General features: G+C 60.5%; 64 protein-coding genes. 35 read left to right on the top strand and 29 right to left on the bottom strand.

Going from position 1 to position 43,921, the window contains the following annotated elements; translation table 11 throughout:
- The 3 genes from CB0205_RS16535 to CB0205_RS16100 all read left to right on the top strand — a co-directional run.
- The coding region (locus CB0205_RS16535) for a hypothetical protein (RefSeq protein ID WP_369791660.1) at positions 1-268 on the top strand (268 nt) is incomplete at its 5' end.
- A gap of 168 nt (positions 269-436) precedes the next feature.
- Positions 437-1,123, top strand: a complete 687-nt coding sequence (locus tag CB0205_RS0110590; RefSeq protein WP_156797933.1) for a hypothetical protein — start codon at positions 437-439, stop codon at positions 1,121-1,123.
- A 1,420-nt stretch (positions 1,124-2,543) separates the two neighbouring features.
- Positions 2,544-3,443, top strand: coding sequence for a hypothetical protein (locus CB0205_RS16100; protein ID WP_156797935.1), 900 nt, complete (start codon positions 2,544-2,546; stop codon positions 3,441-3,443).
- A gap of 48 nt (positions 3,444-3,491) precedes the next feature.
- Here the strand turns inward: CB0205_RS16100 and CB0205_RS16105 are convergent, their stop codons facing one another.
- Positions 3,492-3,932 (bottom strand): hypothetical protein, encoded by a 441-nt coding sequence (locus tag CB0205_RS16105; protein ID WP_156797936.1) that lies wholly within the window; start codon positions 3,930-3,932, stop codon positions 3,492-3,494.
- The gene (locus CB0205_RS16110) at positions 3,929-4,513 is read right to left on the bottom strand and encodes a hypothetical protein (RefSeq protein WP_156797937.1); all 585 of its coding nucleotides are present in this window, start codon (positions 4,511-4,513) and stop codon (positions 3,929-3,931) included. Before CB0205_RS16110 ends, CB0205_RS16105 begins: the two co-directional genes overlap by 4 nt.
- A 485-nt stretch (positions 4,514-4,998) precedes the next feature.
- Here CB0205_RS16110 and CB0205_RS14700 point away from each other — a divergent pair, with 485 nt between their 5' ends.
- Positions 4,999-5,436, top strand: a complete 438-nt coding sequence (locus CB0205_RS14700) for an NUDIX domain-containing protein (protein ID WP_010317183.1) — start codon at positions 4,999-5,001, stop codon at positions 5,434-5,436.
- Here CB0205_RS14700 and CB0205_RS16750 read toward each other — a convergent pair.
- The 5 genes from CB0205_RS16750 to CB0205_RS0110650 all read right to left on the bottom strand — a co-directional run bounded on the left by CB0205_RS16750 (position 5,406) and on the right by CB0205_RS0110650 (position 8,706).
- Positions 5,406-6,032: a hypothetical protein gene (locus CB0205_RS16750; protein ID WP_010317185.1), complete on the bottom strand. Its 627-nt coding sequence runs from the start codon at positions 6,030-6,032 to the stop codon at positions 5,406-5,408. The two genes, CB0205_RS14700 and CB0205_RS16750, sit on opposite strands and share 31 nt — an antisense overlap.
- Positions 6,025-6,516 (bottom strand): WbuC family cupin fold metalloprotein, encoded by a 492-nt coding sequence (locus CB0205_RS0110630; protein ID WP_010317187.1) that lies wholly within the window; start codon positions 6,514-6,516, stop codon positions 6,025-6,027. Before CB0205_RS0110630 ends, CB0205_RS16750 begins: the two co-directional genes overlap by 8 nt.
- Before the next feature lie 177 nt (positions 6,517-6,693).
- The gene (locus CB0205_RS0110640) at positions 6,694-7,446 is read right to left on the bottom strand and encodes a sulfite exporter TauE/SafE family protein (RefSeq protein WP_043705967.1); all 753 of its coding nucleotides are present in this window, start codon (positions 7,444-7,446) and stop codon (positions 6,694-6,696) included.
- Positions 7,447-7,463: 17 nt separating this feature from the next.
- The gene (locus CB0205_RS0110645; RefSeq protein ID WP_010317191.1) at positions 7,464-8,435 is read right to left on the bottom strand and encodes an SDR family oxidoreductase; all 972 of its coding nucleotides are present in this window, start codon (positions 8,433-8,435) and stop codon (positions 7,464-7,466) included.
- Between the two features lie 82 nt (positions 8,436-8,517).
- On the bottom strand, positions 8,518-8,706 hold the full coding sequence (locus tag CB0205_RS0110650) for a hypothetical protein (protein WP_010317193.1): 189 nt from the start codon (positions 8,704-8,706) through the stop codon (positions 8,518-8,520).
- 112 nt (positions 8,707-8,818) lie between these two features.
- Between CB0205_RS0110650 and CB0205_RS16380 the strand changes: the two genes are divergently transcribed.
- The 5 genes from CB0205_RS16380 (at position 8,819) to CB0205_RS0110675 (ending at position 11,753) form a co-directional block, all read left to right on the top strand.
- Complete coding sequence (locus CB0205_RS16380) at positions 8,819-8,977, top strand: hypothetical protein (protein WP_010317195.1); 159 nt, start codon at positions 8,819-8,821, stop codon at positions 8,975-8,977.
- Positions 8,978-8,985: 8 nt separating this feature from the next.
- On the top strand, positions 8,986-9,561 hold the full coding sequence (locus tag CB0205_RS0110660; protein WP_010317196.1) for a PCC domain-containing protein: 576 nt from the start codon (positions 8,986-8,988) through the stop codon (positions 9,559-9,561).
- Between the two features lie 148 nt (positions 9,562-9,709).
- Positions 9,710-10,120: a hypothetical protein gene (locus tag CB0205_RS0110665; RefSeq protein WP_232197301.1), complete on the top strand. Its 411-nt coding sequence runs from the start codon at positions 9,710-9,712 to the stop codon at positions 10,118-10,120.
- The gene (locus CB0205_RS0110670) at positions 10,117-10,662 is read left to right on the top strand and encodes a rhomboid family intramembrane serine protease (protein WP_010317198.1); all 546 of its coding nucleotides are present in this window, start codon (positions 10,117-10,119) and stop codon (positions 10,660-10,662) included. Before CB0205_RS0110665 ends, CB0205_RS0110670 begins: the two co-directional genes overlap by 4 nt.
- Positions 10,659-11,753, top strand: coding sequence for a hypothetical protein (locus CB0205_RS0110675; protein WP_010317199.1), 1,095 nt, complete (start codon positions 10,659-10,661; stop codon positions 11,751-11,753). The genes CB0205_RS0110670 and CB0205_RS0110675 overlap by 4 nt, the downstream gene beginning before the upstream one ends.
- Positions 11,754-11,756: 3 nt before the next feature.
- Here the strand turns inward: CB0205_RS0110675 and CB0205_RS16385 are convergent, their stop codons facing one another.
- On the bottom strand, positions 11,757-11,915 hold the full coding sequence (locus CB0205_RS16385) for a hypothetical protein (protein WP_010317200.1): 159 nt from the start codon (positions 11,913-11,915) through the stop codon (positions 11,757-11,759).
- Positions 11,916-11,995: 80 nt separating this feature from the next.
- The gene (locus CB0205_RS0110685) at positions 11,996-12,196 is read right to left on the bottom strand and encodes a Nif11-like leader peptide family natural product precursor (RefSeq protein ID WP_010317201.1); all 201 of its coding nucleotides are present in this window, start codon (positions 12,194-12,196) and stop codon (positions 11,996-11,998) included.
- A 253-nt stretch (positions 12,197-12,449) separates the two neighbouring features.
- Here CB0205_RS0110685 and CB0205_RS0110695 point away from each other — a divergent pair, with 253 nt between their 5' ends.
- The 7 genes from CB0205_RS0110695 (at position 12,450) to CB0205_RS0110725 (ending at position 17,580) form a co-directional block, all read left to right on the top strand.
- Complete coding sequence (locus tag CB0205_RS0110695; protein ID WP_010317203.1) at positions 12,450-13,925, top strand: bifunctional orotidine-5'-phosphate decarboxylase/orotate phosphoribosyltransferase; 1,476 nt, start codon at positions 12,450-12,452, stop codon at positions 13,923-13,925.
- A gap of 20 nt (positions 13,926-13,945) precedes the next feature.
- Positions 13,946-14,260 carry a hypothetical protein gene (locus CB0205_RS0110700; RefSeq protein WP_010317204.1) on the top strand — a complete coding sequence of 105 codons (315 nt, stop codon included), beginning with the start codon at positions 13,946-13,948 and terminating at the stop codon, positions 14,258-14,260.
- A gap of 23 nt (positions 14,261-14,283) precedes the next feature.
- Entirely contained in the window at positions 14,284-15,261 is a 978-nt protein-coding gene (locus CB0205_RS0110705; protein WP_029626320.1) for an ATP-binding cassette domain-containing protein, read from the top strand.
- A gap of 65 nt (positions 15,262-15,326) precedes the next feature.
- The gene (locus CB0205_RS0110710; protein ID WP_010317208.1) at positions 15,327-16,061 is read left to right on the top strand and encodes an ABC-2 family transporter protein; all 735 of its coding nucleotides are present in this window, start codon (positions 15,327-15,329) and stop codon (positions 16,059-16,061) included.
- The gene (locus tag CB0205_RS0110715; protein ID WP_010317210.1) at positions 16,058-16,840 is read left to right on the top strand and encodes an ABC transporter permease; all 783 of its coding nucleotides are present in this window, start codon (positions 16,058-16,060) and stop codon (positions 16,838-16,840) included. Before CB0205_RS0110710 ends, CB0205_RS0110715 begins: the two co-directional genes overlap by 4 nt.
- Before the next feature lie 66 nt (positions 16,841-16,906).
- A complete protein-coding gene (locus CB0205_RS0110720; RefSeq protein ID WP_010317212.1) occupies positions 16,907-17,143 on the top strand; it encodes a hypothetical protein in 237 nt (78 codons plus the stop codon).
- A 23-nt stretch (positions 17,144-17,166) separates the two neighbouring features.
- Positions 17,167-17,580 (top strand): hypothetical protein, encoded by a 414-nt coding sequence (locus tag CB0205_RS0110725; RefSeq protein ID WP_029626323.1) that lies wholly within the window; start codon positions 17,167-17,169, stop codon positions 17,578-17,580.
- Between the two features lie 3 nt (positions 17,581-17,583).
- On the opposite strand, the gene CB0205_RS0110730 is transcribed toward CB0205_RS0110725, so the two are convergent.
- Both CB0205_RS0110730 and CB0205_RS0110735 read right to left on the bottom strand, forming a co-directional pair.
- Positions 17,584-18,036, bottom strand: a complete 453-nt coding sequence (locus CB0205_RS0110730) for a nuclear transport factor 2 family protein (RefSeq protein WP_010317215.1) — start codon at positions 18,034-18,036, stop codon at positions 17,584-17,586.
- A 20-nt stretch (positions 18,037-18,056) separates the two neighbouring features.
- A complete protein-coding gene (locus tag CB0205_RS0110735; RefSeq protein WP_010317216.1) occupies positions 18,057-18,977 on the bottom strand; it encodes a transglycosylase SLT domain-containing protein in 921 nt (306 codons plus the stop codon).
- Between the two features lie 75 nt (positions 18,978-19,052).
- Here CB0205_RS0110735 and CB0205_RS0110740 point away from each other — a divergent pair, with 75 nt between their 5' ends.
- The gene (locus CB0205_RS0110740; protein WP_010317217.1) at positions 19,053-19,712 is read left to right on the top strand and encodes a methyltransferase domain-containing protein; all 660 of its coding nucleotides are present in this window, start codon (positions 19,053-19,055) and stop codon (positions 19,710-19,712) included.
- Here the strand turns inward: CB0205_RS0110740 and CB0205_RS0110745 are convergent.
- On the bottom strand, positions 19,709-19,906 hold the full coding sequence (locus CB0205_RS0110745; protein WP_010317218.1) for a hypothetical protein: 198 nt from the start codon (positions 19,904-19,906) through the stop codon (positions 19,709-19,711). The genes CB0205_RS0110740 and CB0205_RS0110745 overlap by 4 nt on opposite strands.
- Before the next feature lie 148 nt (positions 19,907-20,054).
- On the opposite strand from CB0205_RS0110745, the gene CB0205_RS0110750 reads away from it, so the two are divergent.
- From CB0205_RS0110750 to psaK, 7 genes are all read left to right on the top strand, one after another.
- On the top strand, positions 20,055-20,291 hold the full coding sequence (locus CB0205_RS0110750; protein WP_010317220.1) for a DUF3136 domain-containing protein: 237 nt from the start codon (positions 20,055-20,057) through the stop codon (positions 20,289-20,291).
- A 67-nt stretch (positions 20,292-20,358) separates the two neighbouring features.
- On the top strand, positions 20,359-21,465 hold the full coding sequence (locus CB0205_RS0110755; RefSeq protein WP_010317222.1) for a phosphotransferase enzyme family protein: 1,107 nt from the start codon (positions 20,359-20,361) through the stop codon (positions 21,463-21,465).
- Between the two features lie 2 nt (positions 21,466-21,467).
- Positions 21,468-22,016, top strand: coding sequence for a DOMON-like domain-containing protein (locus tag CB0205_RS14710; protein ID WP_050778482.1), 549 nt, complete (start codon positions 21,468-21,470; stop codon positions 22,014-22,016).
- Positions 22,017-22,136: 120 nt separating this feature from the next.
- Complete coding sequence (locus tag CB0205_RS0110765) at positions 22,137-22,283, top strand: hypothetical protein (protein ID WP_232197302.1); 147 nt, start codon at positions 22,137-22,139, stop codon at positions 22,281-22,283.
- A 20-nt stretch (positions 22,284-22,303) separates the two neighbouring features.
- Positions 22,304-22,606, top strand: coding sequence for a DUF2499 domain-containing protein (locus CB0205_RS0110770; protein ID WP_029626326.1), 303 nt, complete (start codon positions 22,304-22,306; stop codon positions 22,604-22,606).
- Entirely contained in the window at positions 22,603-22,935 is a 333-nt protein-coding gene (locus CB0205_RS0110775; RefSeq protein ID WP_010317230.1) for a DUF3593 domain-containing protein, read from the top strand. The genes CB0205_RS0110770 and CB0205_RS0110775 overlap by 4 nt, the downstream gene beginning before the upstream one ends.
- Before the next feature lie 58 nt (positions 22,936-22,993).
- On the top strand, positions 22,994-23,251 hold the full coding sequence (gene psaK, locus CB0205_RS0110780; protein ID WP_010317232.1) for a photosystem I reaction center subunit PsaK: 258 nt from the start codon (positions 22,994-22,996) through the stop codon (positions 23,249-23,251).
- 15 nt (positions 23,252-23,266) lie between these two features.
- Here the strand turns inward: psaK and CB0205_RS0110785 are convergent, their stop codons facing one another.
- Entirely contained in the window at positions 23,267-24,520 is a 1,254-nt protein-coding gene (locus CB0205_RS0110785; RefSeq protein ID WP_010317234.1) for an NAD(P)/FAD-dependent oxidoreductase, read from the bottom strand.
- On the bottom strand, positions 24,513-26,420 hold the full coding sequence (gene dxs, locus CB0205_RS0110790; protein WP_010317235.1) for a 1-deoxy-D-xylulose-5-phosphate synthase: 1,908 nt from the start codon (positions 26,418-26,420) through the stop codon (positions 24,513-24,515). The genes CB0205_RS0110785 and dxs overlap by 8 nt, the downstream gene beginning before the upstream one ends.
- A 117-nt stretch (positions 26,421-26,537) precedes the next feature.
- On the opposite strand from dxs, the gene ilvA reads away from it, so the two are divergent.
- The 3 genes from ilvA to CB0205_RS0110805 are packed head-to-tail and all read left to right on the top strand — an operon-like array spanning position 26,538 to position 29,123.
- On the top strand, positions 26,538-28,130 hold the full coding sequence (gene ilvA / locus CB0205_RS0110795) for a threonine ammonia-lyase, biosynthetic (protein WP_010317236.1): 1,593 nt from the start codon (positions 26,538-26,540) through the stop codon (positions 28,128-28,130).
- Between the two features lie 32 nt (positions 28,131-28,162).
- On the top strand, positions 28,163-28,780 hold the full coding sequence (gene scpB / locus CB0205_RS14715) for an SMC-Scp complex subunit ScpB (RefSeq protein WP_010317237.1): 618 nt from the start codon (positions 28,163-28,165) through the stop codon (positions 28,778-28,780).
- A 55-nt stretch (positions 28,781-28,835) separates the two neighbouring features.
- Positions 28,836-29,123 (top strand): YggT family protein, encoded by a 288-nt coding sequence (locus CB0205_RS0110805; RefSeq protein ID WP_010317238.1) that lies wholly within the window; start codon positions 28,836-28,838, stop codon positions 29,121-29,123.
- Here the strand turns inward: CB0205_RS0110805 and CB0205_RS0110810 are convergent.
- Together CB0205_RS0110810 and CB0205_RS0110815 are read right to left on the bottom strand one after the other, a co-directional pair.
- Positions 29,120-29,644, bottom strand: a complete 525-nt coding sequence (locus tag CB0205_RS0110810; RefSeq protein ID WP_010317239.1) for a hypothetical protein — start codon at positions 29,642-29,644, stop codon at positions 29,120-29,122. The genes CB0205_RS0110805 and CB0205_RS0110810 overlap by 4 nt on opposite strands.
- Before the next feature lie 8 nt (positions 29,645-29,652).
- Positions 29,653-29,982, bottom strand: coding sequence for a nucleoside triphosphate pyrophosphohydrolase family protein (locus tag CB0205_RS0110815; protein WP_010317240.1), 330 nt, complete (start codon positions 29,980-29,982; stop codon positions 29,653-29,655).
- A gap of 60 nt (positions 29,983-30,042) precedes the next feature.
- On the opposite strand from CB0205_RS0110815, the gene pyk reads away from it, so the two are divergent.
- The 4 genes from pyk to ftsH all read left to right on the top strand — a co-directional run bounded on the left by pyk (position 30,043) and on the right by ftsH (position 35,164).
- A complete protein-coding gene (gene pyk, locus CB0205_RS0110820; RefSeq protein ID WP_010317241.1) occupies positions 30,043-31,500 on the top strand; it encodes a pyruvate kinase in 1,458 nt (485 codons plus the stop codon).
- Between the two features lie 27 nt (positions 31,501-31,527).
- Complete coding sequence (locus CB0205_RS0110825) at positions 31,528-32,757, top strand: ABC transporter permease (RefSeq protein WP_010317242.1); 1,230 nt, start codon at positions 31,528-31,530, stop codon at positions 32,755-32,757.
- A 106-nt stretch (positions 32,758-32,863) separates the two neighbouring features.
- The gene (locus CB0205_RS0110830) at positions 32,864-33,115 is read left to right on the top strand and encodes a DUF1830 domain-containing protein (RefSeq protein ID WP_010317243.1); all 252 of its coding nucleotides are present in this window, start codon (positions 32,864-32,866) and stop codon (positions 33,113-33,115) included.
- A 111-nt stretch (positions 33,116-33,226) separates the two neighbouring features.
- Positions 33,227-35,164 carry an ATP-dependent zinc metalloprotease FtsH gene (ftsH, locus tag CB0205_RS0110835; protein ID WP_010317244.1) on the top strand — a complete coding sequence of 646 codons (1,938 nt, stop codon included), beginning with the start codon at positions 33,227-33,229 and terminating at the stop codon, positions 35,162-35,164.
- Here ftsH and CB0205_RS15705 read toward each other — a convergent pair.
- Positions 35,097-35,381, bottom strand: coding sequence for a DUF2256 domain-containing protein (locus tag CB0205_RS15705; RefSeq protein WP_083797935.1), 285 nt, complete (start codon positions 35,379-35,381; stop codon positions 35,097-35,099). The two genes, ftsH and CB0205_RS15705, sit on opposite strands and share 68 nt — an antisense overlap.
- Positions 35,382-35,396: 15 nt before the next feature.
- Complete coding sequence (clpP, locus tag CB0205_RS0110840; RefSeq protein ID WP_010317246.1) at positions 35,397-35,987, bottom strand: ATP-dependent Clp endopeptidase proteolytic subunit ClpP; 591 nt, start codon at positions 35,985-35,987, stop codon at positions 35,397-35,399.
- A 102-nt stretch (positions 35,988-36,089) separates the two neighbouring features.
- Between clpP and psb29 the strand changes: the two genes are divergently transcribed.
- Entirely contained in the window at positions 36,090-36,770 is a 681-nt protein-coding gene (gene psb29, locus CB0205_RS0110845) for a photosystem II biogenesis protein Psp29 (protein ID WP_029626329.1), read from the top strand.
- Here psb29 and CB0205_RS0110850 read toward each other — a convergent pair.
- The 4 genes from CB0205_RS0110850 to petN form a co-directional block, all read right to left on the bottom strand.
- Positions 36,767-38,005, bottom strand: coding sequence for a hypothetical protein (locus tag CB0205_RS0110850; protein WP_010317250.1), 1,239 nt, complete (start codon positions 38,003-38,005; stop codon positions 36,767-36,769). The genes psb29 and CB0205_RS0110850 overlap by 4 nt on opposite strands.
- On the bottom strand, positions 38,005-39,129 hold the full coding sequence (gene cofH / locus CB0205_RS0110855; protein WP_198001933.1) for a 7,8-didemethyl-8-hydroxy-5-deazariboflavin synthase subunit CofH: 1,125 nt from the start codon (positions 39,127-39,129) through the stop codon (positions 38,005-38,007). Before cofH ends, CB0205_RS0110850 begins: the two co-directional genes overlap by 1 nt.
- 104 nt (positions 39,130-39,233) lie before the next feature.
- The gene (locus CB0205_RS16115) at positions 39,234-39,392 is read right to left on the bottom strand and encodes a hypothetical protein (protein ID WP_010317254.1); all 159 of its coding nucleotides are present in this window, start codon (positions 39,390-39,392) and stop codon (positions 39,234-39,236) included.
- A gap of 24 nt (positions 39,393-39,416) precedes the next feature.
- Complete coding sequence (gene petN / locus CB0205_RS0110865) at positions 39,417-39,518, bottom strand: cytochrome b6-f complex subunit PetN (RefSeq protein WP_010317256.1); 102 nt, start codon at positions 39,516-39,518, stop codon at positions 39,417-39,419.
- A 77-nt stretch (positions 39,519-39,595) separates the two neighbouring features.
- Here petN and clpS point away from each other — a divergent pair, with 77 nt between their 5' ends.
- Positions 39,596-39,907, top strand: a complete 312-nt coding sequence (gene clpS / locus CB0205_RS0110870; RefSeq protein WP_010317258.1) for an ATP-dependent Clp protease adapter ClpS — start codon at positions 39,596-39,598, stop codon at positions 39,905-39,907.
- Between the two features lie 9 nt (positions 39,908-39,916).
- Here the strand turns inward: clpS and CB0205_RS0110875 are convergent, their stop codons facing one another.
- Positions 39,917-40,141 (bottom strand): hypothetical protein, encoded by a 225-nt coding sequence (locus tag CB0205_RS0110875; RefSeq protein WP_010317260.1) that lies wholly within the window; start codon positions 40,139-40,141, stop codon positions 39,917-39,919.
- Between the two features lie 79 nt (positions 40,142-40,220).
- On the opposite strand from CB0205_RS0110875, the gene CB0205_RS0110880 reads away from it, so the two are divergent.
- Positions 40,221-40,499 carry a DUF2103 domain-containing protein gene (locus CB0205_RS0110880; protein WP_010317261.1) on the top strand — a complete coding sequence of 93 codons (279 nt, stop codon included), beginning with the start codon at positions 40,221-40,223 and terminating at the stop codon, positions 40,497-40,499.
- 1 nt (position 40,500) lies between these two features.
- Here CB0205_RS0110880 and CB0205_RS14720 read toward each other — a convergent pair whose 3' ends face one another.
- The 6 genes from CB0205_RS14720 to CB0205_RS0110910 all read right to left on the bottom strand — a co-directional run bounded on the left by CB0205_RS14720 (position 40,501) and on the right by CB0205_RS0110910 (position 43,494).
- The gene (locus CB0205_RS14720) at positions 40,501-40,749 is read right to left on the bottom strand and encodes a DUF1651 domain-containing protein (RefSeq protein WP_010317264.1); all 249 of its coding nucleotides are present in this window, start codon (positions 40,747-40,749) and stop codon (positions 40,501-40,503) included.
- Between the two features lie 145 nt (positions 40,750-40,894).
- Entirely contained in the window at positions 40,895-41,065 is a 171-nt protein-coding gene (locus tag CB0205_RS16120) for a hypothetical protein (RefSeq protein ID WP_010317266.1), read from the bottom strand.
- Between the two features lie 21 nt (positions 41,066-41,086).
- Positions 41,087-41,299, bottom strand: a complete 213-nt coding sequence (locus tag CB0205_RS16390; RefSeq protein ID WP_010317267.1) for a hypothetical protein — start codon at positions 41,297-41,299, stop codon at positions 41,087-41,089.
- Positions 41,300-41,594: 295 nt separating this feature from the next.
- Positions 41,595-41,840 carry a hypothetical protein gene (locus CB0205_RS0110900; protein WP_010317268.1) on the bottom strand — a complete coding sequence of 82 codons (246 nt, stop codon included), beginning with the start codon at positions 41,838-41,840 and terminating at the stop codon, positions 41,595-41,597.
- 360 nt (positions 41,841-42,200) lie between these two features.
- Positions 42,201-42,836 carry a helix-hairpin-helix domain-containing protein gene (locus CB0205_RS0110905; protein ID WP_198001932.1) on the bottom strand — a complete coding sequence of 212 codons (636 nt, stop codon included), beginning with the start codon at positions 42,834-42,836 and terminating at the stop codon, positions 42,201-42,203.
- Between the two features lie 262 nt (positions 42,837-43,098).
- A complete protein-coding gene (locus tag CB0205_RS0110910; protein WP_029626331.1) occupies positions 43,099-43,494 on the bottom strand; it encodes a glycine zipper 2TM domain-containing protein in 396 nt (131 codons plus the stop codon).
- A gap of 219 nt (positions 43,495-43,713) precedes the next feature.
- Between CB0205_RS0110910 and CB0205_RS0110915 the strand changes: the two genes are divergently transcribed.
- Positions 43,714-43,921: hypothetical protein (locus CB0205_RS0110915; RefSeq protein ID WP_010317278.1), on the top strand; the 208-nt coding region annotated here is incomplete at its 3' end.

The following is a 43,921-nucleotide window of genomic DNA, read 5'->3' on the forward strand; positions in this document are numbered from 1 at the left end:
TAGTGCAGTTGCAAACAAACTCAAAGGCAACAGATTTAGCGAACGTCAATACACCCTTTATTCACTTCGTTCAACCTTCATCGAGGATTGCATCACAGCAGGTTTGGACGTGTATCTAGTTGCACGACTTTGCGGCAATAGTGTCGAAGTGATTCAAAAGCACTACGACAGACACGACGTTCTCAAACGTGCAGAAGAGGTTCAGTCGTTGCCAATTGGTAGGCAGAAACGCCCAGAAGTCGAAACGATAAATGTCCTTGATATTTAACTCTCACCAAGGACGCACCTACTACATAACTCCATAAACACGCTGAGCGACGCCTAGGAGCGTCTGTGCGGCGTTTTAATTGCTTTTAGGTGTATTCCCTCGTATGATGCATTTCAAGCACCTTGTGGGCGCATATGAGAGGAGTTAGCACATTCACCACTTTTACCCATGCAAAACAAACTCACTAAAGACCAACGCTACTACCGAAAAAAGAAAAAAGAAGCACAGACAGACTTCACCAAGATTACTCATGAGAATTCAAAGGAGGTAAGACGTGTAAGTCGTAGAGCAACCACTCTTCGTGTCTCACAAGAGGCAGCAGAACGCTTTAAGCAGATGGCGAAACTGTATGGCGTTGCTCAATGGCAGATGGCGACTCGCATAATTAACTTCAGACTGAAGCCAATTGTTCCTTCTTATGCCAAATATCGCAAAGAGAAAGGTGGTTATGAGTGGCGTGAAGAACTCTTGAACCCAGTTGATAGGTTTGTGAGATACAAGGGCGATATCGGGGATGTTCAGTTGAACCTTCAAATCACCGTCACGATGTGGAAAAAGTTGCGATGTCACTCCACACTGACGAAACAGTCGATGAGTCGAATCTTCCAGCGACTATGCCTTGACTATAAACCGCTGTCACCAGAACGACTACAGAAGCAGCGTGAGCGGTATTTGGCAGACAAAGCACGAGACGATGCTTACAACCGACTGGCAACTGGTGAAGAAGCAGAACGCATCGCTTCTATTTTCGTGGATATTGGCGGTGGAATCTACGAACACAAGGAGAATATCCAAGCGGAACTCTGGACTGAAGACGAAATCCACGAGTATGAGTCGCTTACCAGCGGTTCTTGATTCTCAGTCGGACGACAGACTCAGTATCTCATAGCGAAACTAAGCGGTGTTTGAGCATCCTGTCCACTCGTTTTGCTATGCAGTTGGTGCATAAGAAGATGACTGATGCTATCGCCTATCACAATTCCGCCAGAAACCCATTGCTCTAGGCAATGACAGACACACGGCGACCGTATACAGGGGGAAAAGCTCTCCTTCGGTCCCACATCTAGACAGGAAGACGAACCTCTAAACCCCACATGTATACAGGATAAATCACGATGTCGGATCTATAAGGGGGGAGTAACCCGACATGTATGAGGGGGAATGGACGGGTGTATACAGGAGGACAAAGCACCCCTATAAGAAGAACAGGGCGGACTAATAAGGGGCAATCCGACATGTATAAGGGGGGATAAAGGGGGGATTCCTAAAGACAAACTTACTTAAACATACTCTAAGGAGGATTCAAAGTAACTGAATCATGATGAAACTGATGTCCCATGAATGGACATACTGTTCATCCTGTTACTACTGACTCTGAACCCTCCTTAACTTACTCTTACTTACTACTTATGGCATCTAGCAAAGGTTTAACTCTCAAAGATTTCAACTGGATTAATTCAAAGTGTCGTTCAATCGCCAAGATGGAACGGCATGGCATTCATGAAACTCATCTGCGAAACGAACTCTATGTGCTGGGTGTCTATGCATTCAGACATTTCCATAATGCTGATATGCCAACAGACATCCTGCATCCTTCGTTGAATCCTCAAGAGGTTTCAGCATCAGGAGCAGCAGTGGTGTAATCAACCCACTCAACCCACCATCAAATGACCACTATTCGAATACAAGGGTATGTCGTGAAAGCAGACGTGCTTCAACCCTTTACCACATATCACGACGACAAAGCACGGTATGAACTGGTTCTTCTGCCTTCAAACCCCAACGTTGTGCACGAACTTGAATACCAGATAGATGAGGCGAAAAAGCAGTTTCAATACTCTCAAGTAGCCTCCTTCTATCACGAAGAAAACAATCACATATCCCGTCAGTTACCAGACAGAGTGTTTGAGCAAGACTGTATCAAGTTTGAATCTCTGTTCCCACCACGTCTTGAAGGAGAACTTGCTGATTGCCTTCATGACGACGAACTGCTGAACAGGTTCGTTCAAGTTGTTGGAAGTGTCCAAGTTCAAGAACGAGGGAATTGTTTTCTGTCATTCCACATAGTCGAAGCAATACTGCATCCTGCATCTGGTTTCGACAATTAAATCCAAGTTTCTGGTGGCAACACCAGTCACAAGACTGAGTTGATACGGATATGCAGAAGGGTGGTGATGCATATCTCAGCGGTTTGATTCCGTTGGCAGTCATTGCTGTTCAAGGTTGTTTGTCTTGAGTAGCACCACCCATTTATTTCTAAAAATAATTCCTACCTATGCCAAGTAATAAGTATCAACGACGAAGAGGTATTCGTCCATCAACAACTGCTGCATCTGCTGCTCAGACAGAACTCATCCAAGGAGCAGTTCAACAACCACATTCATCATCTTCTTCTGCTGATGTCGGTAGGGAAGCAGCACGACAACTTCGAGAACGCAGCAATCCCAATACGAGGTTCATCGACAAACCAGATGCAACTACAAACAAGAACGTCCTCAGAGATGCCTACAACCGCCAACAAGCGGCTTCTAGGAGTGTTCAGCGTCAAGCACTAGGAGAAGCATCTACAGCATCTCTGAAGCCATCTGGACGTTACTCAGCGCCATCCGTTCCACAACGACAAACAATGCAACTTGTCGCTAAAGGTGGTTCGATGAGGCTGATGCCAGTTCCAGCAATTGGAGCAAACATCGCTGCTGGTATCGCCGCATATGCAATTGAACGTGCTGCACAACCAGCACTTGAGTATCTAGGTGAAAAACTCGCTAGAGGCTTATACAGCGGTTATGAAGCCATTTTTGGTGATACCGACGGTATGACGTTCGATGAGTTGCAAGAGCACCATCGAAAGATTGAACAGGAGTATCTACAGCGACTTCAACAGCAGGAGGAGTCGATTACTCAACAATCAACTTCACCTGTCAATAAGCAGGATTCTCAAGCACCAATACAAACAGCACAACCAGAACCAGAAGTACGCCAACAGTCTTCAATAACTGAACCAGTGGCGGTGACTGCTCCTACTGTTGATGAGCGGAACCTGGAGTATCAGAAGCGTCGTCTGGCTTTAGGAGATAACCCAACGAAGGAGCAGATGGATGCGGTAAGAGATTATGGATTAGAGCAGCATCGGAAGAACTTTCCTGACTTCTATCAAGTCGCATCATCAGGATGAGATTTAACGACTCAACCAAGTTCAGAGCTTATGTTAAAAATCTAGTGGCTAATAGTTGCAGGAACTACTGCTTCCATATTCAGGTTCACGATCTGGACAGCCTGAACGATAGGATGCGCGTATGGGTTCTGAACCATTATCCCATTCAAGTTGAGCTCCACCAGAGCAAGAGTGACCTTTATTCGCAAGGTGCTCATCATGCCCTCTGCCAAATAAGCCACGTCTAACGCAAACTATTCTCTTGCAATATCCTCCACCCACATATCCATATTGATAAGGACAGCTATTGCCTTCGCTCAGGCTTGCACCTTGTTGCTGTATCTGCCTCGTAGTTCCTCCTGACCCTTTGCCACTCATTGAGTCGACGCAACCTTGAAAGTCCTGCGCTTTAAGGCAGAACTCCGCAATCTTGGGATCAACATTGGCGATAGCAGGAAGCGCAATAGTTATTGCTAATGTTGCTACTGCTGTTTTGAAGAGGTTTTTCATTTGCCCTCCAGTTTCACTTGCTCTTTGGCGGATAACTCTGGATTTAATTCAGCCCATTTCTGCATCGCTGGATTGGCATCTAGGTATGCCTCATAGTTGCAATTATATTTGTGTAGTCTTGAATCGCACTTGGGCTTTATTGCCTCGGCTTTCTCTGCTTCAATCTGGCGCCAGTTCTTAGGTGCTGTTTCGCATGAGCTATTCCAGCCGATAGTTGGCTCCACTGGCGGACAATTCTTGTCGTAGCCTACAGCTGCTACTTCTTCAAGAATCAATGAGCCTGTAAGGAAAACCCCATTTCTGAACTGACGAGGGCATTTCCAGTCACTTTTTCCAGCGACAATCTGGTTATTTACGCCACTACCTGTTAGCCACCAGCCATATCTGCAGCCAACGCGCTGGCAATTACCGTCGCCTATATACGCAAATTGTGTCTGGCACTTATTTCCTATCTCTGACGTAGCCGACTGCTCAGTAGTCATCGCCTTGACACAGCCAAGGTAGTCTTTCGCTTCGATGCAAAGTTTGTGCACCTCTTTCGGCACATCTGCTAAAGCTGGAAAGCTTAACAGAACTGACATTGTGCTTAGCAGAAATCTTCTCATTCTGAGCTAGATAAATGACAAAAATCTGAGAGCTCCTATTACTATACACTACAGTCACTGATCACCCCCGTGGGAGGGTATCAATCTTTACGTACTCCTCGCTGGTGTTGATGATTGGTTGTATTTAGTCGATGCTTTGTGCAGATTTCGCTGCAACCTCAGCGTAAATCCGTTCAAGCACGAGTTCAAGCAGAAAACCGAGTGAAGAAGCGCTTTGTCTAAGTCCTACTAAGACATGGAACCGATGCGCTGTTCGGGGTTTGAGTTGTAATCAATGAGGATTCAAATCTGTAATGAGGGGAAACGGTGGTTGAAGGACAAGGCGACTGATTGAACCGTCAAGCATCGCTGCCGAGTCAAGCACCAGTTCAAGCAAAAAAGCCGCAGAGAATGCTGTCAGGTACTAGAATGGTCGAAGCCCGACACAGGCATGGCCCCGTTGCTCTGACCATCATCCGTGCATGACCCAAGTGCAGGTGGCTCTGGCCGTTCTCGAGCACAACGGCAGCTGGTTACTGCAGCTGCGGGATGACATTGCAGGCATCGTCGCTCCCGGCTGCTGGGGTCTCTTTGGCGGGCACCTTGAGCCCGGAGAAGGCCCCGAGGAAGCGCTGCGCCGGGAACTCTGGGAGGAAATTCGACTGGAGATCGGCACGCCGGATCTTTGGTATGTCTCAAGCCAACCGGGAAAGATCAGACATGTCTTTCGTGCCCGCCTCGAGACGCCACTCCGGGCCCTGGAGCTGATGGAGGGTCAGGATCTCGCTCTCTTCTGCCCTAACGCCTTGCTATCCGGCAGGGCCTTCAGCCCAAAATTGAAGCAAACGCGCCCCCTAGCTGAGTCGACCCGCGAAGCACTGAGCCGCTATCAAACCGAGGAGAGCTCTTCGATGCGGTAGTAGCTGCGCTCATCGGAACAACAAACATCGGCGTAGTAGCGCTCAAGGACGTCGTAGGCCGCGTCATAGCTCTCGAATTCCTGACCAGCGAGCGGATCGCTGGTCGATGGATTGGCGGACTCCTCATCCAGAACGATGCGGAATACGGCCCGGTTCGGTTTCAACTGCTCGAGCAATGCGCCGTAGGTCAGTCCCTCGCCAAAGGCGCGCATCAAGGGATTGAGACCCATCGTTTGGCGCTCGGGATGCAACTTGCTGACGGGCACCAACCAGAAGGACCACTCGGCCGGATCCAGCGGAGTGGTTTGCCCTGAGAACAGGGCGAAGACCAAGGTGTTCGCCGCCGTGAGGGGAATGCGGAACTGGATGGGATTGGGCTCGTGTTGCTCGGGCGCGCTGTAAAAAGCCGCTGTGGTGATCGACAGCTGGCATTCCTCCATCGGCAGGACCAAGGATTGGAGATCGGCGCTGGGCCGACCTGGTCCCGGGTCGAGCCCCAGCCCCTTCAGCAGCAACCAATGGCAGCTGGCGTCGCGGATCTCATCGGCCAGAAGGTTGGGGGTATTCCACTGCAAAAAGGCAGCCAGTTCAGACATCAAACGAACGCCTCCACTCCAGCTCCTGCTGACCGGATTCAAGCTCGCCTTCCTGGGGAAACCCAGCCAAAAAGTCCTTATCGGCGAGCGGTTGATAAGGACCTTGCTTCAGTTCAAAAATCACCGAATCGGGGGCGAGGGCCACGAGCGAGTGAAAGAGGCCCTCGTCGAGCTGGAGGCCGCGAACGGGACCTGCTGCATCGAGTCGCTCCTGACGCAGGCATGTTCCGTTGGCATCGAACAACAGCACCCCGATCGAGCCCTGAAGCACCACAAAACACTCAAACCCCTCCCCCGTACCTGGGCGGCAATGGCGATGGGGCCGGACGTAGGTACCGGGCTGCATGACATTCAAGAAGCGCTGCACCAGATCGCTTTCCTGATGCAGGTTGAAGTTCATCCGCAGGCGCTCACTGGCTCGCGCCCGTAGAGCCACCGCATCAAAAAGGTCTTGATCAATGAGCTGGAGCCCAGGGGAGGTCATCGACGAAGCAAAGCGCAGGGAAGCAGGTAGCGAGTCACACCGACAGGCCAGTGGATCTCAGCGACTGTTATGGGAGATGAGATGCGGCCATGCCCGATTGGACTCGACCACTGATCGCCGTCAGTCTGACCAGCTTCAGCGTCGGCCTGTTCACCGCCCTCGGCGGCTGAGCTGAGTTCAGCTCAGTGCCTTCAGCAGCAGCGAGCACCCCATCACCAGGCAGAGAAGTTCAAAGGCACGCTTCACCAGCGCTGCCCCTTGACGAAGGCCGACATGGGCCCCCAAATAGCCACCAGCCAGTGAGCCGATCAGCAGCATCGGCAACCAACTCAAGGCAATCTGCCCTTGGACACCGAGGGTCAGGGCCCCCGTCCCATTCCAAAACAGGCCTACCAAGATCAGCGTATGGGCGACGGCCTTGCCGTAGTCCAGTCCGAACCAGCGCACCAGCCAGAGGGTGACGAACAGGCCCGTCCCCGAGGTCAAGGAGCCATTCAGGAAGCCAATGGCGAAGAGCACCATTGCCCCTAAGGCCAATCGCTCTGTTGTCCAGCTCTGGCCGCCAGAGGAAGCACCGAGCTGAGGGCGACAGGCTGAATACACCCCTAGGGCGATGGTCAGAAGACCCAAGAGAAGAGTGGAGAGTTGGGGCGGTAGCGCCAGAACCGTGCGGGCCCCGAGCCAGACCCCTGGGAGTCCACTGAGCAGGATCAAGGCCGAGAGCCGTGCATTCAGGCTGCTCTCTTGCGCATGGCGCAGGCTGGCGCCAACCCCCAGGGAGACGCTGGCGACCTTATGGGTCGCCAAGGCCACTGGGAAGGGAAGGCCCATCAGGATCAAGGCGGGCAGCTGAACCAGTCCAGCCCCGCCTCCAGCCAACGCCGAGAGGGCATTGGAGAGCAGGGCCACAGCCAGCAGCCCCAGTTGCATCCCAATCTCCGTGATGCTCAAGGCCTGCTCCGAAATCGGCGCGAGAAGGCCGCGCTGAGGGTGTTAGCCCAGGGCAGCGGCAGGTAGTGGGCCAAGGCCGCGATCAGACGATTCAAGCGTCCGGGGACCACAACGACCTGGCGGCCCTGGAGGGCGCGCTCGGTCCAGCGCACCAGCTGATCAACGGACATCCAGAACACCCCCGGCAGACGCTGCATGCGTTGCTCGACCCCCAGGACGGCGTGGAATTCGGTGTGGACGTAGCCCGGACAGAGGGCCATGACCCGAATCCCAGAGCCACTGTTCTCAGCCGCGAGGGACTGGGACAAGCGGATCAGGTAGGCCTTCACGGCGCTGTAGAGCGTGCTGCCGGGCAGTCCCGGAATCAGGCCCGCCAGAGAGGCGATGTTCAGGATCGTTCCATGCTGACGCCGCTGCATCTCTGGCAACACCAGCCGCGTGAGCTCCGTCGGGACCTCCACCATCAACCGCAGCATCGACTCCAGCTGCATCCAAGAGGACGCCTCGAAGCTTCCCCGCAGCACAAAGCCCGCGTTATTGACCAACGTCTCGACCCAGAGTCCATTCGCCGCCAGTCGCCCCAACAACTGATCGACGGCCTGCGGTTGATTGAGATCCAACGCCACCGCTACAACCCTCGCAGCGGCGGATTGCGCCAGCTCGGCAGCCAGCTCGTCCAGACGGTCCTGACGACGCGCCACCAGCACCAACACCTCTGAGTGCTGCGCGAAGGACCGAGCCAACGCTGCACCAATGCCACTGGAGGCGCCAGTGATCACGGTGCAGGGGCGGAACGTGGAATCAGACAGCGGAGCGACAGCCGCTCCGGAGTCAACGGTGACGGAGAGCCGCTCAGCGAGTTGCAAGCAGGCATCCATCTCCTGCCAAAGAAGTTCGCGCCGATCGGACGAGACCGAGAACGAACGGTGATGGAGATCCCTGCCGACGTAGCGGAGGGCATCAACCACCCTGCGGCGATCCCCTGGGGTGAGCGCATCAAGCGACCAAGACGCATCCCTCGCTGTTGTCACGCCCATTGAGCAAGAGGACCTACTCGTACATCCAATCGAAGGACTCAGGATTCGAGGCAGACCAGGACTCCACCTGGGTGGAAGCGGGCTTGAACAGGAGGCGCACAAGGAGGCTGAGCTCCAGCCCCAAGGCCAAGCTCAGCGCCAAAAGGCCACCGGCTGCCACGAGCGCCTGGGGGTGCGCCACCACGGAAAAGGCTTGCTCCATCACCAATGACCTCGATCAATCGCCACTCCATCCCTAGCCACGGCTGTCTCAAGGGGGACTAGCGCAGCGCCAAAAAGGGACTTAAGGTTGGCTTTAGGTTTGAGTTCAGGGAGTGAACGAGAACAATCCCGTCCTGCAGTCCATGCGTCAGGAACTGCACGAGCTCAAGCTCCGTTACGGCAACTCACCCACGGATTTCAACCGGTACCAGCTGGTGCGCCACGAACAGCGCCTAGCCCAGTGGGTCCCGAATGAAAAAATCGGCGCCTGACGACAGGCATGGAGCCTCAAGCGATTCACCTCGGCCCTGGCGCCGACCTTCGCAAAAGCCTTGAAGAGCTAGCCCAGCAGCAGCAGGCCGAAGGATTTGTACTGAGCATTGTCGGCAACCTGAGCAGGGTCGCTTTTGCTTGCCCCGGCAGTGACCAACCCACTGTGCTGACGGGAGAACTCGAAATCATCAGCCTGCAGGGGACGATCTCCCCTCAGGGTGTGCACCTGCACCTGAGCTTCTCCGATGGCGAGTGCCAGGTTTGGGGCGGACATCTCGAGCACGGCAGTGAAGTTCTCAAAGGTGCCGATTTATTGGTGGGTCTGCTGAAGCAATCCGCCCCCACGCGCGCTCCTTCCTCCACTGCTCAACCGCGAATCCGGCTTGCTGTTGCCGAGGGCTGCCCCTGGTCGAACCGCGCGATGCGCATGCTGCGCAGCCTGGGAATTCCGTTCGAGCTGGCCCCACCGGAGGCGGGCTCACTGCCCCAGATCTGGATTGAGGGGGCGATGATCGGCGGGTACGAGGACCTGGCCGATTGGCACGGCCAAGGAAAACTTGATCGCTTCCGCACAGGCTTCTGAGACCAATACCTGGCAGCTCCAAACGGGGGCCCAGTGTCAATTGGTCATCGGACGCTTCCCCCCGTTTTCGTACAACGCTTCGAGTGGTGGGGGCCCCGTCCTCCAATCCCCTGCCGATCAACAGGGGCGCCTCGCACTGAAGGTGCCCATGGCAGGGCTAACCATCCCCCCTTTGGACTGCCAAACAGCCCGGCTCTTGGGCCTTCCGCTGCCCCCAGGGATCAGCGTTCAGATCCAGCCAGAACAGCTCGAGGGCGAGCTGGACCCGAGCAGCGGCGCCCTGAGCCTGCGCTTCCGATCTCGCTTTCGCTTCACCCTGGGACCTGCCCGTCAACCCGTCTACCAAGCCTCAGATCTCGTCGTGGACACCGCACTGACCAGCGGGTCCATCGAGGGGCTGCGGCACCGCCGTCAAGGGCGACCCCTCGACCAGGACGGCAGGGGGCAACTGGTGGGGGTCGCCAGCATCGCCCCCTGCCAGGACGCATGGCTCAATGCCTTTCTTGGCCTGCCTGATGAAGCGCTGGCCGTCATGGAGATCCAGCTCCTGAGGGCATGACGCGGGATCTCAAAGCGGCGCTGCTGATCCCGCTGGCTCTGCTGGCATTGGCTTGGCTGCAGGAGGGAATCGATCAACTGCTCTTTCGCGGGCAGTGGAACTTGCCGATGCTTCCCGGTGGTCCGGCCTTGGGGATCCTGACAGCCCCCTTCAGCCACGGCGGTTGGGGACATCTCCTCGCCAATAGCGGCTTGTTTCTTCCCCTCTCCTGGCTGGTGTGCTTCAAGAGCAAGTGGGACTATTTGGCCGTCTGGGCCGCTGTGTTGTTCACAGCCATTCCGGTCTGGCTGTGGTGGCCCAATGGCGCCCACGGCCTCTCAGGTGTGGTCTATGGATTACTGGGTTACCTGTTGTTGATTGGCTGGCTGGAGCGCAGACCATTGACCATGCTTCTGTCGCTGGCGGTCCTGCTGATCTATGGCGGAATTCTCCCCAGTCTTTTGCCGTTCTTCACCCCAGCTGGGGTGAGCTGGATCGGCCATGCCAGCGGCTTCGCAGGGGGGCTGCTCGCCGCTGCGGTGGTCTCGCGATCAAGACCATGACTCATCTCATCCCTCGAGCAGGCTTTGGCAAACCGCTGGGTGCGCTCCTGATCAGCCTCGCCATGGCCCTTGGCGCTTCGGCCCAGCCCTGGGCACCCGGCATGGAACCCCCACCGGTGCTGGAAGCCGCATCCGCCAAAGATGCCCTGAAGCTCGAGGCGTCCCGGCAAGCCAGCCAACGCCAGGCCTATCTCCGGGAGGCCCATGAGCTGCTCCACCGCCATTGGGGCACCAAGGTCAAGCCACAACTGCTCTTCGCGGGCGATCGCGCCGATGGTTGCGGGGTGAAGGAGGTGCGCCATCCCATGGCCTTCTATTGCCCCCCCAGCAAACAAATCGCCATGGCCCTGGAACTGCGCAAGAGCGTCAGAGCAGCCAAGGGCCAGAGCGATGCTGCCCTGCTCTTGCTGGATCTGGCCGTCTTGGCCCATGAGTGGGGCCATCACGTCAACCGAGAAAAGGGGCTCGGCCCCTTCAGTGGCGGCATGGGGCTCACCGTCAAACAGGAGGAACTCGCTGCCGACTGGCGAACCGGAGTCTTTCTCGGCTGGCTGTTGAACGTCGGCGCACTCCAGGTGGACGACTTCTCCAATACGGCGAATCTGCTCTTTGAGATGGGCGACTACGAGCGCATCTCAAGGCAGCACCACGGCTATCCCAAGGATCGCTTTCAGGCCCTGACCCTGGGGTTGAGCAGCCAGCTCCAACCGGGGCAGTCGGTGGGGAACTGGACCGTTGACACCAACGAAACCTTCAGCCGGCCACTCCCCGGGGAGCCAGGGGATTCCCTGCTGGGGGCACGGCGCTATGAGGTGCGGCGTTTCGAAATTGAGCGGGGCCAGCAGATCGCGACGAATCTGATCGGGGGGCTTCTCGGTGCGGCCAGCTGCGTCTGGGGCAGTCAGGACCAGTGCGTTGGGATGGCGATGCAACAGGGCAAGGGGAGAGCCCTGGGCAGCTACACCAAGCGCGAACTCACCCTCTGGTGCAACAGCGGCAGTTTTGATGTCAGTGCTGATGACTTCGACCCCCAACCCATCGGACGGGACGGCAAGGGGCAGGCCCAGGTGCTGGCGGCGAGGGACTGCTGAGCGTCAGCTGAACTCAAAGAGCAGCTCCAGAGTCAGCTTCTCCGCCAAGGCTGAGTCGATCGCGCGCAGATGACCGATGGCCGTCGGTCGATCGGAGCTGGGCAGCGCCCTGAGGTCCGCGACCGCGAGTTCCAAACAACGTCGATCGAGCTCGAGATTCACGCAGGGAATGCAGCGAACGGATCGAACCGTGGGCTCTCACTGGCATCCAGCGCTGGGGGCCAGATCCCGAGCTATCCCCCTCAGCCTTGCAAGGACTTGAGCTCTTCGTCCTGGCGGTGCTGTAGCCAGGCCTGCTGCAGATCGACGCGGGTAATGCGATAGCCCAGGAGACGAGCCTGCAGCAAGAGACCGTTGTCATCGCGGCAGCGCCGCAGCAGGTGACGCAAGTGCGGACGGGTCTCCGCATCGACGACCAAGCGCTCAAGTTCTTGCCAGCTCATGAGGCTTGAGTGGGTTCCAAACCATCGCAAAGCCAAAGCCCAGAAGCCAGGCATCGGCAGCGAGTCTCGCGAGCCTCCTGAGGCTCAACTGCAGCGGCTCTGTCGCCAGAACCCCTTTGAGGCTGCCGTGGTTCAAGCCCCAGCCCCGACCTTGATGGGCACATGAGACTGCTCCGTTTTGCAACGAGCTGTGTCATGCCCTTTCCCAGGGCGCCAGGGATCCCTTAACAACGACTCAAGCCGCCAGCGGGCGATGGGCTTCTTCGTTCAACTCACTGAAGCCATCGCAGAGCGTCAGTCCCTGCTGATGACGGGACTCGACCCGAACCCCGAGATGTTGCAGAGCTGGGCTCTGCGCCGGGGGATGGGCAACCGTTCCTTCCTGAGTCAGGCCAGGCACTGGATTAAGGCGGTGGTGGAGGAAACCAGTCCCCACGTCTGTGCGATCAAGGCCAGCCTCGGCTTCTACCAAGCCCTGGGCCCACTCGGACTGGAGTTGCTGCTGGAGGTGCGCGATCTGGTGCCGCGCGATCTCCCCCTGATCATCGACGCCAAACACGGCGATCTGAATTCTTCAACGGCCCTCGCTCAATACCTGTTCAAAGACCTGGGCGTCGATGCGGTCACCCTCTCTCCCCTGGCGGGTCAGGACATCGCCGCTCCGTTTTTGCTGTATCGAGACAAGGCAGTCGTCATCACCTGCCGCAGCTCCAACCCGGCTGCCAAACGAATCCAGTACCACCCCAACGACAGCGATCCCCTATTCCTGCAGATCGTGCGGGAGAGCCAACTTTGGGGCACCCCAGACCAGGTCCTATTGGAGGTGGGAACCAGTGACCCCAAGGTCCTCTCTCGGGTCAGACAGGCCGCACCCGAGCGCGTGCTGATGCTGCGTTCGATCTGGAGCGAAGAAGAACGGGTCGATGGACTGCTGGAGGCCGGCCTGAGCAACTCAGCGGATGGCCTACTGATTCCCATGCCCCAAAACCTGCTGGTTGAAGACGACTTAGCGGAGCAGGCCGAAGCACTCAAAGGTCGCATCAACCGCAGGCGAACCAGCTGGATGGAGCAGCACCGCTCCGAACAAGCCGAGACCTGCGAGCTCTGGCTGGCCAATCAAGCGTCCGAGCAAACCAGCTCGGATCCCATGGCGGAGCTCATCGTTGAGCTCTTTGACATCGGCTGCCTGTTGTTTGGGGAATACGTCCAGGCCTCAGGAGCCGTCTTCAACTACTACATCGACCTGCGGCAGATCATCTCCGATCCGAACCTGTTCCATCGGGTGCTCCATGGCTACGCGCAACTGATGGACGGCCTGGAGTTCGATCGCATCGCGGGCATTCCCTATGGAGCCCTACCCACGGCAACCGGGCTGGCTTTGCAGTTGCACAAGCCCCTGATCTACCCAAGAAAGGAAGTCAAGGCCCATGGGGCCAGGCGCCTGATCGAAGGGGATTTCCAGGAGGGAGACCGCGTGATCGTGATCGATGACATCTTGATCAGTGGCGGCAGTGTGCTCGAGGGCATTGCCAAGCTGGAGCGCTCCGGTTTGCAGGTCAACGACGTCGTGGTCTTTATCGATCACGGCGGTCAGCGCGATCAAAGTGCCCGCGAGCGACTGAAGGCCAAGGGCTATGACTTCCATGCTGTGCTGGACATCCAGCGCATCACCAAGGCCCTGCTGGATGCTGGTCGTCTCACGGCCGAGCAAGCCAAGGTGCTGGGATAGGGGGAGATGCGATGAGGCGGGTGACCAGGCTCCTGAGGACAACGGCCGGTCTGATCGCCCTGGGAGCTCTGTTGGTGAGTTGTGGCCCCGCAGCCCGTCAATCGCCACCAAAGAACCAACCTCAACCAGCGGTTTCGGACGAACAGCAGCGTCAACGCCAGGAGCAAGAGCTGCAGCTGCAGACGCTCACGGATGAGGCAGAGGATCTGTTCAACCGCGGCGAAAACGATCTGGCCTGTGAACGGGTGCGCCAGGCCCAGGAACTCCAGTCGACGCTCGATGTCGAATTCATTGATCCCCTGGGGGAGCAGGCCAAGGCCTGCATCGAGCTCTGACGTTGAGCAGCTCCACCAACGCCATGGTCCTGGCGCGGGGCCTCAGCAAGACCTACCGGATTGCCGAGAAACAACCGGGACTGCAGGGCACCATTCGTCACCTGCTGCGACGCCGCTACCGGGACCTTGATGCCGTTAAGGCCATCAGCTTTGGGATCCAGGAAGGAGAGATGGTGGGGTTCCTTGGTCCGAATGGGGCGGGGAAAACCACGACCTTAAAAATGCTCAGCGGGCTGATTCACCCCAGTGCTGGTGAGCTGCGGGTCGCCGGAGCCATCCCGCAACGGCGCCAGCCTGGCTTCCTGCAGGACATCACCCTGGTGATGGGGAACAAGCAACAGCTGATCTGGGACCTGCCTCCTTGGGATTCAATCCGGGTCAATGCGGCGGTCTATGGCATCCCCGAACGGGAGATGAAGCGCCGGGTCAGTGAACTGGCGGATCTCTTGGAGTTGGGGGAGGAACTGAATCGCCCCGTGCGAAAGCTGTCGCTCGGCCAGCGCATGAAAGCCGAACTGCTGGCGTCATTGCTGCACCAGCCCCGGGTGCTGTTTTTGGATGAACCCACCTTGGGTTTGGATGTCACGGCCCAGGGGAGGGTTCGCGACTTCCTTGCCACCTACAACCAGCGCACTGGGGCAACCATCCTGCTGACGAGCCATTACATGGGGGACATCACGGCCCTCTGCGAGCGGGTCCTGCTGATCCACGAGGGGGCGTTGTTCCATGACGGCCCCTTGGATGCCCTGACCAGCAAACTCAGCCCCCATCGCCAGGTCCGACTGGAGCTGCATCAGCCCCAGCCGCGCGAGGCCTTTGAAGCGTTCGGAACCGTCGAGTCCCATCAGGACCATCAGGTTCAACTGCTGGTGCCACGGGATCAGCTGACGGATTCGATAGCCGCGCTTCTCAGTCGCTTTGAGGTCCTGGACCTTGAAGTGAATGATCCGCCGATCGAGGAGCTGATGCGCAGCCTCTTCCAACAGGCAGGACGGAACTAAGCGTGCGCTCGCCCCGTGCGTCACTACGGATCGCCCGGACGCTGCTGAGCACTCAATACGCCTACATGCTGGAGTACCGCGCCGAGATCGCTCTCTGGGCCCTCTCCGGTGTTCTGCCACTGATCATGCTTGGGGTCTGGCAAAACAGCGGTGCGGCCAGTCAGGCGGGCTGGAGTCCCGCACAACTGCGGCATTACTTCGTGGCGGCGTTCATCGTCCGCCAGTTCAGCGTGGTCTGGCTGATCCATGTCTTTGAAGAGGACGTGGTCAGCGGCAAGTTGTCGCCATTTCTGCTGCAACCGCTCCAACCCCTGTGGCGTTACTTCGCGGCACACCTTGCGGAACAGGCCACACGCATCCCCTTTGTGGCCCTCATGCTCCTGGCGTTGAGTGCGGTCGATCCAGGGTTGCTCTGGAGGCCGAGTCTTCAGGAACTGCTACTTGGCCTCATGGCCCTGTGGGGCGCGTTCGTCCTGCGGTTTTTGCTGCAAACCCTCAGCAGCATGCTCTGTTTTTGGAGTGAGCGCGCTGCGGCTTTGGATCGCCTCCTGGTGATTCCCTATCTCTTCCTCTCGGGGCTGGTGGCACCACTCGACACCTTTCCGCCTGCCGTGCAGCGCTTCGCCCTCGCCACACCCTTTCCAGCGATGGTCGACTTCCCGGCACGGCTGCTTTCAGGGCTACCGGTGGACCTGGGCGGTGGGTACTTGAGCCTGCTGATCTGGTGTCTGATCCTCAGCCCCCTCTTTTGCTGGGGCTGGCAGAGGGGACTGCGGCGCTACGGAGCCATGGGCGCATGAGACGCTCCAAAACCCTGGCGATGCTGCTGCAGTTCTGGCGCAGCTCATTGGAGTCCGAGAGCGAGTACCAGCTCAACCTCGTTCTGGAGTGCCTCTCTGTTTTCGGAAATCTGGCCGGAAGCCTGTTTGTGCTGTCTCTGCTGTTTTCTGGGCAGTCCACCCTTGGGGGCTGGACCTGGAATGAAGCGCTCATCGTCCTCGGGCTTTACACGCTGCTCGATGGCTTCACGAGCTGCCTGCTCCAGCCGAACCTCAGCAAGATCGTGAACCACGTTCAGCAGGGCACCCTGGATTTCGTGCTGCTGAAACCGGTGGACTCGCAGCTCTGGCTGTCCCTGCGCTGCTTCTCCCCCTGGGGCGCTCCAGGTTTGCTGGCTGGTTGCGTCCTGGTGGTCCTGGGCTTACCCGAAATCCGCCCTCAGTCCTTGCTCTTGGGTGGACTCTTGCTGGCCAGTGGTGCTGCGATTCTCTACAGCCTCTGGTTCTCACTCGCAGCCCTCTCGATTTGGTTCGTGAAGGTCTGGAATGCCACTGAAGTTCTCCGCTACACGCTCGTGGCGGGGCGCTATCCGGTGAGTGCCTACCCACCGGCTCTACGGCTGGTGTTCGTTTTTGTGTTGCCGGTGGCCTTCATGACTACCGTTCCCTCCCAGGCCCTTCTGGGTCAGGGGTCCTGGCACTGGGCCCTGGGATCAGTGCTGATGGCCGCGGGGAGCCTGATCGCCAGTCGCCTCTTCTGGCAATTCGCGCTGCGTCACTACACGTCAGCCAGCAGCTGAGTCCAGACCCAGCCTTGCACTGAATACACAGACTGTGTAGGATTGCCGGGAGGTCCAGGTCAGAGATTGGCCAGCGAACGCCACCAAGTCATCCTGAGCGAGGCCGCAGCGCACTGGGTTCGCGACTTCTCAAAGGAGCAGCGCCACTCGATCTCAAAGGCCATCGCCATCCTTGTGGATGAGGCGATCGAGCGTCGTGCAGGCCCCGGCCTCGATGAGACCCCAGACACGGACTTCCGCCACTTCCTTCGCGAAAAGTTCTCGATGGACTTCGAGATTTGGTCCCATTCCAAACGCGGGTAGGACGTACACAGATGCCCCCATCCATGACTCCCTTCTTCCAGTCTGGAATCAGCCTTGAAACCTCAATCCAGCTCAGCACCTGGCTGGATGCTCGCTTTGGGGCGACGACGGATGAGCAGACGGCGAGCGATCGCCTGGGACGACAGGCCGGGTTGCTTGTCGCCCATGACCTGGTCACGGCTCAATACGCAACCAATGGGATGGCCGATGTCTTTGCGGCGATGCATAGCTGTATCGACGACTGGCTGGAGACGTCTCCCGTACCGCCAGGGGAACGCCGGCCGATCAAGCGCCGTGCGGTTCGCGCGGGGGTGATCCAGTGCTGGACATCACTGGCCGAGATGCGGCCGGATGAGCCCTGCTACCAGGAGCTGATGGAACAAACCTGTGCAGCGGTCATGGTGGCTGAATTGGCGGAGGATCAACCGAGCGCCTGAGACTTAGTCCACGAAGCGTTTGTAGAGCCAGCGCACAAAACCACCGATCAAGGGGACAGGGGCAAACGTTGGGCCGACAAAGTCGAAATAGTCGCGGTGATCAACGATCAGACCCTGGTCATTGAGCCGCAGTCGCGTCGCGCCCGGATACACGAACTCAATGCCCTTGATCTTCAGCCCCATCGTCCATTCGACAAAAGCGGTTTGGCCGCTCAGGGCGACGGCGTGCGGAGCCAGGTAGACATCATCGCAACGGTTCACCAGGCCATCCTGGGCATCGAGGTAGGCCTGAAGTCCATCGCGGGACTGGGTGGGATCCTCAAAATGCACATCCGGTGCATACACCGCTTTCCATTGCCCATGGCTCGGGGCCGGTGCGCCATAGGGCTTGGTGAACAGCTGACGCAGGGACTGCTCCGTCAGTGGGAGCTGGAATCCAGAGGAAGAAGCAGTCACAGCTCAAGGAGCGGGTGCGCTCATCCTGGCTTCCTGGGAGGAGCGCTGCGGGGGTGCAACTGCAGGTAGCGATCGACAGGCAGGGGTTGGAGTTGTTCGTAGCCAACAGGAAGCCAAAGATCCCCCTGCTGGGCGTTGTAGTGAATCTCCCAGTGATAAAGGCCCACCAAGGCCTGGGGATCCTCCTTAATCAAGGAGGCATAGAGGAGAACAGCCTCGCCGTAGAGATCGCTGTTGTTGTAGCCCCAGAGACCACGGCGAATGTTCTTGAGACCGCCGCGGCGCACGAGATAACGGGCCGCTGCCTGAATCGCATCATGGGGATTACGGATGTCCCCTCGGCCGATGCCTGGCTCCGCCCAGGTGGTTGGCAAGAACTGCATCGGGCCCTGGGCATTGGCAATGGAGACGCCGTCAATGCGTCCCATCCCGGTCTCCACCAAGTTGACCGCCGCGAGCACCTCCCACTCGATCCCTGTCGCGGCTTCGGCCTTGCGGTAGTGGGCGAGTAACTGGGGCAGGGGTTCGGGGGGAATAATCCGCCAGGCCGGCACCTGGGCAGGGCGGCGTTTGCTCATCGCCAGAAACGCACGTCTCGCCGCCAGGTGCCGTTCGGCCACGGAACGCCAACGGGTTGGGAGTTGATCCAGGACCGCCTGACTGCGCTGTCGATCAAGCGAGAGAACCCGATAGATCACCTGCTGTTGATGGGCCAAATCCGGGAGTTGGTCCGCTGGCGTCTGCGGATCGCGCAACTGGCGCTCAAGCGCAGCCAGTCGACGCGCGGTCTCGCTTGCAGCACGCGGAACCGTTGGGTAACTGCGGGGTTGCCGCCGCGGCGCGGCGGCGGGAGCAGCATTGCTTTGGGCCTCGTTGGGGGAGGCACAGGCCACCAGTCCTGCCAGGGCTGCAGCAAGAACCAAGCCAACGGATCGGGTCATGGATTCAGGGCCGCTGCGCCCATGCCTACAGCATTCGCGCTCAGGTTGCAGACTGCAGCGACCGATCAATCAGCCATGACCGTTCTGGTGCTGGAGGAGTCCCAGAGGCGCAAGTGGGACGGATCCGATGACGTCCTGTTTTATGCCGAGCCGCGGCTGGTGCATCACCTTGACCAGGCCTTCCGCACACGGCTCACCGCGCTCTACACAGAGCGGATTCCAAAGAACGCCGTAGTGCTGGATTTGATGTCCAGCTGGGTCTCACACCTTCCAGAGGACAAGGCCCTCGAGCGGGTGATCGGGCACGGTTTAAACGAGAAAGAACTCGCGGCCAACCCCCGCCTGGATAGCTACTGGCTGCAAAACCTCAACCAAAACCAGGAACTACAACTACCCAGCAGCAGCGTGGACGCCACCTTGATCGTCGCCGGCTGGCAGTACCTCCAATATCCCGAGGCCATCGCCAGTGAACTGCTGCGGCTGACGCGGCCTGGCGGTCAGGTGATCGTTGCCTTCTCCAACCGGATGTTCTTCACCAAAGCACCCCTGATCTGGACCGATAGCAGCGATCAGGACCATCTCGATTACGTCGCAGGGGTCCTGGAGGCCCAAGGCTGGCAGTCAACCGAGCGAATCGCAGAAACCACAAAGGCCGCTGGCGTGATGGGGCTGCTCGGTCAGCCGGGTGACCCGTTCTTTGCCGTGATCAGCCACAAACCAAACCAGCTGCCTTAAGCGGCCCAATCGCGGTCGCGCCCCAAGGGAGCTGGAGCGTTCGTTGGTTCGTCCGCGGAGTAGGCCAACTCGAGGATCAAGCGCTTGGTCTTCTGGCGCAGACGGCGCCGATGGCTCAGAAAGGCCCGCACGAGTTGAAGACCCACCACTCCGTAGAGCAGCAAGAGCGCGGCGTTGGCAACGGCAGCAAGCATGCGGCAGCCCCAAAGGTGGGTCCATGAGAGCCGCTTCATGGAGCGCGGGCAATCAATCGAGAGAAAGTTTTTTGATTTGGCTCTGCAACGCTGTCGCCCAGGGCACCCGGTCACTCGCGTAGGTTGAAGGCTGGTACAGGGCCTTCAGATGACAGCGAGTTCAGAAGGTCTAACGATTGGTGAGCTGGAGTCCAAATACTTCCTCTACCGCAAGGCCCTGAAACAGCTGCTGCTCGAAGGACGTTCGACCGCCGGCATCGAAAAAACCCTGGTCTGGAGCAGGCTCGAGACCCTGCACAACTGCCTTCCCCGTCAGTACAAGGCACCGGACCAGATCCGCTACCAGCTTCAGCGGGAGATTCAACGGGAGAGCACGGCCAGCTAGGCCGGTCCTCTCGAACAGCTGACCCCGAGTCCTCAGGACAAGGCTGTTTCCGTGACAGCGTCATCTGATGGATGCCGCTCTCCTGGAGGCCGCTGAGGTCTTTCATCCCCCAGGGACCGTGTTGCAGGTCAGCCCCCTGGGAAGCGGCAATGTCAACGACACCTATCTGGTCGAGACCGCTCGCGGAGCGTATGTCTTGCAGCGGATCAACACAGCGGTTTTTGGCTCACCGGAGCAGGTGATGCGCAACCTGCTGACCCTGCAGGCGCATATCGCAGGGAAGGAGCAGCCACCGCAGAGCTCCCGCTGGGAGCACCCGCAGTTGCTGGCGCCAAGGGGCTCAGCCGATCCCTGGCATCGCTGCCAAGAGGGCAAGGTCTGGCGCTGCATGAGCTTCATCGGCCAGGCCCGCAGCGTTGATGCGATTGAGGATGAGCGGCAGGCCTACGAACTGGGCCGGGGGCTCGGTCGCTTTCATCAACTGATCCACGACCTCCCCACCGAGACTCTCCACGACACCCTCGAGGGGTTCCACATCACCCCTCGCTACCTCGATCAGTACCGGCAGGCGCTGGTACGCACACAAGCCGAGCCCTGCGAGGACGCCGACTTCTGCATTGCCTTTATTCGCGAGCGCGAAGGCTTCTGCTCCGTCCTCGAGCAGGCCAAGGAGCGCGGCGAACTGCAGGAGCGGCCGATTCACGGTGATCCCAAGATCAACAACGTGATGCTGGACACAGAGACGGGCGAGGCCGTCGCCCTGATCGATCTCGACACGGTGAAACCAGGACTGGTGCAGTACGACATCGGAGATTGCCTGCGCTCCTGCTGCAACCGGGCTGGCGAGGAGGCCAGCAGCCCCGATCAAGTCAGTTTTGATCTGGGATTAGCCGAAGCCATCCTGCGGGGCTACCTCGAGGCGGCCGGTTCGATGCTGACGGCATCGGATCGTCGCTTCATCCCCGAAGCCGCTCGACTGATCAGCTTCGAACTAGGTCTTCGCTTCTTCACGGATCACCTCAATGGCGATGCCTATTTCAAGGTGAAGACGCCCGGACAAAACCTCAAACGCGCCCGCGTGCAATTTGCACTCACCCAGAGCATCGAAGAGCAGTGGGAGTTGCTGCAAACGCTGCTGGTGGGCCTGAGCAACCAGGCCCCTGCTGCCCTGTAAGCGTGCTTCGCCTGCAGCCCTTTCAACACGAAGTGTTCCTCCAGGACTGCAGTGTTGAAGCGAATCTCGTTCTGTGCGATTCCGAGCTGCAACTGCAGTTCAGGTTGCAGGGCCCAAGCGATCAACTGGTTTGCCCGGAAGCAACAGCCGAGCCCAAGCGTGTAGACGGTCTTTGGCAGAGCACCTGCCTCGAAGCTTTTTTTGGCGTTCCGGGCCAGCGTCCCTACTGGGAGTTCAACCTCAGTCCCAGTGGTGATTGGAACCTCTACAGGCTGGAGGACTACAGGCAGGGGTTGGCCATCGAAACGGGGATCCAGGTCAAAGGAATCAACAGCCGCCGGCAGGAACTGGATTCGGCCTTGATCCTGGAGTCCGAGGTTTGCCTGGATCTGAAGAAAGCCTTTGAGCAACTGGAATGCTCTCTGACGGCCGTTGTCGCGTTACACCACCAGGGATGCAGCTTTTGGGCGTTGAAGCACTGCGCCAGTGAAGCCGATTTTCACCGGCGCGAAAGCTTCAGCATCACGGCAAAACAATCCGCTCAACACTGATTACAAAACCGAAGAAATTCACACGCTTTGAAAGCGAAACGTTCTTTTCGGTAGCGTGCGTTACATCAACGCCTGTCCGGTTTGAATGTCACCCACTGCGGAGAAGAGCACCTGGTCAGCATGACCACGGCTGAAGCCTCCCAGCTGGTCGATGCCTGCGCCTTGCTTCTTCTGGCATCGAAAACGACCCCGGATTGCCAACTCAAGCCCGAGATGGCTGCGGTGTTGCAGACCGTCTTCGAGCACCTCAGCACCCACGTCGTCTAAGCGGCCGCTAGAAACGGCCCATGCACGCACTTTCCCTACCCACCTGGTGGATCCATGTGGCCTCAGTGTTGGAGTGGGGACTGGCCATGCTGGCCATTCAACGGTGGGGCCAACGGCGCGGAGAGCCGGAGTGGAACTGGCTAGCGCTGGCCATGGTTCCAGCGTTGATCAGTGCCATGGCCGCCTGCACCTGGCACCTCTTTGATAACGCCCAGGAGCTCTACGGACTGGTCGTCCTGCAGGCCGGCTGCACCGTCCTTGGCAACGCTGCCATGGCTCTGGCGGCCTGGAATCTCCAGCGCAAGCGGGCAACCCTGGGATGAACGGGCTGATCCAAGCTCTCAGCGCTGGTCTGAGCCAACTCGGGAGTGTTGATCCCTCGTCCCTGTTCGCGGCCTCACTGTTCCCTTACCTGGCCTTTCTCTGGTGGGCCTGGAAGTCCAAACGCGTTCCACCCCTAGCCCTCTGGGGCTTTGGCTTCACCTTGATCTTTGTCTTGATCACGATTGCAGCGGCCCTGCTGGCCGAAGGGCTCTACGGCCGTCAGTTGGCCGATGTGGATCCATTGCATGGGGGCGCAGAGCTGTTCTTGACCGTCAGCAACGTGATGATCCTGCTGGGATTCATGCCCAAGGGGGTGAACAAGTCTTAAGCGAAGGGGGCCATTGGCCTGCGCCGCTCGGAAGATGAGGTGTCACCCAAAGATTTCGATGCTCGCTCCTCTGCTGGCTATCGCCCCCGCCTCCGTGGCCTGGTCTCCCAAGGTGGGCCTGGTGATGATCATCGCCAACGTGATCGCCATCGGCATCGGCAAGGCCACCATCAAGTACCCCAACGAGGGTGCACAGCTTCCCAACGCAGCCATGTTTGGCGGCATGAGCCACGCCGCTCTGCTGGCCACCACCTCCTTCGGTCACATCCTCGGCATGGGCGCGATCCTCGGCCTGGCCGCCCGCGGCGTGGTCTGATCCACGCTCCTTCGTTCAGTCGTCTGAGGCCCCCCTCCTGCAGGGGGGCTTTTTTGTGGCCATGGATGCCCAGCCCAGCAGGTAGGGCAGGGCCCGCAATCCATAGCGCTCGAAGCGGTAATCAAACAACAACTGCGAGAGTGCATCGGCACTGGCCGTTGTCTGCAACCCCTCGAGTAGACGCTCCAAACGACGATCGGCCGGTTCACCGGAGAGACCGAGCCAGGTGCGTTGGGCCAGACGGCCGCTCAGGGACCAGCGCCACCCCAGCTGTTGGCGCAAACGTTTGGGATAGCTCGCGAGGGGCCGGCCTCGCCCAGCCAGCGCCCCCAGCAGGAAGGGTGCAAGAACATCGGCACTGGTCAGGGCATGGCGAATGCCTTCGCCACCGAGCAGATTTCCGGTGCTGACCGCGTCGCCCAATCCCACCAGAGCACCACGTTGATGGGCTTCACGGCGACGAATCGTGCTGCGGATCAGGCCCCCATGGCGATCCACCACGGTGTCGCCAGTCAGCCCCAGGCGATCGAGCAGTTGCAGCTGCAATTGGTGGAGCGGCGGTTGCGAGCGCCCGCTGTCGTGCAGGCGGCAGACGCCTACCTTTAAGCGCCCGGGCTCCATGGGAAAGACCCAGCCATAGCCCTGGGGAACCCAACGACTGCCGAGCATGAAACTCAGGCGCCCGGTCCAGTCCTGCCAGCGCTCGACGGGAACCTGGAGCACCCACTCCACCCCTGAGCCACTGACCAGGGGGTGGTGGCGTGGTTCACCCATGAGCACACGTTTTTCTCCGGTGGCATCGACCACGAAACGGCTGGTGATCACTGCTTCACGGCCCCCCGGGCCCCGCAGCTGCGTCTGGGCGAGACCGGAGCTCAGGGTCTCGGTGGCGCAGACCCTCCAGCCGAGCTGGAGTTGCGTACCGCTAGCCAGGGCCTGATCTGCCAACCAGCGCCGCAGGGCCGCAAAGTCCAAAACAACGCCGAGTGGTGCATCGGCCGCCCAGCAACGGCGACTCTCCCCCGGCCCAAAGAGCTGCCACTGGTCCCAGCGAGAGGCGATCACCGACTCGGGCAGCTGCCAACGCTCGACGGCGCTGAGCGGCAGGGCGGCACTGCTGAAGGCGTTCTTCGAGAAGTCCTCCAGGGCCTCCACCAGCAGCACCGTGGCGCCAGCTGCACTCAACTGCTGTGCCAAGCGAGAGCCGGAAGGACCGGCGCCCGCAATCAGCACATCCCAGGTTCTCTGATCGCGAGGCGCTTCAGACACCCACAGCCTGGCGCTTCAAGGTGCCGAAGCGATCCAGGATGGACTCGGTCATCTGGACCGGGGTGAGGCCCAGGGCCTCCTTGCTTTGGGCCGGTGTGGCGTGGTCCACCAGCACATCCGGGATACCAATCCGGTGCACCGGCAACAGCACGTCCTTGTCGTTGAGGATCTCGACCACAGCGGCGCCGAAGCCACCGGCGAGGCAGCCCTCTTCCATGGTCACCACCTTGCCGATCCGGCGAGCCATCGGCAGGATCAACGCCTCATCCAGCGGGCGTAGGAAGCGGGCGTTGATCACCGCCGCGCGGACGCCCTGTTCCTGCAGCAGACCGGCTGTGGCCATGGCCGGAGCCACCATCGAGCCATAGGCCACGATCAGCAGATCATCGCCATCGGTGAGCAGTTCACCGCGTCCGATCTCCAGGGGCTCCCATCCCTCTTCCATCAAGGGGGCTCCTTCCCCTTCACCCCGCGGAATGCGGAGGGCGGTCGGACCACTGTGGTTCAAGCAGGTCACCATCATCCGTTGCAGCTCGGCCTCGTCCTTCGGCGCCATGACCGTGAAATTCGGAACACAGCGCAGGTAGCTGATGTCGTACTGGCCTTGGTGCGTGGGGCCATCGGCACCGACGATGCCGGCGCGATCCAAAACAAAAGTGACCGGCAGGTTCTGGATGCCGACGTCATGGATGAGTTGGTCGTAGGCGCGCTGCAGGAAGGTGCTGTAGATCGCACAAACGGGGCGCAGTCCTTCACAGGCCATGCCAGCCGCCATGGTCACGGCATGCTGCTCAGCGATGCCGACATCGAAATACTGCTGGGGGCGGGCCTTTTCAAGAAGGTCAAGACCCGTGCCCGTGGCCATGGCGGCCGTGATTCCCACCACCCTGGGATCCTGCTCACAGAGTTTGACCAGGGTCTGGCCGAAGACCTTGCTGTAGCTAGGGGGCTTGGGCTTGCTGGAGGGGTAGGCCTTGCCGGTCGCTAGATCGAATGCACTCTGGGCGTGGTAGCCCACCTGATCCGCCTCAGCGAAGGCGTAGCCCTTGCCTTTGGTGGTGGCCACATGCACCAGCACCGGACCCTCATGGGCGTGGGCCTGCTCGAAGACGTCGATCAGACCTGCGATGTCATGGCCGTCGACCGGGCCCATATAGGTGAAGCCCAGTTCCTCAAAGACCGCGCCCAGCTTGGGGACGGCGAGCCGCTTCATGCTCTCTTTGAGGTTCTTGAGCTCCGGCGGCAGCTCACCGTGCATGAACGGCAAGTGCTTGATCGCCTCTTCCGCGTTGTCCTGAAGGAACTGCAGCGGACGGCTATGCCGCATCCGGTTCAGGTGGGTCGAGAGCGCCCCGACGGGGGGGCTAATCGACATGTCGTTGTCGTTGAGGACAACCAAAAGGCGGGTCTTGGGGAGGTGGCCTGCGTGGTTGATGGCCTCCAGGGCCATGCCCCCGGTTAGAGAGCCATCACCAATGACGGCAACACTCTTGAGATCATCACCGCGTTGATCACGGGCCAGGGCCATGCCCAGGGCGGCAGAAATCGAAGTGCTGGCGTGGCCTGCACCGAAATGGTCAAAGGAGCTTTCGCAGCGCTTGAGGTAGCCCGCAACCCCGTCTTTTTGACGCAGGGTGTGGAAATCCTTGTAGCGACCAGTGATCAGCTTGTGGGGATAGGCCTGGTGGCCCACATCCCAGACCACGCGGTCCTTGTCGAGGTCGAGGGTCTGATAGAGGGCGAGGGTCAGTTCCACAACGCCCAGGCCAGGACCGAGGTGTCCGCCGCTGGTGCTCACCACCTCCAGGTGGCGTTCTCGGATCTGACGGGCAATGCCCTCTAACTCAGTGACGCTCAGGCCATGCAGCTGATTCGGATGCGTCAGCTCTCTGAGATGCATGCCTGCGGCCAAGATTGGGGTTCAGCCTACGCGGAGCCGGACGTCCTCTGGGGTTGATTTGGCTACCCCTAGACCGATCCCAAGAGCTTGCGAGACTGGTGTGATCGTCCAGTCGCAATGACAGCCACCGGCCCCAACCAGAACTCCGGCTCCGGCATGGAGATGCTGCAACGAATCCTGCGGGCCAGGGTCTACGACGTGGCCATCGAGTCGCCCCTCGATGCAGCGCCGAACCTCTCCAGGCGGCTGAAGAACACCGTTCTGCTGAAGCGGGAAGACCTGCAGCCGGTCTTCAGTTTCAAGTTGCGCGGCGCCTACAACAAGATGGCCAGCCTCAGCCCATCGGAGCTGGAGCGGGGCGTGATCGCTGCGAGCGCCGGAAACCATGCCCAGGGCGTGGCCCTGGGCGCCCAGCGCTTGGGCTGTCGAGCGGTGATCATCATGCCCGTGACCACCCCAGAGATGAAGGTCAGGGCCGTGGCGGCCCGGGGAGCTGAGGTGGTGCTGGAGGGCGACACCTATGACGCCGCCTGCGCGGAGGCCTACCGACTGGCCGATGAGCGAGGGCTGACCTTTATTCATCCCTTTGATGACCCTGAGGTGATCGCAGGCCAGGGGACCATTGGGCTGGAGATCCTCAGACAGTGCTCTGAGCCCCCCGATGCGATCTACATCGCCGTCGGCGGAGGTGGCCTGATCGCTGGCATTGGCGCCTACGTCAAAAGCCTCTGGCCCAGCGTTGAGGTCATCGGGGTGGAACCGGTTGATGCCGATGCCATGACCCGCTCCCTGGCCCTAGGGGAGAGGGTGAAGCTCGAGCAGGTCGGACTGTTCGCCGATGGTGTCGCCGTACGAGAGGTCGGTGTTCAGACCTTTGAGCTGGCCAGAACTGTCGTCGACGCCATGGTCACCGTCGACAACGACGCCATCTGCGCCGCCATCAAGGACGTCTTTGAAGACACCCGCTCGATTCTTGAGCCGGCCGGTGCCCTTGCGGTGGCGGGAATGAAGGCTGACATCAGCCGCCGTCAGCGCGAGGGACAGACCCTGGTGGCCGTGGCCTGCGGGGCCAACATGAACTTCGATCGCCTTCGCTTTGTGGCGGAGCGCACCGAGATCACCGAAGACCGCGAAGCGATGTTGGCGGTCGAGATCCCGGAGCAGGCCGGAAGCCTGCGTCAGTTCTGCACCCTGCTGGGGCAGCGCAGCCTGACCGAATTCAGCTATCGACTGGCCGACCCCAGTCGAGCCCACATCTTTGTTGGGGTGCAAACCAGCGGCAGCTCCGATGAACAGGCCTTGATCCACAGCCTGAGGGAAGCCGGCTTCCCCTGCCTGGATCTCTCCAACGACGAGCTCTCCAAGCTCCATCTGCGGCACATGGTCGGCGGTCGGCTACCGGCCAGCACGGGTGAGGCCGCTGGCCATGGTCGGGAACTGCTCTACCGCTTCGAATTCCCGGAGCGACCGGGCGCACTGATGCGCTTCCTGACCAGCCTGCATCCCAACTGGAACATCAGCATTTTTCACTACCGGAACCACGGGGCAGACGTCGGCCGCATCGTCGTCGGGGTCCAGGTGCCCGAGGCGGAGATGAACGAATGGCAGAGCTTCCTCGATGGACTGGGCTATCAGTACGCCGATGAGACCAGCAATCCGGCCTATCGCCTCTTCCTGGGTGAGCTGGCCGGCAGCTTGAGCGTGGGATAACTTTCGAGCAACGCACTGTTCAGCCCGGGGATATGGCAGGCGACACCCAAGAGCCCATCCCCGCTGAAGGCGACACGATTGCCCTGCAACGGGCCGGCAGCAATCTCTCGCTACCCGCACGCCTCGAGGCCATCCTTTATCTCAAGGGCAGGGCTCTGACCCAGGGCGAGCTAGCCGAGATCGCAGGCGCCAGTCGTGATGAGGTCGAGATGGGCCTGATCACCCTGATGGCCGACTACGCCCACAGGGACACCGCTCTCGAGATTCGCCAGGAGGGCAAGCGCTACAGCCTGCAACTGCGGGATGGCCTGGGGGATCTGGTGCAGAACCTGCTGCCGGTGGACCTCTCCACAGCGGCCCTGCGCACCTTGGCCACGATTGCCATCAAAAAGCGAATCCTGCAGTCCGATCTGGTGGACCTGCGGGGATCAGGGGCCTACGACCACATCAAGGAGCTGCTGGCCCAGAACTTCATCGAGCGCAAACGCCAAAGCGAGGGACGGTCCTTCTGGTTGAGCCTCAGTGAGAAGTTCCATCGAACCTTCTCGGTCAAGACCGATGAGCTGGTGGCCCAGCGCAAGGCGGTCAAGCCAGATCCCGCCAGTCCCGTAGCCGAGGTCAGCGATGAAGAGTGGGAGCAGGCCGCCTAGGGCAATCCCAGCCTCCACACACACTCAATAGAGTGGATCTAACGCAGCTGCAGCCATGTCCATCCTCGGCGATCTGATCGGCGTCCTGATCCAAACGCTCTCGATCTACACGCTCGTGCTGTTCGTTCGGGTGCTGCTGAGCTGGTTCCCCAATCTCGACTGGAGCAATCCAGTGCTGTCCACCGTGAGTGCAATCACCGACCCCTACCTCGGGGTGTTTCGCGGTTTGATCCCCCCCCTGGGCGGCCTGGACCTCTCAGCAATCGTGGCTTTCCTGGCCCTTCAGTTACTCCAAAGCTTGCTGGAGCAGAGCCGGGGTTACTTCTATCCAGCCTTCTTCTAAGCAGGATCCACGTCGGCGACGGCCTGCTCCAACGGCAGCAGGTCATCAAACTCACCCGCACGGGTCCGAACAGGAGCGCTGAAGCCGCGCGCTTTCACGTTGGAGAAGCTGAACGGTCCTGGGGTGCCCGCTGGGACAGCCAGACGCAGGGCAAAGCTTGAGGTGCCCTGCTCGACATCGCCGATGGAGCCGACTCGGGAACGGTTCTGAAGCACTGGTTCGCCGCTGGCGTCCAGGATTTGGGCAAAGACATCGGTGTCAAATACCGTCTTGCGACCAGGGTTATCGACACTGCCCCGCAGCACAAAACAACTGGCACCACTGGGCCGCTTGAGCTGCGGTTGAGCTCCGATATCTTCAGCAGGACAGGGGTCCAAGCTCACGTCGTGAACGCTCAGACCAGCGGCCAAGGCGCCAGGGGCGGCGCCGAAGACTGTGCAAGCAACGACGAGTACTGCGCTCAGCGCTCGAGCGAGGGCCCGTGAGAGCGATAGGTGCATCTGCATCCAGCCTGACTCCATCCAGCTGCTTAGCGGTGGTCGCCGCTTCCAGCGATCACGTTACGGGCGGCGCGACTGGCCAATTTGTCGAGGTTGGCCTGGGCGATCTCATCGAGACTGAAGCACAACTCACTGGCGAGCTGAGCGACGTACCAAAGGACATCACCGAGCTCGAGCTTCAAGGACTCCCGGACCTCCGCGGAAAACTCGCCACCGCTATCGCGCAGCACTTTTTTGACCTTGTCCGCGACCTCTCCGGATTCTCCGCAGAGGCCCAGGGTTGGGTAGATGGGGTTGGAGCCCACATCGGGATAGCGGGCCGTTTGCCTCGCACCCTGCTGATAAGCATTCAGATCCATTGGTACGACAGCGCTGGAGGGCCTCGATGATAGTGTCGCTTCTCCCTTTGGCGCCCCCGAATGGCCCTGCCCGATCTCACGCGTCGCACCAAGATCGTGGCAACCATCGGTCCCGCCACCGAATCGCCTGAGCAGCTCAGGCGCCTGATTGAGGCAGGTGCCTCCACCTTTCGCCTGAATTTCTCCCACGGCGACCACAGCGAGCACGCAGCGCGGATCAGCACCATCCGCAAGGTTGCCGCGGAGATGGGGGTTCACATCGGGATCCTCCAGGACCTCCAGGGCCCCAAGATTCGCCTGGGCCGTTTCAAGGACGGTCCGATCACCGTTGCCCAAGGCGATCCCTTCACCCTGACGTCTAGGGACGTCGAGTGCTGCCAAACCATCGCCACCGTCACCTACGACAAGTTGGCGGATGAAGTGGTCCCCGGGAGCCGCATCCTGCTGGATGACGGCCGCGTCGAGATGGTCGTGGACCAAGTGGAGCAGTCCAGCCAGACCCTCCACTGCACCGTCACGGTTGGTGGCGTCCTCTCCAACAACAAGGGTGTCAACTTCCCGGACGTGCAGCTCTCCGTCCGTGCCCTGACCGACAAGGACCGCGAAGACCTCGAATTTGGTCTGAGCCAGGGGGTCGATTGGGTGGCCCTGAGCTTCGTGCGCAATCCCTCCGACATGGAGGAGATCAAGGCCCTGATTCGTTCCCACGGCCACAACACGCCCGTGGTCGCGAAGATCGAAAAATTTGAAGCCATCGACCAGATGGATGCGCTGCTGCCGATGTGCGACGGCGTCATGGTGGCCCGCGGCGACCTCGGTGTGGAGATGCCCGCCGAGGAAGTTCCCCTGCTGCAGAAGGAACTGATCCGCAAGTGCAACACCCTGGGGATTCCGGTCATCACCGCCACCCAGATGCTCGACTCGATGGTGAGCTGCCCCAGGCCCACCCGCGCAGAAGTCAGCGACGTCGCCAACGCCATCCTCGATGGCACCGATGCGGTGATGCTCTCCAACGAAAGCGCCGTGGGTGATTACCCCGTCGAGGCCGTGGCCACCATGAGCCAAATCGCCAGGCGCATCGAGCGGGACTACCCCAGCCGCAGCAGCGATGGGCAGCTGGCCTCAACCGTTCCGAACGCCATCTCTCACGCCGTCAGCTCGATTGCGAGCCAGCTGGAGGCTGCGGCCATCCTTCCGCTGACCAAGAGTGGATCCACGGCGCGCAACGTCAGCAAATTCCGTCCAAGCACACCGATCCTGGCCATCACCAGCGACAGCAAGGTGGCCTCTCAGCTTCAACTGGTCTGGGGCGTGACTCCTTTGTTGGTCTCCGACATGGACAACGCAGCGGCAACCTTTAACCGGGCCATGGAAGTGGCAGCCGAGGCAAACCTGCTCAAGGAAGGGGATCTGGTCATTCAGACCGCCGGAACCTTCGCTGATGTCAGCGGTTCGACCGACCTGGTCAAGGTCAGCGTCGTGGGCAAGGGCACCGTTCTCAACCCGAGCATCGTTTAAAACGGGGCTCTGCTGGCCATCCCGGCAATGCCCGCCAAGCTCCCTATGCGCGAGACCGTCGGGATGGCCCTGGCCACCCTGAGGGCCAATCGTCTGCGCTCTCTGCTCACGATGCTGGGCATCGTGATTGGGAATGCCTCAGTCATCACCCTGGTCGGTGTCGGCCGTGGTGCCCAGAACCTCGCCGAGGGTCAGCTCAACACGCTGGGGGCCAACGTCCTCTTTGTCGTCCCGGGCAACAACGACAGCCGTCGCCGCGGAATTGATTTTCCTAAGACCTTGGTTTTGGAAGATGCCGAAGCCATCGCCGAGCAGGTCCCGAGTGTTCGCAGGGTGGTGCCGCAGATCACCCTCAGCGCCGTACTGCAGGCGGGCGCAAAGAGTGCCAGCGCCACCGTTTCAGGCATCAGCCCAGAGTTTTTAACGGTGCGGCGATTTGAAGTGGCCCGGGGCCGCTTCATCGACCAGAGGGACATGGAAGGGGCCCGCAATGTCGTGGTCATTGGACCTGACCTCAAGCAAAAACTTTTGCCCTCTGGCTCCGCGATCGGACAGCGCATCCGCATTCGCAATCAGGGCTTTGAAGTGATTGGGGTGATGGCGCCGAAAGGTGCTGTCTTTGGCCAAAACCAAGACGAGGCCGCCTACATCCCCCTGACGACGATGGTCAGCAAGCTCTCAGGCCGGGATCCCACCTACGGGGTGAGCCTGAACTTCATCAGCGTGGAGGCCGTGGATGAGGCCAGCACCGGTGCGGCGAAATTCCAGATCACCAATCTGCTGCGCCAGCGGCACAACATCCTGCGGGAGGACGACTTCGCTGTCCGCTCGCAAAAAGATGCCCTCTCGATTGTGGGCACCATCACCGGCGGACTCACCTTGATGCTCGCCGCCATCGGTGCGATCTCGCTGTTGGTGGGCGGCATCGGGATCATGAACATCATGTTGGTCTCGGTCAGTGAGCGCACCTCAGAAATCGGACTGCGCAAAGCCATCGGTGCGCGCAGCAGTGATGTCCTGAGTCAGTTCCTCGTTGAGGCCTTAGTGCTCTCCACCTTGGGTGGATTGATTGGAAGCAGCCTGGGCCTCTCCGCCATTGCAATCGTGGCGGCCGTCACACCCCTTCCCGCTGCCATTGGCAGCAGCAGTGTGTTGGTGACGATGGGACTCTCCGGCAGCATTGGGTTGGTCTTTGGCGTGCTGCCGGCCAGGCGTGCGGCTCGACTGGATCCAATCACCGCCCTACGCAGTCTCTAGGGGTAAACCTGAAGGAAATCGAAAGAAGCCTGCGACCTTGAGGGCCGGTCTCATCGACGACAAATCAGGCCGATGAAACAGGCGTCAATAACAGTACTGATTCCAATTGCTCTTGAACCAGCTCCAGTGTGGGTACCAAAACCGCAGCGATCGGATGGTTATCCTGCGCTGCGTTGGACCCGATCAATTCTTCCTGGAGCGGGTGGTCTTCCCCGTTGAGATCCTGGGATTTGAGGCACCACCGGCCTCTGAAGTCGAGATTTGGAGCCATTCCTTAGGGGGACCAGAACTGCTGGAACGGTTCCTGGCAGAGGAGCTGACCGGCGTGGCTGAGCTTGATTTGCCGCAATCGGCCTAAAGATCAGCCTCGAATGAGAGGGAAAAAGCGCTGCCGCGCCTGAGATCTGCCCAGAACAGGCCGCGCTCGCTTTACACTTGTTAAACATTCAGATCTGCACCTGAGGCGGCCATGAATCAACGCTGGCGCACGATTGCTCTTTGGGTCCTGCCCATCAGCGTCGCTGTCTTCCTCGGCTGGCAAGTCCTGGGCGGCGGTTTCGGTGGAGTCAGCCGGTCCTCGGGAACAACCGTGGCACCGCGGAATGCCGCCGTCGCTCGGATGAGCTACGGCCGCTTCATCGATTACGTCGATGCCGGACGCGTCACCGCGGTGGACATCTTTGACGGTGGCCGCACCGCTGTTGTTGAAGCCGTTGATCCCGACCTGGACAACCGCGTGCAGCGCCTGCGCGTTGACCTGCCTGGTCTTGCCCCTGAGTTGGTCAACAACCTCAAGGAGCAGGGCATCAGCTTTGACATCCATCCCCCCCGCACCGCGCCTCCAGCGCTCGGCCTGCTTGGCAACCTGCTCTTCCCCCTGCTGCTGATCGGTGGCCTGGTGCTGCTCTCTCGCCGTGGCGGTGGCGGCATGCCCGGTGGCCCCGGTCAGGCCATGCAGTTCGGCAAGACCAAGGCCCGGTTCGCCATGGAGGCTCAAACCGGTGTGATGTTTGACGACGTCGCCGGCGTTGAAGAAGCCAAGCAGGACCTGCAGGAGGTCGTCACCTTCCTGAAGACTCCCGAGCGCTTCACCTCTGTCGGCGCAAAGATCCCCAAGGGTGTCCTCCTGGTGGGCCCTCCTGGTACGGGTAAAACTCTGCTCGCCAAGGCCATCGCTGGTGAGGCCGGCGTGCCCTTCTTCTCCCTCTCCGGCTCGGAATTTGTGGAGATGTTCGTGGGCGTTGGCGCCAGCCGCGTGCGCGACCTGTTCAAGCGGGCCAAGGAAAACAGCCCCTGTCTGATCTTCATCGACGAGATCGATGCCGTCGGCCGTCAGCGGGGCGCCGGTGTTGGCGGCGGCAATGACGAACGGGAGCAGACCCTCAACCAGCTGCTCACTGAGATGGACGGCTTCGAGGGCAATAGCGGCATCATCATCATTGCGGCCACCAACCGCGCTGACGTTCTCGACTCCGCCCTGCTGCGTCCGGGCCGTTTCGACCGCCAGGTTCAAGTCGACGTTCCCGACATCAAGGGCCGTCTGGCGGTGCTGAACGTGCACTGCCGTGACAAGAAGCTGGCCGATGACGTCAGCCTCGAGGCCATCGCTCGCCGGACGCCCGGCTTCTCTGGCGCTGACCTCGCCAACCTCCTCAATGAGGCTGCCATCCTCACGGCCCGTCGCCGCAAGGAAGCCACCGGCCTGGCCGAGATCGATGACGCGGTGGATCGGATCATTGCGGGTATGGAGGGCAAGCCCCTCACCGATGGCCGCAGCAAGCGACTGATCGCCTACCACGAAGTTGGCCATGCCCTGGTGGGCACCCTGGTCAAAGCCCATGACCCGGTCCAGAAGGTCACCTTGATCCCCCGCGGTCAAGCCCAGGGCCTGACCTGGTTCTCCCCCGATGAAGAGCAGATGCTCGTGAGCCGTGCTCAGCTTCGGGCGCGAATCATGGGTGCCCTCGGCGGCCGGGCTGCAGAGGATGTGGTCTTTGGCTATGCCGAAGTCACCACCGGTGCCGGCGGCGACATTCAGCAGGTCGCCTCCATCGCCCGCCAGATGGTGACCCGTTTCGGCATGAGTGACCTGGGTCAGTGCTCGCTCGAGGCCGGGAACCAGGAGGTTTTCCTGGGCCGCGATCTGATGACCCGCAGCGATGGCTCCGACGCCACCGCAGCTCGCGTCGATGCATCCGTGCGCAAGATCGTTCAGAGCTGCTACGAGGAAACGGTCAAGCTCGTGTCCGAACACCGGGCTTGCATGGACCGTGTTGTGGAGCTCCTGATTGAGAAGGAGAGCCTCGATGGCGATGAGTTCCGCGCCATCGTCAGCGAATTCACCACCGTCCCCGAGAAGGAGCGCTTCTCTCCTCTGCTGAGCAGCACCGAAGCTGCCTCGGCCTGAAGCTGAAGCCCAACAAAGCCCGCGGGTTGACCGCGGGCTTTTTGCTGTCTAGACGGCAGCGGTCGGAGCAATAAATCACCTGCTCCCAAACCGATGCCCATTTCTTGCGCCACTGGAAAGGGCGCTGGCAGACAGGGCAGATTTTGCTAGGACGTTCACTCGGCGGGCGACCCCGGCCGCCCACCGCCCCGCTGCGTTGACCGCGCCCACGGGCCATGGAGCCTTCGCTCGATCAGACAGGGCGCACGGGGCGCTTGTCGATCACCTTGTCGATCAGGCCGTACTCGACTGCTTCGGCGGGGGACATGAAAAAGTCGCGATCGGTGTCGTCCTCGATGCGGTTCAGGGGCTGACCGGTGCGATCGGAGAGCTCCTGGTTGAGCTTCTTCTTGAGGTAGAGGATTTCGTCGGCCTGAATGCGAATGTCGCTGGCCTGGCCCTGGGCCCCGCCCAGGGGCTGGTGGATCATGATCCGCGAGTGGGTCAGGCTGCTGCGCTTGCCCTTGGCACCGGCGCAGAGCAGGAAGGCGCCCATCGAGGCAGCCAGACCAACGCAGACGGTCTGCACATCAGGCTTGATGTGCTGCATCGTGTCGAAGATGCCTAGGCCGTCGTAGACGGAGCCGCCCGGGGAATTGATGTAGAGGAAGATGTCCTTCTCGGGATCCTCGGCTTCCAAGAAGAGCAGTTGGGCAACGATCCGATTGGCGGACTCTGAGGTCACCGGTTCGCCCAGGAAGACGATGCGCTCCCGCAACAGACGGGAGTAGATATCAAAAGCGCGCTCACCACGGCCCGACTCTTCGATCACGATCGGGATCATGGTCACGGGCGGCTTCTGCAGATGGGCGGATCCTACTGAGGTTCAGCCCTGTTCAGCGTTCTCAGCGAGCTAGGGTCGCCTGAACTTGATGGATGTTTGAGCGTGGGTGCGAGCCTGACCGTTGCCGATAGCAAGCGGGCCTTTCACCAGGCGTTCCCCTACGTCATCGCGCCGCTCTATCGCCGCCTGGTGGACGAACTCCTGGTGGAACTGCACCTGCTGAGCCATCAGAAGGGGTTTCACGCCGATGGCCTCTTTGCCGTTGGTCTGACCCAAGTGTTTGACAGCTTCTCCAACGGTTACAAGCCCGAGGCGCAGCGGGAGCCCCTGTTCCAGGCCCTCTGCAGCGCCAACGGCTTCGATGGGGGGGCCTTCCGTCAAATGGCATCCGACGCCGCTACCCAGGTGGGCCACCACAGCCTCGATGAGGTCAAGGGCTGGTTGAGCAACCGCGGCGAAGGCGCACCTGCGCCAATCGCCGGACTGCTGCACGGCGTGCAGCGCGAAGACTTCCACTATTCCCGACTGGTCGCCGTCGGACTCCTGAGCCTGCTGCAGCGGGCGCAGGGCGCCGAAGCGATGGATCCTCAGGCCCTACGCAGCGCTGCCCACGAGATCGGTGAGGCCATGGGCCTGATCAAAGCCCGCGTCGACAAGGACCTGAGCCTTTATGCGGGGAACATCGAAAAGATGACCCAAGCGGTCGAGCTGATGGAAGAGACCGTGGCCGCCGAGCGCCGTCGCCGCGAGCGAGCCGCCGCCGAGCACGAGGCCACCAACTAAAGCTTGAGCTCACCGCTCAGGGCCGTTTGCCCGTCAACGCCTCTGGGGTGTTCACCCGTGATCTCCAGCTGACCGGCGCGCCGGACCACCAGAGGCAGCAGTGAGGGAAGCAGCCCCTTGGCCTGCAACTGTCGAGGACTGAGTTGCAAAGACCAGCTTGCGGGGCCTTCAGCGACCTCAGCCTCAACGGCAGCAGGCGGTGGGCCAAGGAAAAGCAGCAGCTGCTGCTTCGAAAGCCAGCGCCAGCCGCCTTGGGCCACGCCATCGCGACTCCAGAGCCGTTGATCAGTGTCACCAGGGCTCGGAGCCAGACCTTGATCCTTCAGCGCTTGCTCAACGGCCCCCAGCCGCGCCGTCCAGAAGGAACGACCGTCCCGCAACCGCAGCTGCAGCTCAAGGCCCGCCAGGAAGGGGCCCCGTTCAACGGCCGAGAGGCGCAGGGCAAAGGGGCTTTGTGACAAGCGCTTGAGGGCATCGGCCTTGAGGCCGTAGCGCTCGGCGAGCGCCTGCTTCAAGGCGCCACTACTCAACAGCCCGCGCAGCAGGAGCTCCAGCTTCGGGCCCTGAAGAGCCAGCAGCGTGGGAGGCGCCAGCGCACGCGTCTGAGCTCTGGGAACCGGGCGGGGGGCCGCCGCCAGGCTGCCGCGGGCTGCATCGGCCTCACCGCTCCAGAGCAGCCTGTTGCCCTCACTGCTGAGGGCCAGGCAACCCTGCTGCAGGCTGCTGGCCAGGGGTGCCAAAGGACCCAGGAGCGATGAGAGGCCAGCAGCACTCCAATAGACTGCATCACCCCGTTGCAGCTGCTGAGCGCAACGCCGCTCGAGGCCGCGCAGGGACGGGCGATCGAGGCGCAATTGCGCCTGAATTTCGTTGCGCACCAGGGGGTTAGGGGCCACCAGGGTCAGCTGCTCAAAGCGGAGCGCGTTCTCAGGCAGGGGCGTCTTGGGGGGGACCTCAAGCACCAGGACCGCACCGGCTGAGGTGTGGGTTCCCCAGAATTGCCACCAGAGCTGAGGTCGAGCCGACCAAAGCGGGGCCGCCTGGGGACCAAGGCGCTGGGTCCACAGGGCCGGTGGCGGATCGGCTGGACGGGAACGGTGGGTCTGAAACAGCGAGGCCTCCAGAAGGAGCCGATCGAGACCGCGGGCTGAGCCGCGCGGAAAGAGCCATAGAGCCAGGGCTGGTAGCAGCACCAGCAAGGCCGTCACTGCCAAGCTGTTGCGCAGGCCCTTCATCAGCTGACCGCTCCATAGAGAGTCGTGCGCTCCCGCACGGGCCGGCCCAAGGTCAGCGCCGCCGAGCGGAGAGCCTGAGCCGATTGGCACGTGCCCCCCTGGGCGCCGGCCATGCTGGTGATGCTCTCCTCCATCAGCGTGCCGCCGAGGTCGTTGCAACCCCAGCGCAGGGCCTCTGTGGCTCCAGCGAGGGTCAGCTTCACCCAGCTCGGCTGATGGTTTCGGAACCAAGCTCCAAGCAGCAGACGCGCCTGGGCGGTGAGGCGCAACATCTCGAGGCGATCGGGTTGATCTCGTCCCACGCGATGACGCAAGGCTGCCGGGGCTTGAGCTCCAATGAACGGAAGCAGAACGAACTCAGAAAAGCCAGCCTGTCCGGCCCGAAGCGCCTCCTGTTGCAGGGCCACCAGGGCCAAGAGATGCAGCGCGCGATCGCGGGGGCTCTCGATGTGCCCGGCCATGAGCGTGGCCGTGCTGGCGAGGCCAAGGCGATGGCACTGAAGGACAACAGCGCACCACTGCCGGGCGCTGATCTTCTCTGGACACAGCTGGGCGCGAACCCGATCACTCAAGACCTCAGCGGCGGTACCGGGGATCGAGGCCAGACCGGCCGATCGCAGTTGCTCGAGCACAGCCTGCAGGGGGATCCCGTCCTGCTCGGAGATGAATAACAGCTCCTGGGGGGAGAAGGCATGCAGGTGCAGTCCAGGGGCCGCTTCCCGCAGGGCCTCCAGCAGGTCGGCGTAGTAGCGGAGTGCAGAACCGTTGGTGCGGGCCGCAGGATTCAATCCCCCCTGGATGCAGAGCTCCGTCGCCCCAAGGGCAGCTGCTTCAGCGGCCTTGCTGCGAAGCAGCTCCAGGTCATGCCAGTAGGCCCCTGGAGCGCCGGCATCACGGCGAAACGCGCAAAAGCTGCAGTGTTGAACGCAGTGGTTGGTGAAGTTGAGGTTCCGGTTCACCACGTAGGTGACCGTCTCTCCGGCCAACTCTTGCCGCAGGGCATCGGCCTGCTGCTGAAGGCTGACGGAATCGCTGCAGCTCAGCAGTGCCTCGGCAGCAGCGATCGAAGCAGGGCTGGCAGGGTTGTGCGCCAGTGCATCCTGGAGCTGCTGCTGCGACTGCAGGGTCCAGGGTTCTGGAGGCAGAGAAGCGGATCGATCGGGAGCTGTCACCAACAGCTCGACGGAACGGTCCCAGGCCCAAGGTTCAAAAACCCCCGGCTCGAGCGTCACTTGCGGGCGCGAGCTGAGGGCTGAACCGGTTGCTGGCGGCGACGCCTGTCGCGCCACTCGATGGTGGAGAGATAGAGAACTCCACCGCTGACAAACACCAACAGGGCCGCGGTGGTCACCGCGAGGACACTGTTGATGTTGAGCGACTCAATCACGGATGAGTAACCCGGCGCTCAGGCTCAGAAATTCAGGGTGCCGTCGCCGTTGCGACCCCAGACGACCATGGCGATCGAGAAGGTGAAGACGGCGGCAAGAGCGGCCCAACCCACAGTGATCAGCATGGTGCGCAGAAAGCGTTTGGACGAGTGTAACCAGGGCTGTGACCCAAACTGAGATCAGATCTGCTGGCTGTTTCGAGATGCAACCCATCCGCTCCATCAGCTCCTCCCCAGGCGGACAGGCCGTCATGGAGCGGCAGCGGGTCAGAGCGCCGTACCCCACGGGTCGGGTGATCGTTCTCGACGATGACCACAACACGTTCCAACACGTGGTTGAGGTGCTGGTGAAACACATCCCAGCCATGGTCAGCGATCGCGCCTGGGAGCTGGCCCATCAGATCGACTCGCAGGGCTCAGCGGTGGTTTGGAGCGGTCCGCTCGAGCAGGCTGAGCTCTACCACCAACTCTTGGCCGGAGAGGGCCTGACCATGGCCCCCGTGGAGCGGGGCTAAGGATCTCGGCTAAGCGAAGCGCCGTTGCAGCAGCTCGAACATCGGCAGGGTGCGCAGACGCTCCTGTTCGGCATCCAGAACGAAGCTGAGGATGCGACCTGAGCAGACCGCCACGCCCTTGACGCTCTGGTCACCACTGCGCTCAAGGCTGACCAACTGGGCGGCACCACCAAGCTCGTCACTGAGCCGTTGCCGCAGCTGCTCGCGCAGCTCTGGAGCGTGCTGGCCTGCCATCCGGCAAAAGAGGGGACAGCATCTCTAGCAGCGGTCAGGCAATCCCGCCACCAGGGCACTGGTTTCTAGGGTGCCCGCCATGGGACGGCTGGTCATCACCCACAGCACCTACCTCGAGGGCCTGATTCCCTGCCTGAAACGGTTGGTCCGCGAGCCCGAGATCGACACGATCACACCGGCTGTCATTTCGCGGGTTAAGGGCCGGGCGCCAGAACTGCGCCTGAAGGTCTCCATTCCCATTCGCGGTGGCTGGAAGGTAGTTGCACGGCGCGGAAGCAGCGCCCAGGAAGTGTTTGTGGTGACGGGGCTGAGCGCCATGGAACTGGAGCAGCGAATCCAGAGCGCGCTGGCGCGCTGATCTAGACCTCGACGTCCTGACCCCACTGGGGCGCCACCGGGGTCCAGCCACAGCTCAGAAGAGCCCGCCAAAGCTCAACTGCCTGGTCTCGATGGAGGTGGTCACGGGACTGGAGCAGAGGAGGTTGTGCTGGAAGAGGTCGCCCTGAATCGACGAAGACCATCGGGTCTTGCGCCCAACTTTTTTCGTCGCGATGGAAGCGCTTGGTCGCGAGCGTGGCGGGATCCTGGAGCCAACCGTGTCCTGGCATGGGGGTGAGGCGACAGAAGCAGCGGACGCAGCGGGCCAGACCCAATCCGAGGCGCGAAAGGTGGCGTACGGAGAAGCAACAGGAGCCATCAGCCCGATGCAGGTACACCTGTACTAGCCGGCTTCAGTTGTGCTGTCAACAGGCTCTAGTCGGAACGCTCAGCAAGAGCCTTCATGACCTGCCGGCGCACGCGCTGCATCTGGGTGCGTTGGATTTCGTAGCGGGTCGAGCGGGTGAATCCATAGAAGAGAACAACCCAGGTCGCGCTCAGCCCGAGGGCAATCAGGGCGACGGAAAGAGCATTGATCTCGCCCACACCGCACGCTTCGAGGTGGTCTTAACGGTACGAGCGGCTGCAGAGACCCAATCGCCAATCGCTGATGCAGCGCCTGGCCTGCTCACGTTTGCGTTGCTGGCGGGCCAGCTCACGGCGCTGCCAATCACTGAGCTGCTCTTGGCCCCCTGTGGACGGCGTAGAACTGCTTTGCGCGAACGCTGGGACCACAAACAAGCCAAGACTGAAGCCAACAGTAACCAGCAACCGGGACATCACGTGGTCACGCCAACATCGGATGCACTCAAGTCTGGAAAAAGCAAACGCCGGCGTCAGTGAGCAGAAACGCTGCTCTTGTCGAATCGGAAAGAGCTGGCAGGCTTTGGCTGTCGCTGGGAGGCATCAATGGCCCCAGATCAACACAACGACGACAACAAATCGACTGATCACGCTGCGATCAGCGAATTGAAGAAGCCGACCAACCGCAAGCGAAGTGCCAAGGGTGCCCGCTGCACGCATGCTCCGGGCTGGTCCAGAACAACTCACCCACTCGCCAGCTAGCGGTAGAGCGTTAAAAACCAATGAGCCGGTAGCCAAGCTCCGAGTGAATCACCTGCGGTGACCATCCATGCAGGATCAAATGCTGACTAAAGCGACGGGCTTCAAGGAGGCTCTCGAGTTCCCGTTGTTCCACCACACGCATGGGCTCACCGTGAGCCAGCAGTTCGTGGCAGGCGGAATAGGCACCGAGGTGATTCGCGTCATAAAAAACCCAGATGCCGCGGTAATCCGCCTTGGGATCAGAAAAGCGAAGCAAGCATGGATTACTAAATGAGGTGGGCACGATGGTCTCTGTTCAACCCAGTTTTGAAACTGCAGGTGCGAGGCGACCTCAATCAGTGACCAATCGCACAAAGACACCGTTCTTATTGATAACGGCGTAGCGATCGACACACCAGTTTGAGTTATCCCGCGGGACAACACAACGAGAGCATCAGTCCTGCGTGAAGCCCCTGGGTTTGCTGGCGATGATCAGCCTGCGAGTGGCGATGAATGACGGTGTCTTCATCGAACAAAGACGAATGCCCACCAGGCAACCCTCCAAGGAACTACGAGCAGCAATTGTTCGGCCCTGGAAGCGAGGGAGCAGACCTGATCCGCAGATCCGTGCGACGCCTCAGGCCACCTCCTGGGAGCGAATTTGAGCGATGAGCTTTGGACCAATCCCACGAATCGACTGCAGCTCGGCGTCTTCAGCCGCCTGAACCATGGCCGGAGTCCTCAGGCCGGCATTCCAGAGCAGTTGTGCCTTTTGAAGGCCGATCCCGCGCAGTGTGGTCAGTTCAGCAATGAAGACTTCATCGGGAAAGCTCTCACCCTTGAGGCTGGAGGCCACCGATCGAAATGTCTCCTGATCGACCAGGGAATAGATCTGCATCAACTTCTGATCGACATGGAGCACCTTGCTCTCAAAAATCTCGCGAAACCGAATGAGCAGCCTGAGCTTCTGCTCACGCTCAACGCCAGAGTCGGCCATCCATGAGTCGATCTGAACTTGACTGAGTTCAGCCAAGGCCACAAAACCATCAGGGCGATAAGGAATCCATTCGCCACATCCTTTTCCAGTGCGCTGAATCGGCTGAAGATCTGGAGGATTTTGCGTACGCTGCTGGCCATCCCGCTTCAGATAAGCCAGCGGGGTGTGAAAGCTCAGCCTGGCGTGATAGCGCCAGAAGGCGATGGTTTGAAGTTCAGAAGCTGCGCTGACCTCAGCCGGCGGCGGCTGAGCAGCAGGCTCCGCAACGGTGGCCACTGAGGCCCCAGAGGAGGAGAAAAGGGATCGAAGCCGCTGCCAGATCATCCGCGGAAGCTAGAGACACTTCCCCCTTCCGGCTGTATCGACGTGAGCAACTGAAGAAAAAGCCAGGGGGGGGGCAGGCCCGCTGAAGCCTTGAGGGACTGGTCCTGTCTATTCTTTGTGGGTGAGGGGGAGACCCTGTCTTGCGTGGTTGCTTGATGGGGTGGGTGGGGTCACGCTCACTGCCTCTCTCACACCTCATTTGAGCGCAAGGGCATCAGCCGCCATCGACCTGGCAACCCACCAAGGCGCCTGCTGCTGCACCCACCGGAACGCCGATCCAGCGTCCGTTGCCGCGGGAGAGAGCAGCCCCAGCACCCGCGCCGAGAAGACCACCGATGACGGAGCCTTCGATGCAGCTGTTGTCGTCGACCTTCTCTGAGGCCGTCCGCTTTGGAGGCGTCGTGCAGGGGATCTCGACCTTTTCGCTCCACTTCTTGACGTAGCCCGATTTCTCTTTCGTTCCGGGGACGTACTCCTCTCGGTATTCGTCCTTAAAGCACGTGCTGGTCTTGGAGTAACCAGGCTGGGAATCCTGCTGAGCCCAGGCGGGGCTCACCTGGACCGTGCTGAACGCAAGCGTGAGCCCGGCCAGAACAGACAGGGACTTCATTGGGAGCCAAGAAAACAGGGAGCCCATGATCACGCGCGATCTGGATCTGACCAGAGGCGACGTCAACTGCGCAGCAATGGGGTGAACCGCTGTGCCGTTCTGCCCCAGATTCCGACCTGGATAAACCAGAAGGGGACCAGAACTCTGTGCCAGCAAAGAAAGCTTTCCACAGCAGGGTCTTGTCAGTCAATATGTCAGTCAGTTTGTCAGTCAGCCGACTTGGCCCTGCCCTCTGGATTGATCCAAATCAAAGGCAGGCGTGGGTTCTATACGAACATCACCGTGCCGCTGAAGCACCGGAAAACGCTCGGCAAGTCAGTCATCCAGAAGAAGGCTGGCGACACCCTGCAAGAGGCGCAGCAGAGGCTATGGGAGGAGCAGTCCAGGGCTCGCGATCTGTTCCAGCGGCTTGAGGAGGAAACGCCCG

Source organism: Synechococcus sp. CB0205 (assembly GCF_000179255.1).
Taxonomy (GTDB): Bacteria; Cyanobacteriota; Cyanobacteriia; order PCC-6307; family Cyanobiaceae; genus Vulcanococcus.

Bases quoted from the DNA above. Each gene is read 5' to 3' on its own strand.
- psaK (WP_010317232.1), top strand. From the start codon at position 22,994: ATGCTCGCTCCTCTGCTGGCTATCGCCCCCGCCTCCGTGGCCTGGTCT.
- CB0205_RS0110765 (WP_232197302.1), top strand. From the start codon at position 22,137: ATGACCACGGCTGAAGCCTCCCAGCTGGTCGATGCCTGCGCCTTGCTT.
- CB0205_RS0110775 (WP_010317230.1), top strand. From the start codon at position 22,603: ATGAACGGGCTGATCCAAGCTCTCAGCGCTGGTCTGAGCCAACTCGGG.
- CB0205_RS0110740 (WP_010317217.1), top strand. From the start codon at position 19,053: ATGACCGTTCTGGTGCTGGAGGAGTCCCAGAGGCGCAAGTGGGACGGA.
- CB0205_RS0110630 (WP_010317187.1), bottom strand. From the start codon at position 6,516: ATGACCTCCCCTGGGCTCCAGCTCATTGATCAAGACCTTTTTGATGCG.
- clpS (WP_010317258.1), top strand. From the start codon at position 39,596: ATGCAACCCATCCGCTCCATCAGCTCCTCCCCAGGCGGACAGGCCGTC.
- pyk (WP_010317241.1), top strand. From the start codon at position 30,043: ATGGCCCTGCCCGATCTCACGCGTCGCACCAAGATCGTGGCAACCATC.
- CB0205_RS0110755 (WP_010317222.1), top strand. From the start codon at position 20,359: ATGGATGCCGCTCTCCTGGAGGCCGCTGAGGTCTTTCATCCCCCAGGG.
- CB0205_RS0110815 (WP_010317240.1), bottom strand. From the start codon at position 29,982: ATGGATCTGAATGCTTATCAGCAGGGTGCGAGGCAAACGGCCCGCTAT.
- CB0205_RS0110750 (WP_010317220.1), top strand. From the start codon at position 20,055: ATGACAGCGAGTTCAGAAGGTCTAACGATTGGTGAGCTGGAGTCCAAA.
- CB0205_RS0110880 (WP_010317261.1), top strand. From the start codon at position 40,221: ATGGGACGGCTGGTCATCACCCACAGCACCTACCTCGAGGGCCTGATT.
- CB0205_RS0110910 (WP_029626331.1), bottom strand. From the start codon at position 43,494: ATGAAGTCCCTGTCTGTTCTGGCCGGGCTCACGCTTGCGTTCAGCACG.
- CB0205_RS0110825 (WP_010317242.1), top strand. From the start codon at position 31,528: ATGCCCGCCAAGCTCCCTATGCGCGAGACCGTCGGGATGGCCCTGGCC.
- CB0205_RS0110590 (WP_156797933.1), top strand. From the start codon at position 437: ATGCAAAACAAACTCACTAAAGACCAACGCTACTACCGAAAAAAGAAA.
- CB0205_RS0110810 (WP_010317239.1), bottom strand. From the start codon at position 29,644: ATGGAGTCAGGCTGGATGCAGATGCACCTATCGCTCTCACGGGCCCTC.
- CB0205_RS15705 (WP_083797935.1), bottom strand. From the start codon at position 35,381: ATGGCCCGTGGGCGCGGTCAACGCAGCGGGGCGGTGGGCGGCCGGGGT.
- CB0205_RS0110770 (WP_029626326.1), top strand. From the start codon at position 22,304: ATGCACGCACTTTCCCTACCCACCTGGTGGATCCATGTGGCCTCAGTG.
- CB0205_RS0110875 (WP_010317260.1), bottom strand. From the start codon at position 40,141: ATGGCAGGCCAGCACGCTCCAGAGCTGCGCGAGCAGCTGCGGCAACGG.
- CB0205_RS0110725 (WP_029626323.1), top strand. From the start codon at position 17,167: ATGACTCCCTTCTTCCAGTCTGGAATCAGCCTTGAAACCTCAATCCAG.
- CB0205_RS0110805 (WP_010317238.1), top strand. From the start codon at position 28,836: ATGTCCATCCTCGGCGATCTGATCGGCGTCCTGATCCAAACGCTCTCG.
- CB0205_RS0110665 (WP_232197301.1), top strand. From the start codon at position 9,710: ATGGCAGGGCTAACCATCCCCCCTTTGGACTGCCAAACAGCCCGGCTC.
- CB0205_RS0110695 (WP_010317203.1), top strand. From the start codon at position 12,450: ATGGGCTTCTTCGTTCAACTCACTGAAGCCATCGCAGAGCGTCAGTCC.
- CB0205_RS0110850 (WP_010317250.1), bottom strand. From the start codon at position 38,005: ATGAAGGGCCTGCGCAACAGCTTGGCAGTGACGGCCTTGCTGGTGCTG.
- CB0205_RS0110675 (WP_010317199.1), top strand. From the start codon at position 10,659: ATGACTCATCTCATCCCTCGAGCAGGCTTTGGCAAACCGCTGGGTGCG.
- CB0205_RS16105 (WP_156797936.1), bottom strand. From the start codon at position 3,932: ATGAAAAACCTCTTCAAAACAGCAGTAGCAACATTAGCAATAACTATT.
- scpB (WP_010317237.1), top strand. From the start codon at position 28,163: ATGGCAGGCGACACCCAAGAGCCCATCCCCGCTGAAGGCGACACGATT.
- CB0205_RS0110745 (WP_010317218.1), bottom strand. From the start codon at position 19,906: ATGCTTGCTGCCGTTGCCAACGCCGCGCTCTTGCTGCTCTACGGAGTG.
- CB0205_RS0110670 (WP_010317198.1), top strand. From the start codon at position 10,117: ATGACGCGGGATCTCAAAGCGGCGCTGCTGATCCCGCTGGCTCTGCTG.
- CB0205_RS0110650 (WP_010317193.1), bottom strand. From the start codon at position 8,706: ATGGAGCAAGCCTTTTCCGTGGTGGCGCACCCCCAGGCGCTCGTGGCA.
- ilvA (WP_010317236.1), top strand. From the start codon at position 26,538: ATGACAGCCACCGGCCCCAACCAGAACTCCGGCTCCGGCATGGAGATG.
- CB0205_RS14720 (WP_010317264.1), bottom strand. From the start codon at position 40,749: ATGCCAGGACACGGTTGGCTCCAGGATCCCGCCACGCTCGCGACCAAG.
- dxs (WP_010317235.1), bottom strand. From the start codon at position 26,420: ATGCATCTCAGAGAGCTGACGCATCCGAATCAGCTGCATGGCCTGAGC.
- CB0205_RS0110640 (WP_043705967.1), bottom strand. From the start codon at position 7,446: ATGCAACTGGGGCTGCTGGCTGTGGCCCTGCTCTCCAATGCCCTCTCG.
- CB0205_RS0110660 (WP_010317196.1), top strand. From the start codon at position 8,986: ATGGAGCCTCAAGCGATTCACCTCGGCCCTGGCGCCGACCTTCGCAAA.
- CB0205_RS16750 (WP_010317185.1), bottom strand. From the start codon at position 6,032: ATGTCTGAACTGGCTGCCTTTTTGCAGTGGAATACCCCCAACCTTCTG.
- clpP (WP_010317246.1), bottom strand. From the start codon at position 35,987: ATGATCCCGATCGTGATCGAAGAGTCGGGCCGTGGTGAGCGCGCTTTT.
- CB0205_RS0110735 (WP_010317216.1), bottom strand. From the start codon at position 18,977: ATGACCCGATCCGTTGGCTTGGTTCTTGCTGCAGCCCTGGCAGGACTG.
- CB0205_RS0110715 (WP_010317210.1), top strand. From the start codon at position 16,058: ATGAGACGCTCCAAAACCCTGGCGATGCTGCTGCAGTTCTGGCGCAGC.
- ftsH (WP_010317244.1), top strand. From the start codon at position 33,227: ATGAATCAACGCTGGCGCACGATTGCTCTTTGGGTCCTGCCCATCAGC.
- CB0205_RS14700 (WP_010317183.1), top strand. From the start codon at position 4,999: ATGACCCAAGTGCAGGTGGCTCTGGCCGTTCTCGAGCACAACGGCAGC.
- petN (WP_010317256.1), bottom strand. From the start codon at position 39,518: ATGCTGATCACTGTGGGTTGGGCCGCTCTTGCCGCCGTCTTCACCTTC.
- CB0205_RS0110705 (WP_029626320.1), top strand. From the start codon at position 14,284: ATGGTCCTGGCGCGGGGCCTCAGCAAGACCTACCGGATTGCCGAGAAA.
- CB0205_RS0110710 (WP_010317208.1), top strand. From the start codon at position 15,327: ATGCTGGAGTACCGCGCCGAGATCGCTCTCTGGGCCCTCTCCGGTGTT.
- CB0205_RS16390 (WP_010317267.1), bottom strand. From the start codon at position 41,299: ATGTCCCGGTTGCTGGTTACTGTTGGCTTCAGTCTTGGCTTGTTTGTG.
- CB0205_RS16100 (WP_156797935.1), top strand. From the start codon at position 2,544: ATGCCAAGTAATAAGTATCAACGACGAAGAGGTATTCGTCCATCAACA.
- CB0205_RS0110685 (WP_010317201.1), bottom strand. From the start codon at position 12,196: ATGAGCTGGCAAGAACTTGAGCGCTTGGTCGTCGATGCGGAGACCCGT.
- CB0205_RS16110 (WP_156797937.1), bottom strand. From the start codon at position 4,513: ATGTCAGTTCTGTTAAGCTTTCCAGCTTTAGCAGATGTGCCGAAAGAG.